The sequence below is a fragment of the Priestia sp. SB1 genome (assembly GCF_038898415.1).
In genome coordinates, this window is record NZ_JBBJSS010000008.1 from 114,671 (window position 1) to 172,341 (window position 57,671).

The 57,671-nt window shown below is 34.9% G+C and carries 60 protein-coding genes (2 of these 60 running past the window's edge); 13 read left to right on the forward strand and 47 right to left on the reverse strand.

Translation table 11 applies throughout. The annotated features are described in order from the left end of the window. The 10 genes from WKH56_RS26755 to WKH56_RS26800 form a co-directional block, all read right to left on the reverse strand. On the reverse strand, nt 1-186 hold the 5' end (the start) of the coding sequence (locus tag WKH56_RS26755) for a YjdF family protein (RefSeq protein WP_033578565.1). It extends 228 nt beyond the left edge of the window; only the first 186 of its 414 coding nucleotides appear in the window; it begins with the start codon at nt 184-186; its stop codon lies off the left edge, out of view. Between the two features lie 324 nt (nt 187-510). After that, nucleotides 511-741, reverse strand: a complete 231-nt coding sequence (locus tag WKH56_RS26760; RefSeq protein ID WP_048018624.1) for a hypothetical protein — start codon at nt 739-741, stop codon at nt 511-513. 252 nt (nt 742-993) lie between these two features. Beyond that, nucleotides 994-1,683, reverse strand: coding sequence for an alpha/beta fold hydrolase (locus tag WKH56_RS26765; protein ID WP_168760572.1), 690 nt, complete (start codon nt 1,681-1,683; stop codon nt 994-996). Nucleotides 1,684-1,848: 165 nt separating this feature from the next. Beyond that, nucleotides 1,849-2,772 carry a LysR family transcriptional regulator gene (locus WKH56_RS26770; protein WP_176344782.1) on the reverse strand — a complete coding sequence of 308 codons (924 nt, stop codon included), beginning with the start codon at nt 2,770-2,772 and terminating at the stop codon, nt 1,849-1,851. Nucleotides 2,773-3,163: 391 nt separating this feature from the next. After that, nucleotides 3,164-3,739: a hypothetical protein gene (locus WKH56_RS26775; RefSeq protein WP_168760568.1), complete on the reverse strand. Its 576-nt coding sequence runs from the start codon at nt 3,737-3,739 to the stop codon at nt 3,164-3,166. Nucleotides 3,740-4,080: 341 nt separating this feature from the next. Further along, nucleotides 4,081-4,458, reverse strand: coding sequence for a hypothetical protein (locus WKH56_RS26780; RefSeq protein WP_014460728.1), 378 nt, complete (start codon nt 4,456-4,458; stop codon nt 4,081-4,083). Between the two features lie 17 nt (nt 4,459-4,475). Then, a complete protein-coding gene (locus tag WKH56_RS26785; protein ID WP_048018621.1) occupies nt 4,476-5,657 on the reverse strand; it encodes an Alp7A family actin-like protein in 1,182 nt (393 codons plus the stop codon). 447 nt (nt 5,658-6,104) lie between these two features. Further along, a complete protein-coding gene (locus WKH56_RS26790) occupies nt 6,105-6,458 on the reverse strand; it encodes a hypothetical protein (protein ID WP_048018620.1) in 354 nt (117 codons plus the stop codon). Between the two features lie 354 nt (nt 6,459-6,812). Beyond that, the gene (locus WKH56_RS26795) at nt 6,813-7,043 is read right to left on the reverse strand and encodes a DUF3923 family protein (protein WP_168760566.1); all 231 of its coding nucleotides are present in this window, start codon (nt 7,041-7,043) and stop codon (nt 6,813-6,815) included. A gap of 212 nt (nt 7,044-7,255) precedes the next feature. After that, a complete protein-coding gene (locus tag WKH56_RS26800; protein WP_168760564.1) occupies nt 7,256-7,561 on the reverse strand; it encodes a hypothetical protein in 306 nt (101 codons plus the stop codon). A gap of 264 nt (nt 7,562-7,825) precedes the next feature. On the opposite strand from WKH56_RS26800, the gene WKH56_RS26805 reads away from it, so the two are divergent. Further along, on the forward strand, nt 7,826-8,362 hold the full coding sequence (locus WKH56_RS26805) for a GNAT family N-acetyltransferase (protein WP_028413882.1): 537 nt from the start codon (nt 7,826-7,828) through the stop codon (nt 8,360-8,362). Nucleotides 8,363-8,457: 95 nt separating this feature from the next. On the opposite strand, the gene WKH56_RS26810 is transcribed toward WKH56_RS26805, so the two are convergent. Beyond that, nucleotides 8,458-8,961: a DinB family protein gene (locus tag WKH56_RS26810; protein ID WP_063246964.1), complete on the reverse strand. Its 504-nt coding sequence runs from the start codon at nt 8,959-8,961 to the stop codon at nt 8,458-8,460. A gap of 98 nt (nt 8,962-9,059) precedes the next feature. On the opposite strand from WKH56_RS26810, the gene WKH56_RS26815 reads away from it, so the two are divergent. Beyond that, nucleotides 9,060-9,473 (forward strand): diguanylate cyclase, encoded by a 414-nt coding sequence (locus WKH56_RS26815; protein WP_275211342.1) that lies wholly within the window; start codon nt 9,060-9,062, stop codon nt 9,471-9,473. A 290-nt stretch (nt 9,474-9,763) separates the two neighbouring features. Then, nucleotides 9,764-10,372 carry a DUF998 domain-containing protein gene (locus WKH56_RS26820; protein ID WP_196763245.1) on the forward strand — a complete coding sequence of 203 codons (609 nt, stop codon included), beginning with the start codon at nt 9,764-9,766 and terminating at the stop codon, nt 10,370-10,372. Between the two features lie 110 nt (nt 10,373-10,482). On the opposite strand, the gene WKH56_RS26825 is transcribed toward WKH56_RS26820, so the two are convergent. After that, the gene (locus tag WKH56_RS26825) at nt 10,483-11,079 is read right to left on the reverse strand and encodes a YdcF family protein (RefSeq protein ID WP_048018615.1); all 597 of its coding nucleotides are present in this window, start codon (nt 11,077-11,079) and stop codon (nt 10,483-10,485) included. An 849-nt stretch (nt 11,080-11,928) separates the two neighbouring features. Between WKH56_RS26825 and WKH56_RS26830 the strand changes: the two genes are divergently transcribed. Together WKH56_RS26830 and WKH56_RS26835 are read left to right on the forward strand one after the other, a co-directional pair. Next, nucleotides 11,929-13,098: an FtsW/RodA/SpoVE family cell cycle protein gene (locus WKH56_RS26830; protein WP_045291319.1), complete on the forward strand. Its 1,170-nt coding sequence runs from the start codon at nt 11,929-11,931 to the stop codon at nt 13,096-13,098. 141 nt (nt 13,099-13,239) lie between these two features. Continuing rightward, complete coding sequence (locus WKH56_RS26835) at nt 13,240-14,430, forward strand: FtsW/RodA/SpoVE family cell cycle protein (RefSeq protein ID WP_048018614.1); 1,191 nt, start codon at nt 13,240-13,242, stop codon at nt 14,428-14,430. A gap of 225 nt (nt 14,431-14,655) precedes the next feature. Here WKH56_RS26835 and WKH56_RS26840 read toward each other — a convergent pair whose 3' ends face one another. Then, nucleotides 14,656-15,567, reverse strand: coding sequence for a C40 family peptidase (locus WKH56_RS26840; RefSeq protein ID WP_310884326.1), 912 nt, complete (start codon nt 15,565-15,567; stop codon nt 14,656-14,658). Between the two features lie 311 nt (nt 15,568-15,878). Here WKH56_RS26840 and WKH56_RS26845 point away from each other — a divergent pair, with 311 nt between their 5' ends. After that, nucleotides 15,879-16,376: a DUF2062 domain-containing protein gene (locus WKH56_RS26845; RefSeq protein ID WP_048018612.1), complete on the forward strand. Its 498-nt coding sequence runs from the start codon at nt 15,879-15,881 to the stop codon at nt 16,374-16,376. A gap of 346 nt (nt 16,377-16,722) precedes the next feature. On the opposite strand, the gene WKH56_RS26850 is transcribed toward WKH56_RS26845, so the two are convergent. From WKH56_RS26850 to WKH56_RS26945, 20 genes are all read right to left on the reverse strand, one after another. Then, nucleotides 16,723-17,106 carry a YkvA family protein gene (locus tag WKH56_RS26850; protein WP_063246961.1) on the reverse strand — a complete coding sequence of 128 codons (384 nt, stop codon included), beginning with the start codon at nt 17,104-17,106 and terminating at the stop codon, nt 16,723-16,725. A gap of 94 nt (nt 17,107-17,200) precedes the next feature. Beyond that, a complete protein-coding gene (locus tag WKH56_RS26855) occupies nt 17,201-17,638 on the reverse strand; it encodes an NUDIX hydrolase (protein ID WP_063246960.1) in 438 nt (145 codons plus the stop codon). A gap of 284 nt (nt 17,639-17,922) precedes the next feature. Further along, the gene (gene rpiB, locus WKH56_RS26860) at nt 17,923-18,387 is read right to left on the reverse strand and encodes a ribose 5-phosphate isomerase B (protein ID WP_275211344.1); all 465 of its coding nucleotides are present in this window, start codon (nt 18,385-18,387) and stop codon (nt 17,923-17,925) included. A gap of 73 nt (nt 18,388-18,460) precedes the next feature. Further along, nucleotides 18,461-18,595: a GapA-binding peptide SR1P gene (locus WKH56_RS26865; RefSeq protein WP_155726303.1), complete on the reverse strand. Its 135-nt coding sequence runs from the start codon at nt 18,593-18,595 to the stop codon at nt 18,461-18,463. Between the two features lie 114 nt (nt 18,596-18,709). Further along, on the reverse strand, nt 18,710-19,666 hold the full coding sequence (gene pfkA, locus WKH56_RS26870) for a 6-phosphofructokinase (RefSeq protein ID WP_310884325.1): 957 nt from the start codon (nt 19,664-19,666) through the stop codon (nt 18,710-18,712). A 105-nt stretch (nt 19,667-19,771) separates the two neighbouring features. Further along, a complete protein-coding gene (locus tag WKH56_RS26875; protein ID WP_063246957.1) occupies nt 19,772-21,103 on the reverse strand; it encodes an MFS transporter in 1,332 nt (443 codons plus the stop codon). 685 nt (nt 21,104-21,788) lie between these two features. Continuing rightward, entirely contained in the window at nt 21,789-22,499 is a 711-nt protein-coding gene (locus tag WKH56_RS26880) for a FadR/GntR family transcriptional regulator (RefSeq protein ID WP_034265132.1), read from the reverse strand. A 208-nt stretch (nt 22,500-22,707) separates the two neighbouring features. Next, nucleotides 22,708-23,466: an SDR family NAD(P)-dependent oxidoreductase gene (locus WKH56_RS26885; protein ID WP_034265135.1), complete on the reverse strand. Its 759-nt coding sequence runs from the start codon at nt 23,464-23,466 to the stop codon at nt 22,708-22,710. A gap of 49 nt (nt 23,467-23,515) precedes the next feature. After that, on the reverse strand, nt 23,516-24,463 hold the full coding sequence (locus tag WKH56_RS26890) for a transketolase family protein (protein ID WP_048018606.1): 948 nt from the start codon (nt 24,461-24,463) through the stop codon (nt 23,516-23,518). Then, entirely contained in the window at nt 24,463-25,314 is an 852-nt protein-coding gene (locus tag WKH56_RS26895; protein WP_048018605.1) for a transketolase, read from the reverse strand. Before WKH56_RS26895 ends, WKH56_RS26890 begins: the two co-directional genes overlap by 1 nt. Nucleotides 25,315-25,611: 297 nt before the next feature. Next, nucleotides 25,612-26,958, reverse strand: coding sequence for an MFS transporter (locus WKH56_RS26900; protein ID WP_048018604.1), 1,347 nt, complete (start codon nt 26,956-26,958; stop codon nt 25,612-25,614). A gap of 16 nt (nt 26,959-26,974) precedes the next feature. Beyond that, the gene (locus WKH56_RS26905) at nt 26,975-27,550 is read right to left on the reverse strand and encodes a TetR/AcrR family transcriptional regulator (protein ID WP_310884324.1); all 576 of its coding nucleotides are present in this window, start codon (nt 27,548-27,550) and stop codon (nt 26,975-26,977) included. A gap of 101 nt (nt 27,551-27,651) precedes the next feature. After that, nucleotides 27,652-30,165 (reverse strand): PEP/pyruvate-binding domain-containing protein, encoded by a 2,514-nt coding sequence (locus WKH56_RS26910; RefSeq protein ID WP_310884323.1) that lies wholly within the window; start codon nt 30,163-30,165, stop codon nt 27,652-27,654. 634 nt (nt 30,166-30,799) lie between these two features. Continuing rightward, complete coding sequence (locus tag WKH56_RS26915) at nt 30,800-31,471, reverse strand: HAD family hydrolase (RefSeq protein ID WP_063246953.1); 672 nt, start codon at nt 31,469-31,471, stop codon at nt 30,800-30,802. Between the two features lie 117 nt (nt 31,472-31,588). Then, nucleotides 31,589-31,825 (reverse strand): hypothetical protein, encoded by a 237-nt coding sequence (locus WKH56_RS26920; protein ID WP_310884322.1) that lies wholly within the window; start codon nt 31,823-31,825, stop codon nt 31,589-31,591. Between the two features lie 38 nt (nt 31,826-31,863). Next, nucleotides 31,864-32,079 (reverse strand): DUF6366 family protein, encoded by a 216-nt coding sequence (locus WKH56_RS26925; protein ID WP_310884321.1) that lies wholly within the window; start codon nt 32,077-32,079, stop codon nt 31,864-31,866. 1,106 nt (nt 32,080-33,185) lie between these two features. Next, nucleotides 33,186-33,710, reverse strand: coding sequence for a hypothetical protein (locus WKH56_RS26930; protein ID WP_310884320.1), 525 nt, complete (start codon nt 33,708-33,710; stop codon nt 33,186-33,188). Nucleotides 33,711-34,355: 645 nt separating this feature from the next. Continuing rightward, the gene (locus tag WKH56_RS26935; RefSeq protein ID WP_033578543.1) at nt 34,356-34,550 is read right to left on the reverse strand and encodes a DUF6980 family protein; all 195 of its coding nucleotides are present in this window, start codon (nt 34,548-34,550) and stop codon (nt 34,356-34,358) included. 25 nt (nt 34,551-34,575) lie between these two features. Next, nucleotides 34,576-34,938 carry a hypothetical protein gene (locus tag WKH56_RS26940; RefSeq protein ID WP_063246950.1) on the reverse strand — a complete coding sequence of 121 codons (363 nt, stop codon included), beginning with the start codon at nt 34,936-34,938 and terminating at the stop codon, nt 34,576-34,578. A gap of 45 nt (nt 34,939-34,983) precedes the next feature. After that, nucleotides 34,984-35,448: a hypothetical protein gene (locus WKH56_RS26945; RefSeq protein WP_063246949.1), complete on the reverse strand. Its 465-nt coding sequence runs from the start codon at nt 35,446-35,448 to the stop codon at nt 34,984-34,986. 235 nt (nt 35,449-35,683) lie between these two features. Between WKH56_RS26945 and WKH56_RS26950 the strand changes: the two genes are divergently transcribed. Beyond that, the gene (locus WKH56_RS26950; RefSeq protein ID WP_013056341.1) at nt 35,684-35,878 is read left to right on the forward strand and encodes a hypothetical protein; all 195 of its coding nucleotides are present in this window, start codon (nt 35,684-35,686) and stop codon (nt 35,876-35,878) included. Between the two features lie 121 nt (nt 35,879-35,999). On the opposite strand, the gene WKH56_RS26955 is transcribed toward WKH56_RS26950, so the two are convergent. After that, nucleotides 36,000-36,668: a type 1 glutamine amidotransferase domain-containing protein gene (locus WKH56_RS26955; RefSeq protein ID WP_028413906.1), complete on the reverse strand. Its 669-nt coding sequence runs from the start codon at nt 36,666-36,668 to the stop codon at nt 36,000-36,002. 317 nt (nt 36,669-36,985) lie between these two features. On the opposite strand from WKH56_RS26955, the gene WKH56_RS26960 reads away from it, so the two are divergent. Beyond that, complete coding sequence (locus tag WKH56_RS26960) at nt 36,986-37,567, forward strand: DUF2087 domain-containing protein (protein ID WP_063246948.1); 582 nt, start codon at nt 36,986-36,988, stop codon at nt 37,565-37,567. A gap of 295 nt (nt 37,568-37,862) precedes the next feature. Here WKH56_RS26960 and paiA read toward each other — a convergent pair whose 3' ends face one another. Further along, nucleotides 37,863-38,390 (reverse strand): spermidine/spermine N(1)-acetyltransferase, encoded by a 528-nt coding sequence (gene paiA, locus WKH56_RS26965; RefSeq protein WP_063246947.1) that lies wholly within the window; start codon nt 38,388-38,390, stop codon nt 37,863-37,865. A 19-nt stretch (nt 38,391-38,409) separates the two neighbouring features. Then, nucleotides 38,410-38,862 carry a MarR family winged helix-turn-helix transcriptional regulator gene (locus WKH56_RS26970; RefSeq protein ID WP_013056339.1) on the reverse strand — a complete coding sequence of 151 codons (453 nt, stop codon included), beginning with the start codon at nt 38,860-38,862 and terminating at the stop codon, nt 38,410-38,412. Nucleotides 38,863-38,975: 113 nt separating this feature from the next. On the opposite strand from WKH56_RS26970, the gene WKH56_RS26975 reads away from it, so the two are divergent. Continuing rightward, on the forward strand, nt 38,976-39,623 hold the full coding sequence (locus tag WKH56_RS26975) for a YczE/YyaS/YitT family protein (protein WP_048018592.1): 648 nt from the start codon (nt 38,976-38,978) through the stop codon (nt 39,621-39,623). Between the two features lie 95 nt (nt 39,624-39,718). Here the strand turns inward: WKH56_RS26975 and WKH56_RS26980 are convergent, their stop codons facing one another. The 3 genes from WKH56_RS26980 to WKH56_RS26990 form a co-directional block, all read right to left on the reverse strand. Further along, on the reverse strand, nt 39,719-40,480 hold the full coding sequence (locus WKH56_RS26980) for a class I SAM-dependent methyltransferase (RefSeq protein ID WP_063246946.1): 762 nt from the start codon (nt 40,478-40,480) through the stop codon (nt 39,719-39,721). Nucleotides 40,481-40,623: 143 nt separating this feature from the next. Beyond that, on the reverse strand, nt 40,624-41,073 hold the full coding sequence (locus tag WKH56_RS26985) for a GNAT family N-acetyltransferase (RefSeq protein ID WP_063246945.1): 450 nt from the start codon (nt 41,071-41,073) through the stop codon (nt 40,624-40,626). 51 nt (nt 41,074-41,124) lie between these two features. Beyond that, the gene (locus tag WKH56_RS26990; RefSeq protein ID WP_310884319.1) at nt 41,125-41,697 is read right to left on the reverse strand and encodes a GNAT family N-acetyltransferase; all 573 of its coding nucleotides are present in this window, start codon (nt 41,695-41,697) and stop codon (nt 41,125-41,127) included. Nucleotides 41,698-41,982: 285 nt separating this feature from the next. Here WKH56_RS26990 and WKH56_RS26995 point away from each other — a divergent pair, with 285 nt between their 5' ends. Beyond that, nucleotides 41,983-42,729: a phosphorylase family protein gene (locus tag WKH56_RS26995; RefSeq protein ID WP_310884318.1), complete on the forward strand. Its 747-nt coding sequence runs from the start codon at nt 41,983-41,985 to the stop codon at nt 42,727-42,729. A 244-nt stretch (nt 42,730-42,973) separates the two neighbouring features. Here WKH56_RS26995 and WKH56_RS27000 read toward each other — a convergent pair whose 3' ends face one another. Further along, complete coding sequence (locus WKH56_RS27000; protein WP_168760539.1) at nt 42,974-44,242, reverse strand: MFS transporter; 1,269 nt, start codon at nt 44,240-44,242, stop codon at nt 42,974-42,976. A gap of 422 nt (nt 44,243-44,664) precedes the next feature. Between WKH56_RS27000 and WKH56_RS27005 the strand changes: the two genes are divergently transcribed. Continuing rightward, entirely contained in the window at nt 44,665-45,741 is a 1,077-nt protein-coding gene (locus WKH56_RS27005; protein ID WP_168760537.1) for a cyanophycinase, read from the forward strand. A gap of 74 nt (nt 45,742-45,815) precedes the next feature. Here the strand turns inward: WKH56_RS27005 and WKH56_RS27010 are convergent, their stop codons facing one another. The 4 genes from WKH56_RS27010 to WKH56_RS27025 all read right to left on the reverse strand — a co-directional run bounded on the left by WKH56_RS27010 (nt 45,816) and on the right by WKH56_RS27025 (nt 53,371). After that, the gene (locus WKH56_RS27010) at nt 45,816-47,861 is read right to left on the reverse strand and encodes a sigma 54-interacting transcriptional regulator (RefSeq protein WP_063246942.1); all 2,046 of its coding nucleotides are present in this window, start codon (nt 47,859-47,861) and stop codon (nt 45,816-45,818) included. A 219-nt stretch (nt 47,862-48,080) separates the two neighbouring features. Then, on the reverse strand, nt 48,081-50,633 hold the full coding sequence (locus WKH56_RS27015; protein ID WP_310884317.1) for a cyanophycinase: 2,553 nt from the start codon (nt 50,631-50,633) through the stop codon (nt 48,081-48,083). 93 nt (nt 50,634-50,726) lie between these two features. Then, nucleotides 50,727-51,899 (reverse strand): beta-aspartyl-peptidase, encoded by a 1,173-nt coding sequence (gene iadA / locus WKH56_RS27020; RefSeq protein WP_275211354.1) that lies wholly within the window; start codon nt 51,897-51,899, stop codon nt 50,727-50,729. A 50-nt stretch (nt 51,900-51,949) separates the two neighbouring features. Beyond that, complete coding sequence (locus WKH56_RS27025; protein WP_048018582.1) at nt 51,950-53,371, reverse strand: YfcC family protein; 1,422 nt, start codon at nt 53,369-53,371, stop codon at nt 51,950-51,952. 433 nt (nt 53,372-53,804) lie between these two features. Here WKH56_RS27025 and WKH56_RS27030 point away from each other — a divergent pair, with 433 nt between their 5' ends. Beyond that, nucleotides 53,805-54,875 carry an isocitrate/isopropylmalate dehydrogenase family protein gene (locus WKH56_RS27030; RefSeq protein WP_063246939.1) on the forward strand — a complete coding sequence of 357 codons (1,071 nt, stop codon included), beginning with the start codon at nt 53,805-53,807 and terminating at the stop codon, nt 54,873-54,875. Nucleotides 54,876-54,914: 39 nt separating this feature from the next. Further along, entirely contained in the window at nt 54,915-55,853 is a 939-nt protein-coding gene (locus WKH56_RS27035; RefSeq protein WP_275211355.1) for a nucleoside hydrolase, read from the forward strand. Between the two features lie 80 nt (nt 55,854-55,933). Here the strand turns inward: WKH56_RS27035 and WKH56_RS27040 are convergent, their stop codons facing one another. The 3 genes from WKH56_RS27040 to WKH56_RS27050 form a co-directional block, all read right to left on the reverse strand. Further along, nucleotides 55,934-56,098: a hypothetical protein gene (locus WKH56_RS27040; RefSeq protein WP_168760527.1), complete on the reverse strand. Its 165-nt coding sequence runs from the start codon at nt 56,096-56,098 to the stop codon at nt 55,934-55,936. A gap of 3 nt (nt 56,099-56,101) precedes the next feature. After that, nucleotides 56,102-56,533 (reverse strand): MarR family winged helix-turn-helix transcriptional regulator, encoded by a 432-nt coding sequence (locus WKH56_RS27045; protein WP_063246937.1) that lies wholly within the window; start codon nt 56,531-56,533, stop codon nt 56,102-56,104. 196 nt (nt 56,534-56,729) lie between these two features. Then, on the reverse strand, nt 56,730-57,671 hold the 3' portion of the coding sequence (locus WKH56_RS27050) for an agmatinase family protein (protein ID WP_310884316.1). 42 nt of this gene lie beyond the right edge of the window; 942 of the gene's 984 nt are visible here — the last part of the coding sequence; its start codon lies beyond the right edge, outside the window; its stop codon occupies nt 56,730-56,732.

Below are 57,671 nucleotides of genomic sequence, written 5' to 3' on the forward strand. Positions count from 1 at the left end.
CACATCAAGACCTGAATGAATCGATTGGTTAATCAGATTTAACAATTTGTGATGAATAAAGTCTAATATCTCTGTATCTTTTGGTTCTGCTCCAAATACATAACGAAATGCTTTTAATTTACCGCCTTCTACAACTTCAATAATTCCTATCCAAAACTGACCATCATGGTAAATCGTTAATGACATAACGATTCCCTCCTCTAAACATACTATGAAATGATGGACATCCCGAGGAGGGGAAGGTTACTGACATTGATACATATCAATGCATCCGGACTACCAACCGAATTGTGTTTTTACATTCCACATACAAATTTTAACATACAAATATTCAATATAAGTGCTTTTTCTTTTATTTTTCACCGAAATTAATCGTGAAAAATAAAGGTCCCTCCATAATAAATACTGGAATTACTACAAAAGAAATCAAACTAAAATATTTTGCGTTCCTTTTTAATTATTATCCTTTAACATAAGGTAATTAATCAGTAGAAAAAAAGTTTAGGTGAATCACTCCAAGCTCTTTTTCCTATAAAGAAAGAACCCTATTATCGCCCCCAGTACAGCTATCACAATACTAAAGCGAATTAGATGAATAATAAAATCAATAAGGTTTAAATAGGTTGTTTCTGTTACACCATCACCGACTGATTCAACTTCTTTATATGGAATCACAAAGAAACCTAATGATCCTCCTAAAATAAGGCCGTAGAAAAAACCTTTTTCTATAAATTTCAACAAGAAACTCTCCTCCTTTCAAAAATGCTCATCTAATGAGTTATAGCACTCTCTATAACTCATTAGATGAGCATTTATTTATCTTCCACAAAAATTATTTAATTATGAATTTTATTACATATAATCTATATATTAACATATATACAGGTTAAAAGGGAGACTAACGTATAGTCTCCCTTTCTATAAAAGTTTAATAACTTTTAAAAACTCTATTTACTTAACCAAACTTTCAAATTAAATAAAAGCTCCAGAAAGTCACGAAGCAAGGAAGCTTTTCACAGCAGTTAAAAAAGCGGATAAGTTTCCTGCGTGCACCTCATGTCCAGCCCCTTTTATCGTTACTAATTTACAATTTGGAATGCGCTTAGAAACTTCCTGCAATTTATCTTGAGGGATATGGCTGGATCCTCCTCCTATGATGAGAGTAGGTGCAATTATCTCTGTAAGACTTCCCCACCATTTAGGATTGGGGTTGTTTAACTGTTGAAGGATTGAAGGTACAACCTCCCAGTCAAAAGGTAAAGAACCAGGCGGTTTGGCAGGAATTTCGAACTTTTCTCCTGTAAAAGGTGGAGGAGTGTCTTCAACAATCAATTGATCTACCCTTTCTGGAAATGTTTCAGAAAAAAGATAGGACACCGTACCGCCCATAGAATGCCCAATCAACGTAAAGCGCTCCAAATTCATGGCATTTACGAACTGAAGTAAGTCATCACACATAAGTTCAAACGTATAGGTGCCGGTTCTTTCACTTCCACCGTGTCCTCGCTGATCTAAAGCTAAAAATCGATATTCCTCTCCTAATACAGCCGCTACTTCATCCCACGACTCTGCACTCATTCCCAAAGCGTGAAGTGCAATAATAGCGGGTGCCGAAGCTTCGCCCGACTCTCGATATTGAAATGTTAAACCATTTAGTTCAATTTGATTTACTCCCATTTTCAAATTAACTCAACTCCTAACTCAGATTTCACCAATTAAAATCTAGTTTATTAAGGTTCATCTATATATTAGTGAAGAAATGAAGATTTCCTTCACCTCTTATCTTATTAGGAAAGATATTAGATTATTTTATGTATCCTGTGTAATTCTTTAGTCAGCATAATGTACCTAGAGATTCTTACTTTCAATCCCCTTATACTTTAACCCAAAAGTACTACAAGCCAATTGAATAAAAGATTGTAAAGGAAGAGACATAAATTTATCTTTATGCCAAAACATTTGTGTATAAAGAGGCGTATCAACTTTAGTACAAGCCAATTCTTTTAATATGCCGTTCTCTAGCTCTCCTCTTACTACTACTTCGGGCAATATGGCAATACCTAAATCTAGCATAACGCATTGCTTAATAGCTTCTACGCTTACAAATTCAAATTTAGTTGATGTACAAATACCCGCCTCACGAAACAAGTTTTCCAATACTACACGATATGAACATCCTGATTCGGTATACAAAAGAGTCTCATTCTCAAGATCTTCTAAGTAGATTTCCGCTTTATCAGCTAAAGGATGCTGAGGAGAAGCAATAATTTTTAAGTTTTCTGCAACAAGACATTGCGTATGTAGATTTGCATCATGATGCTGAATAGGCTCCATTGTGAAGGCGATATCAAGAGTTCCGTCTAGCAGCTGCGCTCTTGTTTGTGCTTGAGAGTAAATAGGCTTAAAAATCATTTTAACCTTTGGAAATTGATCCTTAAACTCTTTTAATATTGGAGGCAATCTATATGTACACTGACTTTCAGAAGACCCAATAATAAGTGTACCGGCAGGTTCCTCCACTCCACTTACAGCATTTTTTGCTTCCTTAGTCAGTTGAATCATTTTATCGGCGTACCTTTTAAATTCTCTGCCTGCCTCTGTTAAAACCAAGCGCTTTCCGAGACGTTCAAATAAAGGCGTTTCAAGTTCATTTTCAAGAGCTTTTATTTGAGCGGTAACGCTTGATTGAGCAAAGTTTAAAATTTTAGCCGTATAGGTAAAATTTAAATTTTCTGCAGCTGTTTTAAATGTAATCAGTTGTTTTATTTCGATTTTCCTCACCTCTATATAATCGGATATTCCGATTGATTCAATCGGAATGTTCATCTGTAACGATCATTAATTTCATTATAAAATATGGTAAATCAAACCACAACATACTAAATATAAAGAGATAAGGGGAAATCATAATGACTATAAAAAAAGAAAATACAAAAGAATCAATTAGCCTCACGCAAAAAGAAACAAGTGAAAAAAGCTTCAAATACTACTGGAATGAAATTATTCGAGCGCTTATCGTAACCAAATAAGTAAGGCTAATCAATTTTATTTTTGGAAAAAGTAAATCCACATACAAGCGTATAAATATAAAAACAATAGCTCGCTAACGCTGACGATATACAGAGTTAGCGAGCTATTAACCTATTTAAACTTAAAATCATGGTTATTGGCTTGAATCTAACCTAAACTCCGCAATATCCTTGTCGTCTTGAGAGATAATGAGTGTGCCTTTTAATGCATTAGCCTGTAGCTTTTTTAGTTTTTCTTCAGTTGGTAAAAGAGGTAATTCATTGTTTTTTTCCTTTGCTCCTAACGTATAATTAAGAGTGAATTTACTTGTTCCTTTAGATGGAATTTCTCCTATACTCATGCCAACCCCTAACTTATTGTTATCCATCTTATAAATATTTGAACCAATTGCTTCTTTTACAGCTGATACTAACTCCTTATCTGGTTCTATGCGAATGTTTGTTTTAACAGGATCAGAGAGAGCCATAATATTATTAGACTTATTTTCCATCGTGAATGTATAGTGTAACTCCGTTGGAACGATACGTTTACTTTTATTCTTTTTATCAGGTACTATCATTTCCCCAACGATTTTTTTATCATCTGTTAACATTACCTCCGATTTTTGTAATTTTAAGTAATCAACATTGTTTACATATTCCGTTTTTGAACAAGCGGAAATGATAAACACCAAACAAATAACGGAAAAACCAAGATAGAACTTTTTCATATTTATCCCCCTACCTATTCACATATCATGTTTGTTTACTAGTACATGATTGTGCTGATTCCTTCTATATAACACTTCATGGTGTGATTGAGCTTCGACATGGTATTTAGAATACCTAAACTTAATTATTAATGTTCTTGAGACAAAGCAAATTTAAAATAAATAAAAGTACTCGTGCTAATTATTATTATCCATAAATAAACTGTTTCCTCCCATTTTTTTAGTTTTAACACGTTTTTTGTACATATGATAATGTATCAAAAACGAATAGGCATATTGAAAGCAAAAAAAGCCACTAGTATGTGGGACAGTCTCGTCCCACATACCAATAGCTTTTTAAATTAAAAATCGTTATATTCCTCTAAATCATCATCATCTAATGACCCGGATAATTGCTCTAGATCTGCAACCTTACCTTCTTTGAAGGTTTGGTGGCTTTCTGAAGGCTTCTCTTCTGTCTCCTCTTGTTTACTCACAAACCCGTTGGACTGAGCTAATTTCTTTAATTCCCGTAGTTCGGAATTGATATGTTCAAGAAGTTCTTCTGTTCTGTGTCCTGCTTCTACTTGATTGGAAGATGAACTATGAAGGTCACGAACAATTAGAGATGAAATATAGTCCCCTAATTTTCGAGACTTTGCATATTTTGCAAGTATATCATAGACTTCATCACTCAACTGGTTAGTTTTAATCGTAAAGGCGTTTTGACGCTCTGACATGGTTATCACCTGCGCTGTTAGGATTTAACGGCTTTCTTCTCGGCTTGTTTCTTTTGAAGGTACCCCATGCTTCGGATTTCTAAGCCGAATAAATTTAAGTGACGGCTATCCTCAGGCACTTTATGATATTTCTCTGTGCGTTCTTCGCCAATTTTTTCACGCATGCTATTCATAATCGCTACTTCTAATGTAGGAGCGACACCGCCACTATATACATATTTTCGGATTTTATTTGCTGGTGGTGGGGCGACGTCATTTAACTTAGCTAGTAAGATCTCTACATAATCTCTTAGAGAAGATTTGATTTGAGCTGTTAAATCAATGGATTCACCTGTGTTTTCATTTTTTAGTTCAAACTTTTGTTTGCTGTAGTTATCTAAAATAAATTGATCAAAAGCGCGTAAATCGGTAAACAACTCTGGGAATTTCTCTTTTCGTAACTTATCGATATGTGCTAAGTAGGGAATACCCTCGATACTTTGGAACGATTCACGACTGTTCGCAGCCTTCAACCCTTCAGGTAAGATTACAACATCAATGGATCCTCCACCGATATCGATCATTACGGTTTCACATTCCACATATTCATTAGCATCTTCACGGTCTTGAAGCGTTAGGTCTTTCTTTAACGCAAAACGTGCGATTTCACCTTCTTTTAAACAAACACTTTCTTCCACAGATACTTTTAATTCTTTTTCAAATCCTGGGGTATGGATATAAAAAGTGTGCTCACCTACAAAGCGATTTGCCATAGCCTTTTGCGCTTCACCAAACGTACTTTCTTTTTTTAGTAACCAAATTGGTAACATTGTAGAGAAATAGTCAATCTGGATGTTGTTGTCCTTTTGATCTTTTGTATGTAACGCGTGGTAGTATGCGACGGCAGCTAAAAATGTTACGTATGGAATATGACTTGTAATTTTATTATGTAAACGATTAATATGATTGTTTGCTAATTGTTGGCTGGCGGCAATGTCACCCACTAAGAAATAACGTTCTTTTTCTTCCTCTCCAATGGTTGTAGATAATAAGATGCGCTTTTTAAATTCCTCTGGTGCTGTAACAGCATCTGTGAAGAATGAATCAGCAGCTTCTTTTTGGAGTTCTACTACGTTGGTTTGGAAATCAAATAGATATCCATCTATGATATTCATATCGACTGAGTTCCCACAGTCTTTATTAAAACGTGAAATTTTCATCTCTATACACCTCTTTTTTTAGTTGAACTTCTGTTGAACTTATTATACAAAAGAAAAGGTAGATTTTCAATCCTTCAGTTCAACTGATTTATCATCAAAAACTTACACATATCAACAATTTTTTTATCTAGTTGAACTTATTTCGGGGTCAGAAAAACAGTGTCAGGAAAGTTCTTTTTCGGGAATAAGAAAGTCGGAAGTAGAGATTCTGGTGAAAAAAGAGGTTGAGACAAAAGTATTTTAGATGAAGTAAAAAACGAGCTATTGATCAAGCGATTAGTAGTTTGTTTTTTTATTAAGCTAAACGCAGACTTCATTTGTTTAGGTCTTTCTAGCAGTTGATTGAAGGGTAAGACAAATACTCCTGGTGGAAAAGCGGAATGTATCAAGATAATATTTATATTCGTTAAGAGACTTAAAATCTTGTTTGACAATATTCGATAACACTCACCTTTTTTGGACTACCTTTTTCATTAACTGACTTTTATGATCTTTATCTTTAACTATAATATAATCCTCTGTTCCTTTTACTGAATAGATTTCTGAACCAACTGTAAAATAGTTTGATTGATTATTACCTGCAGGCATTTTAGTTGCTTTGGTTTTCTTTTCTATTGTTCCTATTTGGTCTCCTATTTCCTGCTTTTGATCTAGTTTATCTTCTGTTCCGTTATATTCCTTGTTTTCAACTACAACAATGATAGCAGAAGAACTTTCTGTATTCGTTCCTGTACTTTCTTGATTACATGCAGTTAGAACGGTTAAATAAACTACTAACAGAAAACTAAGTGTTCTCTTCATAATAGCCTCCGGAAATCATTTTCTACCCTTTAATTAAAATTGACATTAGGCGATATACCAAGTTCAGTGACGTATCATAATGTATTCGAAAACGAACAATCCTAAAAGTTCTATTAAACAAACTTTCTAGGCTCCTCCACATAAAAATCCACATAACCGCAGCTTGAACAAACATAAAATATTAATTCACTGTAATGGTGATCGTTATTTAATACCCTGCTCGGTGTTTTATTTATACCTACCGTACCAGGTGATGATTGAATACGGGCTTTGGTTAGAGATGAATCACATTTAGAGCACTTTTTACTTTGCATACATATCACCCTTTCTATTTCATAACATCATTCCTATTTTCTATAGTACATGCTTACTAGTTTTTAAATTAATAATTAGCCACATAACTTGAATAATCAAAGGGAAAATAAATGCGATTAGCAACACTATAAATGCGAACAATTTCAGCTCTAGTGTTTGGGTAACACCCGCTCCATCCACTTCTCTTGTCCAGACAACAGCTGTTCCTACGACGAAAAGTATGATCCAAATTATATTAGCTATCCACCAGGAAATCCATCGTCTTTTCACATCATCACTCCTTTCAATTTAAGCTGCATCTTTCTTTTTTAATTCCCAGATAAGAGCAATTGTAGAAATAGCTCCACCTACCGCAAAGAGATAAGAAGAAAACGGTATTGTTTCATGCATGAATAAACCTCTTATTCCATAAAAACACAGGATAATAGTGCCGATTAAACCAATCATAAGCCGAATATTTTTATTGATTGTTTTCTCCCCCTTTAGGTTTCTCTTTGCACCTGATCCTTTATCATAAATCCAAATATAGCGAAGAAGTTTAATACAACCAGCAATCCATAATAAAAGCCAAGCCTTTCAAAAAATAAAGAAAGAATGGGAAATATTATAGTTTCAAAGCCAAACAACATAATAATAAGTCCAATTCCTTTAGCGAGCTGCTTTTCATCCTTAGGTGTAAATATCTTTCCATATCCAGCAATAAAATTAGTACTACCTTTTTTCCATACACGTTTCCCAATATAAATGATTAAACAGCTTACTAGACTTATAAATAATAATTTCAACACCAGACATTACACCTTCTTTACATACTTCAATTTAACATATATAGTGTATTTTACCATAATCAATAAACAAATATTATGTATTAAAGGTGGACTCACAAAATACAACACTGTAAAATATATACATACTAATTTTGGAGGTTTTTGTTTGTTAAACTTATGCTTAGAGCTGGGTGAGTAAGCTTCCTTAATGAATGTGTGCATAAAGGAAGCCCCATTTATGGAGTATAAAAAGCGGTAATTTAGCAAGTTGATAGGAGACTCTAAATGGATATCTTAATTAAACAAGAACTCACTGAAGAATATAATGAAACTGAAAAAGTTGTGAAAAGCGCTTTTTTAAATGAAGAATACAGCGATAAGAAAGAACATTTACTTGTGAAACGAATTAGGAAGTCAGATGAATTTATTCCTGAACTTTCACTAGTCGCATTAAATCCGAATGCAGCAGATATTATAGGCCATATTCTTCTATCTAAAATAACAATTATAGATGGTGATAACGCTACCGTTTCTTTAGCACTTGCTCCAGTTTCAGTTGCACCTCAGTATCAAAAACAAGGAGCTGGGAGCCAACTAATACACGCTGCGTTAAAACGCGCAAAAGAGCTTGGTTATCATTCAGTAATTGTTTTAGGGCACAAAGATTACTATCCTAAGTTTGGATTTAAACCAGCTAGCTCATGGAATATATATGCTCCATTTGACGTGCCTGAAGAATTTTTTATGGCCATAGAGTTAACAGAAGGATCTCTAAAAAATGTGCAAGGTGTTGTACATTACTCAAAATCTTTTTCAGAGTAAGCACTAAATGATTAATTAGGTTTTACGTAAAGGCTGCCTGGAAAATAATTTTATAGTATTTTCCAGGCAGCCTCTTTTTTATTTACCTGATATTATTAAAGCGGTGGATTTTCCACACCTAAATGAACCCAATCTTCTTTTGGAGGCCCATAAACTCCAGCAGGTTTTAGGCCTGCTTGACGCATAAGAATGGTAATTTGACCTCGGTGATGAACAATATGTTTGATTAGTCCCATTAAGATTGTGGCATTTGATTGGGTTCTTCCAAACGCTTCTTGTGTATGTTCTAAAGATTCATCTGTCCATTGCTGTTCAATAATTTTAGCAGCATGAGAACTTACATTTTTAAAAGTTATAGCGATTTCCTGTGCTGAAGATGGAACGCTTGCTGTACTTTCAATTCTGTCTATGCTTAATCCGAATTCAGTTAGGTAATCTGGAATGTTTGTTGTAAAATGCCAAGCAATTCTCCCTAACGTACGCCCTTCAGGGTACACTTGTTGTTTCAACGACTCATCTGTCAAGCTATCCAAAACTTTTTGAGTTAGCATGGCTTCGTTGTTCCATTCTTTGATAAAATCTGAAATGGTATTATACATATAAAAGACCTCCCAATATAAATCTAATCTAAATCAATAACTAAATAATATCATAGAAGAAAAATAAGTTGGCTTATTTACTAAAGGAAGGAGACTTTATGTTATTTAAAGCTACCGCTCAAAAAACTGTTGTTTATCCTTTATTACTTTTAAATACTTTATTACTCATTCAAGCAGTTCAACATAAAGGACTTGCCTTTTTACACCTTTTGGCTATCCTTTGTTTGTTTCTTTCCCTTTTTCTCCGATATGAATTTCAGATAGACAGAGATACTTTAACCTATAGAATATATATATTATGGTTTAAAGTATATGCAAAAACCGTTAAACCAAGGGACATTAAACGAATTGTATTTAAACAGTTAAGTTGGAAATCAAAATTAGCAGTAGTAAAAGTAGAAAACGGGTGGAATATGCGAATAGCATTATTTAATCCACCAAATGTTTTTAAGGAATTAGAAACATTTGCACATGAATATGATGTAGATATTCAAAAAACAGCAGATTATTAAATTCTAGAGAAAACATCTTGAATGCCACCGCGTTTTGGATACATTAAACTCCATGTAAGTCAGGCCGTATAATCAGCGTTATACATTTCTAATCAAGCTGCTTTTGGACCTCTCTAGCGCTACAAAGCATTAGTAAAGAGGTGCTTTCCTAAACACCTCCAAGTTAAACACTTTGTCCTCCTTCCTCACATCAACCCCAAGTCCTACATAAAAATAGGCTTCAAGGGCATTCTTTTTAACATTATTTGGATATAAAATTCGTATATAACGCTTTTTAAGAGGTGATAATTCTGTATATATCAAAAAAGGTTGGCATTTTAAGCTGGTTTGCTACTTGCTTGTATTTTTTAGTTGAACCTTTCTTTATTTTGACTTCAACTGCTCCCTACAGTTTTTTACATCACGCAATGAGTGATCTTGGTGTAACTTCTTGTGGAAACTACACCTATTCAATTGCACCTCATGAAATTTGCTCTCCTCACCATTTCTGGATGAACGTATTGTTTATTATAAACGGATTGACACTTTCAATTGGTGTTTTGTACATTTCACAAAACCTAAAGAAAACGAGAAAAAGCCAACTAGCAACAGCTTTTATTCTTATATTAGCTTTAGGTAATATTGTTTCAGGCTTTATCCCGGCTGATATACATTTATTTTGGCATTCAATACTTGCTCAGCTTGGCATGGTTACTGTTTTAGCTGGTCTTTGGATGTATGCATCATCTTTAAGCAGCGGCAAGTATTGGACTTATGGCTGCTTAATTTCCCTACTAATCATTCTCCTACTCATTATGCTTGTATTTTTTGTTCCTATGCCTACCGGTCTGCTGCAAAGGTTATTCTATTTAGTAATCTTTATATGGGGCACCGTGCTTTCCTTTATGTTAAACAAATAATCCACTATCATTCCGTTTCATATGAGCTTACAAGACTATGTTAAACTAGCCGGAATTTCAAATAGCAAAAAGTCCATAGAGGCATTCCCTATGGACTTTTTGCTATTTTGTTAAATAAATTCTCTTAATAATTCTTTAGATTTCTTTCCGCTAAAACCAAAATAATTGCCAATAAGTTTGACGTATTCTGTGTAAGTAACTTTTCTATTTAAAGCAGTTTCCCACCATCTCTGTGGATTATAATAACGACTTCCACTAGAGCAATAGGTTAATTGTATTTTGGTATCCTTAAATTCTTTATTAAAGTTTTTTTCTACCCTTTTCATATGGTAGTTTGAAGAAACAACGATAGCGGATTGAAAGTGATAGTTCATCATTAGCTTTTTTGTAAATTTAGCATTTTCCATAGTACTTGTAGCGTGATTTTCTAATATAATTGAATCCTCTGGTATTCCAGAGTCTTTGGCTTGATGATAAAAATTATTCTCTTGACCATTCGAAAGGATCAAATGAGACGCATATCCTTTTTTATATAATTCAATTCCTTTCTCCAGTCGATCATTATCACCACTTAACACAATAATCACGTCAGATTTTACAGGCTTTTCGTTCACTACAAGCTCTTTCCCGGCAAACAGGAAAAAAATCATCCCTAATCCCAGCATGAATATACTGATCTTTACTCTTTTACCTTTAATTTTTTGCATATAGACCCTCATTTAAAAAGTTCACTTCATATCGTATCATAAAGCTCAATATTCATAAAAATAAAAAGGTAATCTTCAAAAAAATTTTGCGCGCTGCAAGTAATCACAGCTTTTATATAAAAGTTAAAAGGTAAAACTTTAACAAACATTCTTTCTAAATATTTTTATATATCACCTTAAATTTCTATAAACTTAATATTTTTACTTATTTGTATTAATATTTATATTTTCACTTATTTTTCATTTTCCTATGATAAAATCACGATGACACAAGAAGCAAGCAAAATAATTTATTTATTAACCTAAAAAGCTGACCATCATGGTCAGCTTTTTGAGTTAAAAGAGAATTAACTACATCATAGCTTTCTATATTCATTGAGCCAGTGCACTTTAATCTTTAGTAAGATTCTAAGTTTTTTATTAGACAAATATTTTTCCTTGATGTTAAACTGTTTCCTGAAGGAAAAATAAATCAGGATTCAACTAAACTATATGATTTGCTAGCGTATATAGGCATTTCAGTCTCTTCTAAGTTAAAATTTTATTTTAAAGGGTTTCTTACGCCCAAAAAGTTTCCTTTAGGCAAATTTATAGTATTCAACAAAAAAAATAAGTTGAAGTCAAAAAATAGCTTTTTCATTAAATTAGGACTATTAAACGCTTTTAATTATACAGGCTATCCCTTGGTAGACCTTTTATATAAAAAATACAGGTAAAACAGATTGGAGGTTTGGGATAAATCATGAGAAGAAATCTATTTTATTGATGTTTTTTTAATTCTACATATATTAGAGAAACTTATGTTCAGTGATTGGAATAGAAATTTAATAAAGAAAAGGTGTTTTAAAGATGGAACGCAAGAAGTCGGAAAGCTTTAATTATGGTCTCGCTTTTACACTGCTGCTGTTTTTTATCATTAGCTGTATAGCTATTTATAACGCGCAAAAAACAGGACAGTATTCTACAAACTTTGTAATTAAACAAGTCGAATGGTACGCAGTAGGTATTGGAATTATCTTCCTCACCATGAGGCCCGATGAGGAACAATGGGACCAATTCACATGGTTCTTTTATGGGCTAAATATTTTTATCCTTATTTTACTCATCGTTTCTCCTCAAAGTATTGCTCCTGTCAAAAATGGTGCAAAAAGCTGGTTCGTCCTTCCTGGTATTGGATCGATACAACCTTCGGAATTCACAAAAATCTCTTTAATCTTAGCATTTAGTAAAGTGATACGAAATCACAACGAAAAATTTCGCGTAAGAGATATAAGAAGCGATGTTTTACTCGTTGGAAAGCTAGGAGCTACGTTAGCTGTCCCTATTCTTCTTATTATGCAGCAGCCCGATTTAGGAACGGCACTTGTGATGATCTTTTTATTCTTTGTCATGATATTCGTTTCAGGGGTAAGTTTTAAGCTCATTCTTCCTACCTTTACTTCTATTATAGGAATCGCTTCAGGTATTTTATATATGGTTTTGAACCACCCAAAAATGTTGGAAAAATATTTGCACGTTCAATCCTATCAGTTTGATCGTATCTATGCGTGGTTTGATCCGGAATCTTATGCAAACAGCTTGTCTTACAACTATATGCAAGTGTTAAAAGCAATAGGTGCAGGATCCATTTCAGGAAGAGATACATCAAAGTTTTCAGTATATGTTCCTGAAAAACATTCAGACTTTATTTTTAGTGCAATTGGAGAAAGTTACGGCTTCGTAGGAACTAGCCTTATCCTTTTCTTATTTATGGTGCTTATTTACCAAATTATTACCGTCGCATTTCAGACGAAAGATCAATTCTCTACATACATTTGTACCGGCGTTATTTCAATTGTTTTCTTTCATGTCTTAGAAAATGTGGGCATGTGTATAGGCCTTCTTCCGATAACGGGAATACCACTGCCGTTTATAAGCTACGGAGGAAGTGCGTTAATGAGTACGATGTTTTTGATGGGACTAGTATTAAATATAAGCTTTCGATCAAAGGCTTATATGTTTGATCAGGATGTGAGGTAATACAATGACTAGTAAAAAAATAGCTAAAGAGATAAATTCAGACCTAAAGATTCGTATGAAAGTATTGAAATATATGTGTATTTTTTTATTTTCTCTCTTGTATATAGCCGTTATTAGGTGGTTTTTTTAGGAGGAGTTTTTATGTTCAAAAAAATTCTAAAGTGTTACGATTACAAATTTATTGCTGCGTTAGTTGTTTTAAGCCTAATCGGTTTAATTATGGTTTACAGTGCCAGCATGGTAACAGCGATTAGTCGTTATGGTGTATCTGGGGATTATTTTTATAAAAAACAAAAGCTTGCTCTTATAGCAGGCTTTATCATATTCACATTAGCGGCTATCGTTCCGTATAAAATTTATCAGGAAAAAGCAGTATTGAAAATTTTATTAGGTGTCGCTGTTGCACTCCTTATTTTAGTTTTAGCTTTTGGACATACAGCAGGTAATGCACAAAGTTGGTTTAAAATTGGGCCTATTGCTATTCAGCCGTTAGAAATAACAAAATTAACGCTCATTATCTATTTAGCTGCTGTTTTTGCAAACAAACAAGAGTATATCAATGATTTAAAAAGGTCGATTCTTCCACCTATGCTGGTTGTGCTTTTTATTTGTTTTTTAATTATTTTGCAGCCTGATTATGGCGGAGCCTTGCTTATTTTAGGAACAGTTGCAGCTATTGTGTTATGTTCAGGCATTTCAAAAAAATCCATTTTAAAAATTAGTTTATTAGGCGTAATTGGAACACTTGTTATGTTAGCCGTTTTATTAGTAACCGGAAACATGGACCTTTTGTTTTCTCCGGGGCGTTTAGCTCGTTTTACTGGATTCTTACATCCTTTTGAAAATCAACAAGGCGATGGATATCAACTTGTTAATTCCTATGTAGCTATAGGAAATGGAGGAATATTGGGTATGGGGCTGGGCCAAGGCATTCAAAAAACGGGCTACTTGCCTGAATCACATACGGATTTTATTATGGCCATTATCGCAGAAGAGCTGGGATTTTGGGGTGTACTTCTTGTATTAGGGCTACTGTTTTTTATTATTTTTAAAGGATTAAAAACAGCTATTAAGTGTCGTGATCCTTTTGGAGCACTGTTAGCTATTGGTATTTCCGTTATGATGGCTGTTCAAGTATTTGTAAACCTTGGAGCTGTCACGGGTCTTCTTCCTATTACCGGGGTCACCCTCCCTTTTATAAGCTTTGGAGGTTCTTCGCTTACATTGTTAATGCTTGCTGCAGGAATACTTACCAATGTTTCGATGTTTAACACATACACTCAAACATATAAAAGCCAGTCAGTGGAACAAGCTTATATAAGGAATGTTTAACGTTTGAATCGCTAAGTGGTGTATGTTAGCTATTGTGGTTGTTATTAACAAGCTTTTACAGAAGACACATATCTCTAATTCTTTCAAGCAAGCTCAACCTTCATATTAACACCACTGCTCGCTGCTATAATAAAAAGTCCTGACTATATATCAGGACTTTTTACTTTATTTACATAAATAATCAAGCAGCTGCTTAGAATTGCTGTGTTTTTTACTAGTAATCTATTAGAGGATAGATTTACTTCCTAAATAACGAGGTGCCCAGTAAGAATTGCTTAACGATGCAATAGTTACACCAGTTGAACTTCCAGCATGAATAAACTGCCCGTTTCCAATATAAATTCCAGCGTGTGAAGGACCTCCAGTAGTATCGAAGAATACAATATCTCCAATATTCGGAGTAGATGTACTTTTTCCTGACTGATACAAGGTGGCTACTGTTCGCGGTACAGTTACTCCACCTCCATTTTTAAATACATAATAAATGAAACCACTGCAATCGAAACCATTTGGAGAAGTTCCGCCCCAAACATATGGCACCCCTATGAATTTTTTAGAATAAGCCACAATATCACTAGCTGTCGCTTGCGTTGAACTATTAACAGTTGAAGAACCAGTGGCGCTAGTAGATGCGTTATTTAAGGCATTTAAAGTAGCTGGACCTACTATTCCATCCACAGCTAAGCCATGATCCCGTTGGAAATCCATAACGGCAGTTTGAGTAATTGTGCCAAAATAGCCTGTTGGTGTGGCGTTAAAGTAACCTTTTTCCTTTAACAGCTGCTGTACTTTTTCAACTTCATTACTAGTCATTCCATATTTCAGAAGTGTACTGCTTGTAACCGCACTTGTTGAATTAGCTATTAACGCTTGATATGTATTAGGTCCCACCATTCCATCAGCGGTTAAACTATGAGAACGCTGAAAGCTTAGAACTGAATCTTTTGTAATTGAACCAAAATAGCCAGTCGAAGTAGCTGAAAATATACCCTTCTGTCTTAAAACATCCTGTAATTCTTTTATGTCTGGATCTGTCATACCTTCTTTTAATAGCTTGTCCCCTAAAGCTGCATGGCTTATTGTTGGTAAAACAATCAATGATGAGCATAAAGCTAATGAAGAAATTATCTTTTTCACTAAGTATATCCCCCGATGTTATATTTTTCTTGTTCTTGACTATAAAATTTTAGCAGGGAGAAATAGAAAAGAAACAACCTATTTGTGAATTTTTTGTGACAATTCTAAAAATCACTTGATTTATTAGGAGGTAATTATTTGTTTTGTCATATAAAGTATAAATATACTTATAATGGTTAAAGTTACTATTCTTTGACCTTACTGCTTTACGTATATACCGCTAAATCTTTCATACAATAAAGCACCTTTTTATAATTGTGAACATAAAAAAGAAAAATAGAGGCTGCATGGTAAAGGATAGGGGGAATAATGTGAGCAAAATAGCGGGTTTGAAGCGCCGATTTAAATACTTACTTATTAAACTATTACGATTAAAAGATCATTCACATAAAGTTGCGCTAGGTTTTAGTCTAGGTTCTGTTGTGAACTTTGTTCCTACCTTTGGATTTGGCCTTATACTATCCGTAGGTTTAGCTAAATTATGTAAAGGAAACAGCATAGCAGGACTCATTGGTGGAATGTTTTTTATGTGGGCCTTTCCGTTGATGTTTTACTTGAATACAGTAGTTGGAGGATATATATTCCCAATCGATCTTGATCAAACTTTACTTCAGAATACAGATGAAGATTTAGATAATCGACTAGAACTAGGAGCAAAAATAGGAAAGAATTTTTTATTAGGTATGATTCTTAATAGCTTCTTATTTGGAAGTATACTCTATATTGCTAGCTACTATATTATAAATCAGTACAGAGGCTTTCTCTTACACTACATCTCTAAAAAGTGGATAGTAAAAAAACCGTACTAAACAAATGGATTATTAGCTTGATTTCAACCTTTATTTCTAATTGTAAATCAATCTAATTTATATAAAAAAACCATTAACGAACATTTCTTCAAAAGGCATAGAGATAAATTAGCCCATAATTGATACCTATGGTTATCAATTATGGGCTAAGGTACAATCTTTGTTTCTGTTTTAAGATAAATATGGAGGAAATACATTAAAAGAGAGCTCTGTCTATTTTTTTCTTGAATATCAATTTGCTGCATGTGTTCTAATGTACTCCTTTCAATTGTATATATCATTTACCATTTTTTATCATAACGATCGATAGTAAACCTAATATATTTTTTTCTTTGTAAGAGTACATTCAGTTTAAAAACTTAAAAACAGTAAAACAGCTCCACGTAAAAATAAGTAGCCATACTATGATAATAATTGAACCCACAACCCAATTTTTAGGTTTTTCATTTTGAATGAGCTCTTCTGCTTTTATTGTGCAGTCCTCTATTACATTTTTAGGTATCATCTTTAAAGCAAGCATAATTCCTAAAGGAACAATGATTATATCGTCAATATAGCCTAAAACCGGTATAAAATCAGGAATGAAATCGATTGGACTGAAGGCATATGCAACCACACAAGCAGTAAATACTTTGGTATACCAAGATACTCGGTTATCTTTATAAGCTAAGTATAAGATAAATAGCTGCTTTTTTAACTTTTTAGCCCACAACTTTAATTGGTTAAGCATGTTTCCTATTCTCCTTATGGACGGTTTAATATAATATGAAAATCGGTTTTATTTTTTGTTTAAATGCATGTTTCTTTTATGAGTAAATTCAAAACTATACGAATAACTGATTAATGCAGTCATCTTGATTTGCAGCTAGTTTAGGAACAGCTCCAACAGGAACCCAATAATAGAAAAAGATTAATCCTGCATCTTCCCCTTCAGAATTCACCTTATATTCCCACCGTTCTGCCGTTTCTTCTTGAACTTCTAAATGAAAAACATGTCGTTCATGATACTGACTTTTACTTTCATGATGATAGACGTATGTTTTTATTTTGTTCACCGATAAAAACTCCACTAATCCAGATTCTTCTTTGACCTCCCTATATAAAGCTTCTTCAATTGTTTCTCCCTCTTCTACAGTACCTGCTGGAACTTGAACTCCTGCTTCTGGATAATCTCTATGTTCGCAAACTAGTAACTCTGTATAGGGATCATTGAATCTAGTTATGTAAGCCATAACTTTTGTTATCATCGTTTTACCCTGCATGCTTGCTTCCTCCTATATATAGATACTAACCGTGCAAATTTCTTCATCAGCAAACAAACTTCTTTAGCTCTCAAGAATAAATCAGGCATATTTTATTACATTCATTTTAATTGCAAAAGAACTAGTCTCAGTGTTGTCATAATAAGCTGCTTTTACGGAAGGTTAACTGGTATGGGAATTGGAATAGTTAGTTTTGCTATTCTGATAAGAGCTGTAACCATCATATCAGTAAGTGAAGTAATAGGAAAAGGCAAGAATCAGATTGATTCTTGCCTTTTCTGTCTTTATTTTCTTTCAAGAGAAGGTTCTGATACATTTTCGTATTCTGTAATTTTACAGATGCGATTTTCATGACGCCCCCCAACAAATTGAGTTGATAACCACGTCTTCGCGATTTCGCGGGCTAAACCTGGCCCAATTACTCGTTCCCCCATGGCTAAAATGTTCGTATCGTTGTGTTCACGTGTCATCTTAGCTGAAAAAACGTCATGAACGAGTGCGCAACGAATTCCTTTTACTTTGTTAGCGGCAATACTCATCCCAATCCCTGTACCGCAGATTAAAATTCCAAAATCGGCTTCTCCATTCGCTATTCTTTTGGCAACTGGAATCGCATAGTCCGGATAATCGACTGAACTGCTGCATTCGCAGCCTAAATCTTCATATATTATGGACATTTCATCTAGCAGATTGATAATCTCTTTACAAGTGTTTATTCCGCCATGATCTGAAGCAATTATAACTTTCATAAGATTACTCTCCTCATTCATCTATAGTCTTAATTAAAATTCTAATGATTTTTGAGTCTCTTTTCCTGATACGTTATTTCCTAGAACAATCCTCAGAACACTTCCCGTACCATGTTTTAACCCCTTCAGAGTTGTCTACATTCTCAATAACTTTCCCACATACTTGACAAACGATAGTTCCCTGTTCTACATTAACCTGCTTATTCATAGCTATTTCCTCCTTTTTATTAGCAAAATTCGTTTGTATTCAAATACATTTCTTTAAAGACAAATTCGTTTTATCTTTAGTTTGATAAACCATTGTATGATAGAAAAGATGTGCTTAAGCTAGAATGGTATCCAGTAAGCTGTATTTATCATCATTACTAGATAACTTCGAATGAACTTTTTCAATATCTACATTGATTAAGTCATTTTCTTTAATTCCTACAGCCCTACCAGAATACCCTTTAAGTAATAGTTCTACTGCTGTAATCCCCATTTTACTTGCTAAGATACGATCAAATGCGGATGGCTGCCCTCCTCTTTGGATGAAACCTAATATACTCGTCCTTACGCTGATATCTAATTGATCCTCAACATATTTTTTCAGGTCTTGAATATCGTATATGTTTTCAGTAATTAGAATTAGGTTATCTTTTTTGCCACTTTTAATTTTCTTGTTCAGCTTGGAACATATCTCTTCAAAACTTAATTTTCTTTCCGGTGTCGAGATAATTTCTCCAGCTCCCGCTAAAGCAGAGTACAGGGCTAAATCTCCGCAATATCTCCCCATAACTTCTACAATCGTAGTCTTTTCATGAGATAAATCTGTATCCTTAATTTTACCGAGACATTCTAATATCGTATTTAATGTAGTATCAAATCCAAGTGAATAATCTGTGTAAGATAAATCATTATCAATCGTTGCCGGTATACCAATGACATTTACACCTAACTGATGTAATTTTTGTGTTCCTTTAAAAGAGCCTTCACCGCCGATTACTACTAAATGATTAATTCCATAATCTTTTAATATACTTAAAGCTTTTATTCTCCCCGACTCTTTCGTAAATTCTGGGCACCGGGAGGTTTTTAAAAATGTCCCTCCTTTATCCGCAATATAGTCTACGTCCGTAGAGGTTAATCTATAAAGTTTACCTTCTGTTAAACCTTGGTAACCACCCTCGATTCCCATTACATCCATGTTGTGATAATCAGCTGTTTTTACTACTGCTCGAATAGCAGCATTCATTCCTGGAGCGTCTCCGCCACTTGTTAAAACTCCTAGCTTCATCATTGCCATACACCCCTGTTATTCTTATCCATGTAAGAAAGTTGACCGACAGTCTTAGAAACTAATTGCCGGCCACTTCTAGTACTACACATTTCTTTCAAATAAGAATCAACTAGTTTTTTCTAATCGATCGACTGTGTTTTTTTTAATAGCTCTTCCTGACTGTTTTAGTAAAAAGGCTACGATAAAGGACGCTACAAACATGCTAATACCTAAAAATGTCATACTAGCATTAAAAGATCCTGTTAGATCTTTAATGTATCCCACAATATACGGTCCGAAGAAACCGCCTAGATTACCAATACTATTGATAAGAGCAATAGCACCTGCAGCAGCAGCTTCTGTTAAGAAAGATGGTGGAATTGCCCAAAACGGAGAATATGCTCCGAACGCTCCGCAAAGACTGATCGTCAAGAATACAAACGATAAAACAATGTTCGTATTTGCAACGTAGCTACTGATAATTAATGCCACGCCACTTGTTACTAAGCAAGCAACTACGTGAAAACGTCTTTCATTTTTTTTGTCAGAGTGGTTACTAACCAACATCATGGTTACCATTGCACAAACATACATTAACCCTAAAATCCAGCCCATCGCATGTGTACTAAGAGAAGTCGTTTTAGATAAACCTTCTGAAATAGTCGGTAAAAACATGACGATGCCATAGTAGCCAACCATCCAGAAAAAGTATCCTAGGGATAAGGTTAATACGTCACGATCTTTTAAGGCCTGAGCAAATGTATAGTGTTTGGCTTCCTGTTTTTCTAACTTCTCTTTTGTTGTAACGTCGATTAACCATTTCTTCTCCTCGTTCGTCAGCCATTTGACATCCTCAAGCTTATCGTCAAGATAGAAGAAACATATCACACCTAAAATCAAAGCTGGAATCGCTTCCAAAACGAAAAGCCATTGCCATCCAGCCATGTTTAACCAGTCAATGCCTAATAAGTAAGTAGAAAGAGGAGATCCTATTGCATTAGCACCAGGGATCGCAATCATAAATCCGGCAATTGCTTTTGCATGATGTTTTGTTTGATAAAAACCACTTAGATAAAAGACCATGCAAGGATAAAAGCTAGCTTCAGCAACTCCTAAAAGAAATCTTGCTGTATAAAACTGCCATGGTGTTTGGATAAAAGCCATTAAAATAGCAATAACTGCCCATGTAATCATGATTCTACTAATCCATCTTCTAGCCCCGACCTTCGTCATCATAGCACTGCCAGGTACCTCTAAAAGGAAATAGCCAAGAAAGAAAATTCCTGCTCCTAATCCAAAAACAGCATTAGAAAAACCTAAATCTTCATTCATTTGTAATGCAGCAAACCCAATATTTACTCGGTCAAGTATAGATATGGTAAAACATAAAAATAGAAATGGAATGAGCCTCAACGTTACTTTTTTGGTAGTTGAACGTTCTAAGTTAATTGAATCCAAAATAATTCCTCCCCTGGGTTATCATCTTTCTCCTCTTCGTGTTCTTTGGTCTTTGACCCGAGTATTTACCCTAGGCTAATTGACAGAAAGAATTAGTGGTTGATATAAAAGATGATTAATCTATTTCTAAGTCTAAGTAAATCTAGCTCCTACTTCTGTAATCCCTTTCATATGGAGATGTAAAAAATGAAAAAGCGAAGTATCCCCTGTATTATTTATCATTTAAAAAAGTAAGAACTATTAGAAAATATCGTACAACAAAACCTTACTAGCGATATAAAAGCATTATAAATCTACTTTCTATACTAATAATCCAAAATATTTGTAATGCACAGTAACGATAAAAAACGCTTACATTTTTGAGCCCCTCTGCTAATCTCTTCAAAAAATATCAAGCTTAAAAATAATGAATTTTAAGATTCACATTACCTCCGTTTTATTAATTTAGCTACTTGTATACTAAGTTACCTTATATAAACAGTGTACTTACATACCTAACAATTGTCAATATAATTATTAAATTAAACATTTTCTGAATTTTATTAGAAGAGAAGAAGAATGCGTATTTTGACATTATAGAAAAGTGCTTGCTTTATGCGGTTTTTTTAACACAAAAAAGGCAGCTGCACTTTAGCTGCCTTTTAACTTCATATTTAATATGCTTTTGATAGAAAGTCAGTTGGAATTAGGCTTTCCAATAACGATCATATAAATTTCGCATGTGAAAATTCATAATTCTCACAGCTTCTTCTTCATTATGCTGTTCAATTGCATTAATAAGTAATTTATGCTCATTAAAATTAACTTCTCTATAGTCAGGTTTCGTTACTGTTCGATCTCTTATAAACTTCCACATTTCCTGCTGCTTCATTGCATTGCTGATAGCTGCCATAATGCTAATAAATAAATCATTATGCGAGGCCTTGGCTATGCCGTTATGTAGGGCTTCATCCGTTTCTGGTACATACACGCCTGCGTTCGTTTCTTCCTCCATCTTATTAATTGTTGCACGCAGTTCCTTAATGTCTTCTTCTGTAGCTCTCAAAGCTGCAAAGCGTACAATAAGAGGTTCTATGTTCATTCTTGCTTCAACAATGTCTTCAGGGGAGGCAGATTCCATCAAAAATGTGGATTGAGAATTTTCAGCTTCTGTTTGAAATTCTTTAACGTATACACCTTCTCCTTGACGAGAATAAATAAAACCATTCAATTCTAGTGCGCTAAGGGCTTGTCTAACAGGCACTCGACTTACACCGAATTGTTCACACAGCTCCCTTTCAGCAGGGAGTTTATCTCCCACTTGGAACGCGCCAGATTGAATTTCAGAAAGAATTTGATTATAAATTTGAATATATAATTTATTATTGGAAACTGGATTAAAACTAATGGAAATCACTTCTCTCTATAATTATTAACTCATTTTATTCATAATTAAGTAGACATAATTATTATATACTGTTCTATTTTTAGGGGCAACAAGCCTAGCATCTTCTAACAAAAAAATCCTTATTTATGTAGTGAGTTTTTCATTTTGCTAATGATTTTATCAATAAACAGCTATACAGGCATACCATAATGGCATGCCTGTATAACGAACTTGAATATTAATCCATATGTGAGCCACCGTTTATATCAATTTCTTCTCCTGTAATATACGAAGCTTCTTCTGAAGCTAAAAAGGCAATTGTAGCCGCGATTTCTTTCACTTCACCTGGTCTACCCATAGGAATACTATCAATCACAGACTTTGCATCTTCTTCAGGGAGAGACTTCCAAATTTCTGTATTAACGAGTCCGGGAGCTACACAGTTAACCGTAATGCCATCTAAAGCTACCTCGCGCGCTAAGTTTTTTGAAAAACCTAATACTGCTGCCTTAGATGCCGAATAGTGAGGTCCCCCAAACACTCCTCCACCTCTTTTAGCCGAAACAGAAGACAGGCTTATAATTCGACCATACTTTTGATCTTTCATTGTTTCTAATACTGCTTGCGTACATAGAAACAACCCAAACATATTGACGTTAAACACTTTTGTAATGTCTTCAAGCGTCATATCTTGAACGGTAACCTTTTGAGAAATCCCTGCATTATTAATTAAAATATCAATTCTGCCGAATTCTTCAAGTGTTTGTTTAACCATCGCATCGCAAGAATCCTTACTTGTTACATTTAGCTCTATTCCCAAGGCTTTGCCACCGGCTTCTTTTATTTCGTTGACTGTATCTTGTACACCATCAAAATTGATATCTGCTATAACAACAGCCGCTCCTTGCTCTGCAAGTGTTAGGGCGATTGTACGTCCAATTCCTTTTTTAGAACCGCTACCAGTAATAATGGCTACTCTCTCTTTTAAATCAAACATATTATATTTCCCCCATCTTGTTAGCTTCTTCTATTTAATTTAGTTAGTCTTAAATCAGTTCTTTAGCTGTTTTGATAATATTTTCTACAGTAATTCCATTTAACTCTAATAGTTTTTCATAAGGCGCAGATTGCCCAAATTGATCCTGTACACCAATTCTTCGAACTGTACCTTTTCCTTCTTCCGCAACTACTTCACATACGGCACTGCCAAGGCCATTTAAAATATTGTGATCTTCAACCGTAATGATTTTTCCAATATTTAAGCAGTCAACCACTGCTTCTCGATCTAAAGGCTTAATCGTATGCATGTCTAGTAATTTCACAGATATGCCTTGTTTCTCTAATTCTTTCGTTGCCTCTAAAGCGAGTCGTACTGTATCGCCGTTGGCAATAATAGCGATATCGCTTCCCTCTTTAATTTTCTTGGCTTTTCCAATTGTAAACTCTTCATTTTCATCGTAAATCATGGGAACCGTATCGCGAGTAAAACGAAGATATACAGGTCCGTATATTTTCGCAGCTTGTTCTACTAGCTTTCTAGTAGAATAATAGTCAGCTCCCATAATGACAGTCATATTTGGAACCGATCTTAATACACCCATATCTTCTATAGCCTGATGACTTCCGCCATCGTTAGCTGGCGTTAGACCACCGTGTGAACAAGCAATCTTTACATTTAAGTTAGGGTAGCAGACTTCTTGTCTAATTTGTTCAAGCATTCTTAACGAACCAAAAACAGCGTAAGTGCTTACAAAAGGAATTTTACCAGTCGTAGCAAGTCCAGCTGCTAACCCAGCTGCATTTTGCTCTGCAATACCGACATTAATATGCTGGTCGGGTAATTGTTTGATAAAGTTTACTGTTTTACACGACTTTGCAATATCGACATCAATGACATAAATATTTTTATTTTCTTTCCCTAATTTTACGATTTCATCTCCAAAGGCTTCTCTCGTAGCTTTTTTTACTGTAAGATCTTTTTCTAGTATGCTCATTATCTTAAACCTCCTGCTACTTCTTCCATTGCTTGATGATATTGTTCTTCATTAGGAGCAACTCCGTGCCAATCAGCTACATCCTCCATGAACGAAACTCCTTTACCTTTTACCGTGTCACAGATGATACATTTTGGTCTTCCATTCTTCGCTACTCTTACTTCATCCAATGTTTCTACAATCTCTTCCATGGAGTGTCCATTAATTCGCTTTGTTTCAAAACCAAACGCATCAAATTTTTTCTCTAAATCTTGTAATGGCATAATTTCATCACAAAATCCATCAATTTGAAGTCTGTTGTTATCTACAAATACAATTAAATTATCTAATTGGTACTTAACTGCTGTTTGAGCAGCTTCCCAAATTTGTCCTTCTTGACATTCTCCGTCTCCTACTAAAGAAAAAACTCGGTAGTCTTTAAAATCTCGTTTCCCTGCAATTGCCATGCCTACGCCACACGAAAGTCCTTGTCCTAGTGAGCCTGTTGAAATATCAATACCTTTACACTTTTTCATATCTGGATGCCCTTGAAACGGAGAACCGTATTCTCTTAGCGTGTATATCGTTTCATAGGGAACGAATCCTCGTAAAGCTAAAGCGGAATATTGAATGGGACAAACGTGACCTTTAGAAAGAACAAATCTATCACGATCTTCCCAGTTAGGATTGTGCGGATCAACATTCATTTCTTTGAAATAAAGCGCTACCATAATATCAGCTGCAGAAAGTGAACCTCCTGGATGGCCAGATTGTGCTCCATAAATCATTGTAAGAGCTGTTTTTCTTAATTGAATGGCTTTTCCTTTTAATTCTTCAATACTAATTTCTTTCATTTTAGTCACCTCATTAATTTATGACTTGCTGTTTTCTAAACGATATATCCATTAACATATAATTTAGTACACTTAGGTAACTTGTATACTAAGTAGCTTTGTGACTTAAGTGTACATCTGAAATGCGAGTTCGTCAATAACAAGATTGAATTATTAGAATTTTTTTATTTGAAACAAGTCGGTTTGTAAATTCGTGTGTTGTTTTTTCTAAGGTTTTTAAGCAAAAAAAGTACTGCTCCTATTTTAGAAGCAGTACTTTTTTTATTGATTAATTAGTAAATCGCATATATAACCAAAAGCTTTATCAAAAAACAACTATGCTTTTGCACTGGAATTATTGCTGCTTATCATGTCTTGGCTACCAGATTTAATGTTTTTAGCTACTAGTATACCTACTACCCCCGATAACCCTAAAATAATGAAGATGGAGTTGTAGCTTGTAACAAGAGCAATAAGCGTGGACGAAATAATACTTCCGAAATAACGAAACGTTGAATAAATGCCAGAGGCTGTACCAGATTGCTCTTTGCTTACCGAGTCTAGCGAGGCAACCTGCATGCTTGTTAAACCTATTCCGGTCGAAAAACCTCCAATAATTAAAGCCACTATAAGAAAAAGAATAGATCCAACGTTCTCTAAAGATAGAAAAAGAATAGTAGAGACAATGATCATAGCAAAAGAAAAGCCAATCACTTTTTTAGAACTAAACTTATTGTTTAACAATCCTCCTATCCAGCCGCTTAAAGACATTGAAATCGAAAAAACCGATAAAACAATACCCGTTTGTGCTGTAGATAAGTGAAATTGAGCCTTCATTAACAGCGGCATAATTAATAAAATCACATACATAACAAAATTGCTAAGCATAATAGACAAATTAGCGCTTGTAAAGGTGGCATTTTTAAACAAAGAAAAATTGATAATCGGGTTTTCTGCCGTATTTTCTCTTTTGATAAACAAGAATGAAGATAAAACAAATACTAATCCCATTATTAAAGCCTTAGTAATTTCCATACCGTGTGTTAATAAAATCAATAAGGAAATACTAATGGCTAAATAGATGGAACCTTGAATATCTAAAGTACTTGCTTGTTTTTTTACATTAGATTTAGGAATCATAACTATACCACTGATTAAAGCTAAGAAAAGAAAAGGCACATTCACCCAGAATATAGCTTCCAAGTTGAAGTTTTCAAGCAATACAGACCCTAGCAATGGTCCAATTGCAGCACCCAATCCCATTCCCATTCCAAATACACCTAAAATTTTAGGAAGCCGCTCTTTTGGCACTACATATCTAATGATGGCTATCGTGTTAGGGGTGAGTAAAGCTCCTCCTACTGCCTGCAGTGATCGAAAAATAATAAGGGAAATGAGATTAGTTGAAAATATACATCCTAAAGATGCTATAAGAAAGAACACTACGCCCCATAAATAGATATTTCTGTTTCCGTACAAATCTCCTAGCTTTCCAGCGATAGGCTGAGTAACAGCCATTACAATCAAATAAATAGTTACTACCCACGAAATATTTGCAAGTGGTTCATTAAAATGAGCTGATATAGTTGATAGAGCAACGGCAATCATGGTTGAATTAATTGGTACAAGAAATGTCCCAATTAGCAATGAAATAATCAAGATAAGCTCTTTATGTTTACCCAAACATTAATGCCTCCTTTTAGTGGAGAGAAATTCCTTTTATAAACGTGTTTATACTGTTTTTTATCATATCTTGATAATCCGCATGTAAGGCTTTGTCTCCAAAATTTAGTTTATACATAAAATATCCCCAATACGTACTTAGGAAAATCTCTGCTTGTGTGCAGCAATCTAATTCTTTGATATATCCTTTCCTTTGCATTTCTTCAAAGTATTCTTTTAATATTTTTTTCGTATCATTAATTTTTTTTATAATTTCCTGATGCGCCTGTGAGAAAATTAAAGGGTCTTTTAAAGCAATTGAAATCATGTCTCGGTTATTATCAAAGTCTTTTAGTAACAGATAACCGAAATTCGTCAAATCTTTTTCAAGCTCCCATTCAATTGATTTATCAAAAATCTCAAGTGAAAAGCTTGTTGTTTTGACAATAGCTTGAATAATGCCTTCTTTATTGCCAAAGTGGCGAAAAACAGTCAATTCATTAACGCCAGCTTGCTCTGCAATTTCTCTAGTGGTAGTACCTTTATAGCCTTTTTCTTTAAGCAGTTCTATTGTAGCTTTTGTTATCTTCTTTTTTGTTTCATCTTTTTTCATGTTAATCATCCTTTATGCTTCCTGAATGTAAGTATTTACTTTCCATTAGGCAGTATATAAAGGAAAAAGAGCTGTTGTCAAATAGAAGCGAAGAGAATCACTTAGTCATTTAAAAGCGTGACAATTCCATTCGTACCATCGACCATAACCATATCGCCATCTTTTAGCTTATCCGTACTTATTTTCGTACCAACTACTGCAGGAATTTCATATTCACGTGCAATTATTGCCGAGTGAGAAAGAATACCTCCAGCGTCGGTGATAACAGCTCCCGCAGTCTGAAATAAAGTAGTCCAAAGTGGAGTAGTGGTCTTACATACTAAAACATCACCTTTTTCCAGCTTAGAAAAGTCTTTCGTATTTGAAATGACTGTTACTTTTCCGGTATAGATTCCTGAAGAAGAGGCTAACCCTTTAATACAATGTTCGCTGTTCGCGTCATCTTCCTCAATAGCTCCCATATATTTCTCAGCTTCTTTCAGCTGAGCTGCTTCAGGGACGCCGAAGTATCTAGGTAAATTAGACGTTTGCTCATGTTCTGCGTGTTCTTTTTTACGTTTCTCGATTAATTTTGTCATGTCTGCTGGATTTTCTAAAAGAGACTCTAGCTCATCAAGATATAAGAAGAAAACATCTTCTTCCACTAGAAAAACATGATGATGTACTAGTAAATTACCTAGCTTAAGTAGGAACAAACGTGCTTTTGCATCCAGCATTGCATCGATATAAAAATGATGGTCATCTCTTATAACGGATGCATCTAATGCCCACTGATAGTATTTTTTAAACTCTTCTTTGTGTTTGCTATCCGCTATCTGTTCCAGGAATTCATTATAGTTCTGTTCACGTTTCTTGACCGTCTGTTTGAAATTCTCATCAAAGTTGTAATTGTCTTTAACATATCCTTGAATAATCGATAATGCGTGAAGAGGATTCTCTAGCCAAGTTTCTCCTACAAAATCATGACTTACAACATTTCGATATCCATACTGTTTTAGAAAAGTATCTACTTCAGCCATAAAGCTTTTTGCTGCTTTATTTCCCTCTAATTTCTTTAATAAAGTTTCTGTGCATTCTTCTTGAAAAATTTCAGTAAGTTCACTATCTCTTTTCACTGTTAAAGCAAGTCTAGAAAGCTGTTGATCCGTTTCCAACGATTTGTTCATTTTTCCGGTCAATAGCTCATAAACATCATGTCCGGATTTTTTATTTGTAAGGTTTTTATAGTATTCTTCAACTATAGTATTTAGAGACATTTGGGGCATAACAATATCAAAATGCAGATCATATGCCGTTTTATAAAAATCAGCTAAACTTTGAAGAATCTCTTTTCCTCTCTGAAGGGTTAGATTTTCATAGGTAAAACTATTTAATTTGTTATAGTAAGGCAAGAATTGTTCCGTAATTATTTGATTCATTCGTTTTGTTAGGATTGGATAAATACTTTCCATCAATTCTTTATTTTCTTGGAATCTTTTATTAGAATCTCCTTTAAAAGGCTCCATTTTTGTATAGATATGACCTTTATAAAGTTTTAAATTAAGTCTATTAAACATAAACTTTAATTTTTTAAAACTAGCAGCTGTTCCTTCAGAAAATGCCGGAATAATAAATGAAGCGTACAAAGGACTAACAGCATGAGAAAAACTTGTGTCATTTAAAATCCAAAACTCTTCCATATCGTCGAAACTTAAAGATATATCTTTTTGGAAAGGAGTTAATTCTTTGGCCTCTGTTAATGTGGTAATAGCTCTTGCCTGTAATAGATATACTTGATTGTCTTGAACCCCAAACTCTATGTCTACGGGATGTTGGTAAAGAGCTTCTACTTCTTTTGTTATTTCGGCCAATTCAATGATTTTCTCGTCTGTTAAACAAAACCTTTGCTGCTCATCTTCCGTTGTTTCGATTTCTTCAACGCCTTCAGCAAGTGGAATTATCTTTACTTCCTTTAGCCCTTTTTCTTTCTCTATTTTAAAAGTTTGTTTATTAACTAGGTAAACATCAGGTGTTACTAAGCCCGATACAATGGCTTCTCCTAATCCATAGCTGGCATTAATCATCATTTCTTTTGTATTATGATTGACAGGATTTTGACTGAATATCACTCCCGATACTTCGGACTGAATTAACCCTTGAACAACAACTGCCATTGAAATTTCATCAAAATTAGCATACATATTTTGAGTATATTGTTCGACTCTTTCAGTAAAAAATGAGGCCCAGCACGCTTTCACTTTACTCAAAAAATCCTCGGTGCTTTTCACATTAAGATAGGTTTCATACTGGCCAGCAAAAGATGCACCTTCTAAATCTTCAGCACTAGATGATGAACGAACAGCTACCGATGTATAAGAGCACTTTAGGTTTCGAAATGCCTCTATGAGATCTGATTCAATTTCAATAGGAATTTCCCCGTGTAAAATTCTCTCGTGTATATTATCCGTTTGACGATCAATCCCGTTCCATTCGATATATCGCTTTAAAGCTTCTGTTTGAATAACAAACCCATCTGGAATCGGTAAATTTTTTCTTTTCATTTTTATAAGGTTTAAAGCTTTTGCTCCAACTCGTTCATTCGCCCCGTCCACCTTTTGAAAACTTAAGCTATACATTAAAAATATTCATCCTCCCACAAACTAATTTTAGAAATGTAAGTAATTACTTACTTTATATTTAATTTAATTCTTTTAAATTTTTATGGTCAATAAAAAATGGTAAAACATTTAAAAAATGCATATTTAGTTGTGCTTTATTTTAATTTCACTTAAATAATATTCCTCTTTTTTATTACATTTTTTAACTTTTATTAGTCTTTTTTATTATAAAGTCTAAATAGTTAATCAATTAAAAGGTTACTAAAAGAAATGCAAAAAACCCCATCTAAATTAAGATGGAGGTTTTCCTCTTTTACAGTTGGGTTAACCATTATCTCTGAGTGCTTACAAGCTTCCACTGGCTGAGTGTCAACTTAATTTTGTATCCTCTAACATATAAGTGAGCGCTATTAGATTTACGAATCATATGTGAAGTCATAATCCAAACTCTCCCTTCTTATAAAACTATTTTGGAAATCTTAACCTAAGCATAGCTCAGTATTGTAAACCATTTATTAATGACAAGAAAAGATTATGTAAACATTTTAAATTACAGGGGAACCGCTTATTACTTATGTTTCAACTTCAGTAGATTTAGGTCTATAATTGAGACATTAACCATCTATAATGGTTATGTACGAGGATTGGTCTATTAGACTGACAAGCTACTATTTATGTTAGATACAATCCTTTTTAACTCCATTAAATCATCTATTACCACATCAGCCTGCGCAAGCTCAGCTGCTTGAGCAAAATCAAAATTGCACCCCACTGCCATTAAACCATTATCCTTTGCAGCATTAATATCCGATAGACGGTCTCCCACTACTGCTGCGTGCTTTACATCGTATTTCTTTATAATCGTTTTGACTAAATCTCCTTTATCGAGCGTTTGGATTTGTTGAATACTAAATGTTTCTGTTACCCACTTATCCAAATCGTAATGGTCTACAATCGCTTCTAAATATTCCTTCAAACCGTTACTTGCTATGTAAATGGAGCAATTATTTTCTTTTAAATAGCTAAAAACCTCTTTTACATTGGGGTATAAAGCGCCTTTGCCTTTTTTTATATTCTCAACTAAGCTTTTCAAAAAATGGCCATCCGTATACTTTCTTATTTCATCTGAATGAGTAGGTAATAAAGCTTCCCATACTTTGGGTAACGGTACACCCATGATTTCACGATACTTATCAATAGGAGTACTAGTATCCCACTGGTTAAGTGTACGCAAATGGTTAAAGGTATCATCAAGTGATAATTCTAAAATTTTATCTGTTTGAAACAGCGTTCCATCCATATCAAAGATTAGTGATTGCAACATTAAGTATCTCCCTCTTTCAACAGTATTTAATACGTATCTATATACAATACCATAAAAAGGAAGATGTAATTTATTAAAAATAGTAATCATTGTTCTCAGCACAAAAAGAGCACCTACTTATTTATAGGTACTCTTCTTAACTTTACATACTTTGTTTGAAATAATAAATAAAAAAGTGGCCGCTGTAATCGAACTTAAAAATGGATAATTAACAGAAAAAACACTGACCGTTGAGCTACTCAAGTGCTGTGAAGTCTCAGGTACATATGTAAGTGTAAGAAACAGACCAGAAACAATTTGAAAAGCAAATAGCAACAATATAAAACTACCAATAAACACTGTGTAGTTTTTCAAAAAAGCGCCTCCAGTACTCTTAATTTATAAACCTGATATTATTTTAAAAATAGTGACACAACGATAAAACCTATAATCATTACAGTAATAAGTACACCAAGACCCTTCCATCCTAAGCTACCTGCTAAACCAGATAAGTTTCCAGCTTCATTTCTATTAAATGAATCGTTCATATTCCCAGCTGGATTTCTTTTTACCTCTTCGTGTTTTAATCTCTCTCTTCTTCTTTCAGGTGTTTCTTTATCTTCGCTCATTGTCACACCACCATTTTTAAAATATTATAACATATTATGGTTAAAATATAAATTAATGGTTTTTTATTAAAAGAAAGAAAAGAATCCTATAGTGACAGATCTCTTTTCTTCAACTAACTGTACACATTTCTGTTTTTAATAAGTATGAAACAACGCTTTTTAATGAAAAAGTACACAGCTCTAGTTAATATAATTACTATTACAAACACCTACATTAAAGAGATCCTGTTTATTTAAGGGGATCTCTTTAATAGCCTTATATTAGATACACATTCTTGAAGTTTTTTTGTGTAAGCTTATTTATTTAAAACATCTTCTTTTATAATTACTTTTTCATAGATCAATGGTTTGGTTCCTGCTTCTGGTAAAAGATAAATAAAAACAGTAAACATAAGTTGGAGGATTGAAAAGACAATCAAAAATAGAAAAAGACGTTCCTTATTCTTAAACCATATTACTAAACATAAAACTACAGATATTAACGACAAAAACAAAAAAAGAAAAAAGCTATATAAATAAGAAACACCGTAACGATACGAAATATTTAAAAAGAAGAATACTATGTAGAGAAGTATAAAAGTTGACGGTAGTACTTTAATAAAGTTGCTCAATAGAAAAATCCTTTCCCTTTATTTATTGTAGATTGGTAGCCCTAACACTCAATTTACATAAAAGAGCAACTATTGAAAGTTGCAGCAAACATGATTATATTTATTTACTTCAATTTTTATCTCTCATTTTCTTTCTTTGAAAAATGAAACTAGCTATAAACAAAAAGCCCAATAACATCGTTAAATAAAAGGTTACAGAATCACCTGAACGATTAAATTCATCTACAATGATGCCTTCTTGAAACAATAAGGCTGCTGCAATTATTAAAAAGAAAAAAGAATTGACGATTAATTACATAACTACTTGCTTTGACTTTATTTCTCAAGAAAATTATATACACCAAATTGCATGCTGAAAAAACTGCGATCAGGTAATAAATAGGCCTTAATAATGTAAATGTTTCCCCAAGCATCAGTATATTCTCCTCTATTACTATTATTTGAAATTTACTAGTCAATATAGTTCATTTTGCAAATAAATGATTATTACTCATCTTAATTATTTATTTTTTGAACCAAAATGCCGCCAACTTTATCCTTATCATCTAAAGAAAACTCAATATTGAGTTTATGAGTTTTATCAAAATACCCTATTATTGTTGCTCCGGTATCTTCTCTTTCGTAATAATTTTCTCCATATGCCATAATGACATCTTTTTTGCTGTCACCAGTATGTATGCCCTTTTCCGTACCATACTTGCTGATAATAAAGTCATACCTACTGACTTTATTATCTACAATTTTAAATTCAACATCATACTTTTCTGTACTTTCTCCGTAAATGTAGGTAGTATACGGCGGTTTCTCCGTAACCTCTATAAATTTTGGTTTCTTCTTCAAAAAACTTGCTACGTCATATTTAGAACTGCCTATTGATACTGATTTAACATTTTCTAATTCAAGGTTTGTGCTTTTGGTGCTTGAATAGTATTTTTCTTTAGGCGTAAAAGATGGATCACAGCTAGCTACTAATAGTAAAATGAGTGGAAAGACGAACAAAAAATAATTCTTAATGCGCACTGTTAGACTCCTTTATATCGTTTGTTTTTACTCTGACTCTCGGCATTTTTAATCTATTAACTATTTTTCTTTTGCATATATAAGTCAATCGAATAGAAAACACTAACTGCAAAGTAATACATGGCAAGTATAGCTAACGTCTCATAAACAGATTCCGCAGCGCTATTTTTCACAAAAGAAAAAACAGTACGCACTACAAAGAAAACGATAGGATAGATGATAAATAGAGAATTAAATTTACGATTGACCACAACAATTAGTTCCTTTTTTTGGATATTTATGATTATTATAACATATATTTTTCTTTTTTATTTCTCTCCTACATATTCAATAAGTTTTTCGTTTACATAACACCGTTTATCAACAGGACTAAATCAAAAGAAAATCTTATCAGTAGGTCTTCTTTTGATTATCCGTTGTTTTCGATTTCTTATCTACGATGAATTTTAAATGGCTAATAAAAATCAACAAGCCACAGATAACCATTAACCAGCGCGTAATCCCTTGATATAAAGGGTCAAAAAGGTTTAATAAAGCTATTCCCAATCCTGATAACATAGCTAGATAACGTAAGATCAAGTATAATCCCCCATTCCAAGAGTGAAGAGGATCTCTTAAGCAAAAGATACCTCTTCATTTCTTAGTTCATAGCTCCGCACCACACCATGGACAAAATGAAATCCCAATAGTGGATGAGCCACCATCATGGATAATTAAACCGTATTCCTTGTTCGTTTTATCAAATAAGATAAGATTATCTGGACACTCAAATGGATCACTATGAATATCACACGTAAAGTTCACATGATAATTCATATAATCGCAGCAATGCTTTTTCATTCGTTTTCTCCTTACTATATCGTCATTATTGCTTTTCTCGGTAAGCTGAGCAGTGGTCATCTGAAATACGATAATTTTCCTTACCGGTTGGGGCTGCTACCTCAACTAATTTATGTCCCAACCAGTCCCACACAGCTACTGTATGCAAAGATACCCATTTCAGATCTCCTCTAGCAAGACGAAAAGAATCATACCAGTTTTCAGTCGTTACTAATAGATTTTTATAAGTAAGTTCCTTTTTCCTTAAGTGTTTGATTTCCAACATGAAATCTAACATATTTTCTTCCTTAGGTACTTGAATAATTCGCGCTATAAATGTTCCGTTAGGATTTTTTTTCGTTTTATAAACTTTTCCCCTTTCTATTTCTAACTCTGGACGCCCCCTCATCTTCCTTCACCCTGTCTGCTAACATATAATCTCTATGCTAAAAGGTTATAGCTGTTTCAGTAATTCTTCTAACTTTTCTTCAATATCTGTTTCTAAATGATTTTTTGACAAATCATACAAAGCACCTGCCCCTTTGAAATACCCACCAAAGTAATACCATAATTGAAGGTAATGAACGTATGCATCTTCTTCATCTGTAAATCCATCAAAGTTTATCGCAACTTGGGAACGATATTCTTTTTCTAGACACTGCTCCGAACTTAGATTTGGTAGTTGGTCGCCATCAATATCTCGACACACCCATATTTTTAAGTTCTGCTTACCATCATGTTCAAATTTATTTCTATATTTGTGCTGAAGACTTTCGCTGTATGCCTCTCCTACTTCTTCCAACTTCACTATCTCTCTTTTTAAATTCTCATTTATTTCACTCTCAGGGACTAGAATGTATTTGTCATCTGCTTCCTGACCCTGTTTATCCATAAATAGCTTTTTCAATTTATCAAACAAGCTTTTCCCACCTATCTAAAAAAGAATATAAGCATGTTAAATTCGACTAAAGAAAGCTCATTTCCTTCTCTGAACTGCGTTTAGTCGTCATAACTAATATGATATCAGCTACTTCCTTACGTGTGGAATCTTTTACGAGAGTGCTGATTTTCTGACATACTTGTAATTCGCTATTTTTTACAGTGAATACATATGTTAAAGTGTAAAGTAGTGGAACGAAAGGAGTAACGACAACATGGCTCAACGAATCGTCAATATGTTTTTATCTGTTTTAGCTGCTTATGGAACGTTAATTCTAACGAAACACATGAGTATTGCAGATAATATTTTTGTGACACAGATTGTTCGTCTGATCATTTGTATTGTGGCTGTTATCATTGTGACAGGAATTACTACATACATTTTCAGAAATAAATCTTCTAATAAATAAAAGGGCAGCTATTTAGATAGCCGCCCTTTTTGTTTTCCTTGATTCTCATTTTATTTCACCCTAAAGAAATGGGGATGTCTCAAACACTCATGAGACATCCCCATTAAGGCTATACATACTTTTACGCGTTTAAAGCACGCACAAATTCTTTTGCTAGGCTAATTGTAGACTGCGGATTTTGTCCTGTTAAAAGCTTTCCGTCTACTTCAATATGATCGCTCCAATTATCTTTTGCAATAAACTCGGCGCCTAGCTCACGAAGCTTTGTTTCAAGAAGAAACGGCATGTATTTATCTAACGTTGTATCTTTCTCTTCTGAATCAGTAAACGCTGTAATACGTTTTCCTTTTACAATCGGCTCACCATTTTTAAGCTTTCCGCCTACAAGAGCTGCCGGTCCGTGGCATACCGCTGCAATTAGCTTGTCGTCTTCAGCAAATTCTGTTAGCAAACGATGTAAGTGCGTATCGTCTGGAAAGTCAAACATTGTTCCGTGCCCTCCGGGTACAAACATACCTGCAAATTCTTGTGAACTTACTTCAGCTAATGATTTTGTATTCTCTAAAAGTTTTCCTGCTTCTTTGTCTTCGTCCGTTACATCATCTGTTAAGCTGTTAGGATCCACAGGCGATTTTCCGCCTTTTGGACTTGCTACGACTACTTCGTATCCTTCTTTTTTAAATTCTAAATATGCTTCAGAGAATTCTGTAAGCCAAATTCCAGCAAGCTCTCCATTTTCCATCGTATGTCCATTTGTAACAACCATTAAAACTTTTGAATTTCCTGCCATGATTTACTCATTCCTTTTTCATTTATTATTTACATACATGTATCATTAATAATTCATTTATCTTTTTGAATATGTTCCCCGGTATTATTTGATGAAAACATGGTAACTTTTTCTTACTAATAAAAAGAACAGGTGAAAATAATAGTTGAATTATATAGAGAAGCAGGATCTTTTTTACACTTTAAAGATTAGACGGAGCCGATTTTTTATATGCAGTGTGACAAGTCTTCACTTTAAATATTTTTTTGACATGTACATCCAATTCGATTAATATCAAATTAGATGTATATCGAATTAAAGAGAGAAGGTATTAAGCTATGCAATTAGATAAGTTGGTTAATTATCATAAAGCCGTTGGTGATCCTACCAGGATTAGAATTATTTCACTATTAAAAAAAGGGCCTCTTCACGGGCAAGCAATTGCTTACAAACTGGGGTTACAGCCTTCAACTATCACTCATCATATTTCAAAGCTAAGAGATGTGGGAATTGTTTATCAAAGAAGACAAGGAAACATTATTTATTTTTATCTAGACCTTGAAAGACTTGAATATAATTCGAAGGCTATTTTAAGTATTGGAGAGGATTCGATGGAAAATCAAGACAACCATTTACAGGATAAAGACAAATTATCTATTGTTAAAAACTTTATAAATAGTGACGGTACTTTAAAAATTATTCCAAGTCAAAGAAAGAAAAAGAACGTAATATTAGCCTATTTAATACGTGATTTACAGCACGGAAAAACGTATCCAGAAAAAGAATTAAATGAACATATTAAAAAATATCATGAAGATTATGCAACGATTCGCAGAGAGTTAATTATGCAGCATTTTATGTATAGGCAAAATGGAGAATACGAGTTAAATCCGAAAGAGATGTGGCCCATTATTTATTAAAGTGGACGTAAAAACGTTCATTTTTTAAGCCTTCTAATTCGATATACGTCTAATTAGTTTGTGTTGTTTCAAATAGAATTAAAGTAAAAATGTAATTTCCAAAATGAAAGAAGCCAACATTTTGGTAAGCATGTGACATTAATTTCATTCTCCTATGTGTTCGCACAGCAACCATATTAGTTTGCTTACTACTTCCCCTAAAAGCATCTGCTTTGAAAAAAAGCATAAAATCTCTGTATGCAATAAGGATTATCCTCTACCAGTTAAATTAGTGAATAATCCTTATTTTTTAAAACTATAAAAAAAGTGTTTTAACCATGATGAGATCTATTTGTTCTTCGTCTCCCATATAAAATGAGTGAGATCCAATTTGAACAAATCCCTGTTTCTTGTAAAAAGCAATCGCATTTTTATTTTTTTCCCATACGCCTAACCAAATTTTCTTTTTATTAAATGTCGTTGCTATCTCTACTGCTTTATTAAATAAATGTTTACCAAGTCCTTGTTTTTGAAAGCTGTTACCTATATAAATTCTTTCAATTTCAAGCGCTTCTTCCCCCATCTCTTCAGACTGAGCGTCATTCATATTAACCTTTAAATAACCTGCAATTTCATGATTAACATACATAAAAAAGAATTGCGAGAACGTATTGGATAGTTCTTTTTCTAGCTGTTCGATTGTAAATGCTTTTTCTAAATAAGCTGTCATATTTCCTTGTGAATTCTGATCTTTAAATGTCTCATAAAACGTTTTATAGCTAACGTCTTGAAGATCATATACATCTTCAAGAATACACTTTTTTATATGCATCATCACTGACATGCGCCTCTCCTTTATATCATCAATAATTTCTCTTGTTTCCTTTTTTGACAAACTCCCAGTCTGTTTCGATATTTTTTCTTACTCTTTGAACTAGCTTAAGAATGGTATCTGCTTCTTCCTGGGTAAAACCTTCTAATGCCACTTTATCCGAATAATCATTTTCTCTTTTTATAAACGGGTATACGTTCTTCCCTTTTTCAGTAGGAAAAAGGTTTTTATTTTTTTTATTATGGAGATCATCTTTCTTTTCAATAAAACCATTCATTTCAAGCTTTTTTATAGCCCGAGCCGCTGTTGTGCGATCTACTTTTATCATTTCAGCTAACTTTTCCTGAATGATTCCTGGATTTTCACATATTCGCACCAAATACAAATACTGCCCTTTTGTCAGGTCATATTCTTTAAATTCTATATTACTAATTGAATCCAGTGCTCTTGCTATCATGCCAATTTCACGCAGAATTTCACTCATAAAATATCTCCTTTATACATATTTTTGTTGCAAATACAATAAAAATAATCTACATTTAATGTATCTCAAAATAGTTGCATTTGCAACGAAAAATAACAAAAAGGATGATGACAGTGAAGTATGTGGTTTATACAGGAGGAATTTTACTATTAACTCTTGGAATTGCTTTGACGATACAATCTAACATAGGAGCTTCACCTTTTGATGCACTGTTGGTTGGACTGTCACTAAACGTAGGTTTTAGCGTTGGAAGCTGGGAGATTATACTTGCCTGTATTTTAATTTGTGGTAATTCTCTTTTAAGCAAACAAAAGCCAGAAATACTGGGACTGTTAACGGCATTCATAACAGGTCTTGGTATCGATATATGGCTTTTTTTCTTAAAGAATTGGATTACGTTCGAAAGTTGGTACAGCAAAGTATGTTGTTTCGGAATCGGTTTAATCATTATAGGAGTAGGAACCTCAGCCTATTTACATACAAATTTTGCACCTATTCCAATTGATCGCTTAACATTAATCATACAAAAACTAGCTAAAACCAATTTATTTCTTTCAAGAACATTTATTTACCTCACATTCTTACTAGCCGCAATATTTTTAAACGGACCAATTGGTGTTGGAACGTTATTAACCGTGTGTTTAGGCGGCGTGCTGCTTAATTTCTTTATGCCCATTACTCAAAAAGCAGTAGACTGCATTTTAACAAACTCTCGTATATCACAAAATCATACTAAAGATCATAAACGCTCCATTACATAACTGAAATAGAACGTTTATGTAAAATCATCATTCACATACAAAAATCGGATCTCCAGTTAGAGATCCGATTTTTATATGTGATTAGTTTACACTATTTATTTTGCCTCAGCTTTAATAATAAAACGATGTTGTTTTGCATCAAAGAAACCTTTAGACTGTATAATTCCATGTATGTTATACAACCCTTTGATATATGTTTCTACATCAAAATTAGGAACTTGCCAAGGAATTGCTTTTAGATAAAAAACTAGCGCCCCGATATCATAAAATCTCTGCACAGGAAATTCTTCTTTGCAAAAGATGATGTTAAAAGAATTTTGTTTAAGCTCTTCTATTGCTTTCTTTAAATTCCAATTAGAAAACTCTTTATTTAGTGGAACCCCTATACACTCATTGATTCGCGAACAGTCTAACCCTCCCACTTGCTGAGTGAAAAACGTGCCTTCCTTGGACAAAATCCTTCTTACTTCCGAAGCACAAAAAGATTCATGTTGGTTCAAAATTAAATCAAATGTATCATCTTTAAACGGTAAATTTGCGTCTTCATTTCGTTCAACAACTGTGACACCAAGTGGCTCTAATCGTTTTTTAGCAATTGGAACGTTAGGTTTGTATCCTTCGGTAGCATACATAACGCGAGGAAAAGGTTGTAACAAAGATAAAAATTCTCCTCCTCCTGTTCCCATATCTAAAGCAGCATTAGAGTTTTGAATAAGGTGGCAAGCTTCACTTCCATATGACCACGAAAGCATGCCGCTATCCATACGACCAGTACGAGTAATAATAGAAAAATCCCATTCAGTAAAATCAACATGTGTATTGTTTACAGCGTTTAAAAAATGTTTGTCCGTTATCATATTAAACTCCTCCTTTTATAGCTAGCATTAATCATCTATCCTAAACTAGTAAAAGGCGGACCACGAACATACAGGCAGCGTTGTTATGTTTCATGTGCTAACGTATTCACACTAACCGCTCCTTTATTAAAATTACGTATGATTCATTTGTTTGTCCATTCATATGTAATATCAGGTAATTTTTCTTCGTTTTCACATCCTCTTTTTATAATACTGAAGCCGTGTTTCTCGTAAAACCTTTGGGCGTTTTTATTTCGTTCAAATGTACGTAATATTAATTTTCCATTTGATTCTGCTTTGGCTCTTTCAAGCAATCGCTGTCCGATTCCTCTCCCTTGATAATCTATATGAATGTACAGCTGGCTAATTTCGTCAGCCTTATAAGCAATCATTCCTACTATTTGTTTATCTATTAACGCTAATTCAACTTTATAGTGTGCTGACAATATATGATCTAAAAAATAAACATGACGGTCAAAACTGTGCATTTCCTTTTGTCCAATCGCTTTTTCTTTACTATCTCTCCACATTTTTACCGTTGCCTCAGCAAATTGTGGATGATAGTGAACAATATCAACATTAAAATGGGCCATACATTTTCCCCTTATCTGTCATTGTGCTATTCGTATTTTTAATAACTATGTCTAGATATTCTCTTCATGTGGTTGAAGCCTGTCAAAATCTTGTTTTAATAAAGAGTACATGTACAAATCATCAAATTTTCCACACGCAAATTCATAGCTTCTTAATAGGCCTTCTTTTATAAAACCGTGCTTTTTTATTAATTTTTGTGAAGCAGCATTAGCAGGCTCTATCAAAGCTTCGATTCTCCGCAAATTAAAATGTGTAAACCCATATTTTATGACCGCGCCGAATGCCTCATTAGCAATTCCATTTCCCCAATAGTCTCTGGCTAATTCATAACCAATTTCCGTACGGTAATGGTCATGAACTCGATTAAGAAACCCGCAGCTGCCAATAATGTCGTCTTGTTCTTTAAGAGTAATGCCCCATCTTATTCCAGATCTTTGGTTTAAGATTGATTTATACCATGAAATCTCATTTAAAGCATCTTCAACCGCTGTAAAAGGCTCTAAACCGTAGTGCTTCATTACTTCTTTATCGGATAGGTATTTTAAAATATTGCTTGCGTCTTCTGCTACAATTTCCCTTAGTACAAGTCTTTTTGTTTTAATGACAGGAAAATGATGTGACACCTGTAATTCCCTCCTCTTATCCATTCATTAACTGGACGGATCTTTTCTCACAGCTTTATCTAATTTAAATAATGGTTAGTAAAAAAGTTCTTTTATTATTAGTGAATTCCTTTTTTAGTCATAAATATTTGTCGAAAAACAAGCAAAAAAGCACGCAATTCTTCATTTCTAAATCAGAACCGTCATTTATTTTGTATTTGTCCGTTGTAAAAATTAAAGGAATAAAAGATAGAAATGAAGAATTCTTCTCCAACTAGTCTAAATGTAAAAAGTAAGGAGAACGATATGAAACTGTACGGAGATTTTGAAAAAGAAGATTGGCTAAACGTATTAAAGCTATCAGAAAAAGAGCTGCCTAATGCATTTATTATTCATGGTGAGTGGGAATTCCAAGATAATCTAAGCTTATGGAAAGAGATTTTATCCACCAATGTTCATATGCCTAAATGGAACACGGTAATAGGTAAGTTCAAAAACAGAAATATAGGGTTTGCGAATGTATACGGCAGTCCAATGGCATCAAACATCGTACATCAATTTGCCGCCAGCGGAACCGACTTATTTATTCAAACGGGATATTTTGGAGGCTTATCTTCCACTATACAATATGGAGATATTTTAATTGTATCTGCAGCACAAATGCAAGACGGCGTATCGCACTGGTATTTACCAGACCAAACGCTTGTAGAAGCTGACAAAGAGCTAGTGGAAGCCGCCTGCAGATATTGTGAACAAAAAGGCTACAGCTATATTAAAGGACATGTGGTCAGTATGGGTGCCATGCTTATGGAGACGCATAATATGGTAAAAGAATGGTCACTTGCAGATTTTCTCGGCGTGGATATGGAGACAGCTACCACTTTAGCGATTGCTCATAAATTCAACAAGCGCGCTGTGGGCTTGTTGAATTTATCAGACCACCTTCTTCACGGCGATACTCTATATTCGTATACAAAGGACAGAGAGTTAATAGAAAGTGAAACTGATAAAGCCATTCGCGATGTGGCTCTTTATTTAAGTAGTAAATTCTAATAGCGTGCTGTCTTATAAAAATTTTTGTATTATTGATATGAGTAAAATCTATTTGGAGTAGAATGCTCATTTATACTATTGTTTTTAGAAGTATAGCTTTATATGACTCTGAAGAAATGGGGTAGACTAAAAAAGATAACCACTTATAAAAGCGATTATCTTCTGGCTGCTTGAAAGTATAAAAATGAACCTTATAATAAATATACGAATTTTTCTGTACTGTAAATGCGACAGTCATTGTGAATTAAGAAGCATGCAGCACCTTCTGCTCCTTTTTTCCTTTTTCTTTAATTAGTAAGACACCTAACAACCCCATCATTGAAAACAAAATGGGAATCATAAAAGCATAATGATAGCCCACGTGCAGCGAGCGTTCAGGGAATAAATCAAGGACATTTCCGAAAATACTAGGTAATAATACGGCGCTTAAAAAGCCTCCCATATTAGCAAAACCTGATACAACTCCTACTTCTTTTACTGAAAAAGATTGACGTACTACGGCAAATGTCAAAGCGCTTGCTCCGTTTCCAAATCCGATGATAAAAAGTAAAATAACGACTAGCATGAATGAAGGTTTCACTCCCGTTAATAATAATCCTGTCCAGCTAAGCACCACAATAAGATGGACGAGTGAATAGATTTTTTTAATGGAGTTTAACCTGCTTGATATCCAGCTAATTAAAGGTCCGCCAATCATAGCGCCAAACAAACCATACATAATAAGCTGACTTGCATCAGCGCGAGATAAATGAAACACATTCATGCCATAAGGAACTCCCCAAGAGCCAATAAAACCTATATATGTACCTACTACACCAAAATGACAAAGAAATGTTGCCCATGCTTGACGAGTCGTCATTACCCTTTTTAGGATCGCCCATACGCTTTCTTGAGTCTTAACAGAGGCTTTATTTGCTTTAGCATCATCTACAAATAATCGTTTAGGTTTTATAACTAAAACGACATAAAGCAAATAAGATACCGCGATTAAAACTAGACCTATACTAAGAAAAGGAACCCTCCAGCCTGAAAAGGAGATCCACATAGATAAAGGCACGGTAGCTGATAATGACCCCACACTTCCTACCAGCCCAATTAAACCTAAAAGCTTTACAAACTCATTTCCCTTAAACCACTGACTTAAAATTAACACTAAATTGACAAAAATCATGGAGTCTCCCGTACCGACTAGTAAACGAGAGAAAATTAACACATACTCGTTGGGAGATGTGCTGTAGATAAGACTTCCTATCCCCGTTAAAAGCGACCCTATAATCAAAAATCGATTGGGACCGTATCGGTCAGAAAGTAAACCAATAGGAATCTGAAGACCTGCATATGCTAAAAATTGTATACTAGTCATTAATCCTATAACAGACGCTGAAACGTGAAAATCTTTCATTAACTGTTCTGTAATAAGTCCAGGGGCTGTTCGTTGACTGACAATCAAATAATACGCTAATAAAGCGGTTCCAAAAACAACCCATCTGTAGCTACTTTCCTGTTTGTTCATTTTGACAGATCCTCTCATGTATAATTTTTCTGCGTAGAAATGCTGGTGGAAAACGGTTAAGAGATGAAGACATTGATAGAATGAAGGTCTGTTTAATAAATAAGTCGCTATTGCGAACAGCTCTTCTTTTTATCCTTGTTTTTCCTTTCTATTATAATTTTAAGTTTTTAAAGGTTATTTTTCAATGAGGATGGACTTTTAAAATATATCCTTTACTATTTCCCTTTCACTATTAGGCATCAAAGTTAGAGTTCTTCTTGTCATTTTTGGTTATAAAGCAATTCAATAAGAACCCATCAAGAACCTATATCACCCGTGTTTTTTTCAAAAGACCTCTTTTTTCACAGCTTTTCAGCTGTTTAATAAGTTGGTATAAAACTTGCATGTTCATCTATGAACACTTACTAAAGGAGGAGAACTTTATGAAAAAAGTTAAACGTAAGAAAAGTATTAAAAAACAGGTCATTACTGGTGCTGTTCTCGCAGCATCTCTTTTACTGCCCATTTCAGCTTCTGCTGCATCTGCACCTTACACACTTTATCAAGTCGGAAGTACTGCAGACAAAGCGACTAGTACAAGCTTCGGACAAGTCTATATGGGCGGAAGCACCGATGTAGATGAAGCATTCAAATGGATGATTCAAAAGGCAAACGGCGGAGATTTCTTGGTTATAAGAGCGACGGGTACTGACGCCTATAATTCATATATCTATGACCTTGCCAAAAGCATAGGTAAGCCCCTTAACTCTGTTAGCACAATTGTTGTTGATGATTTAATAAGAGCAGGTTCAGACTCTTCTTTAATTGACAAAATTAACAAAGCAGAAGGCATCTTTTTTGCTGGAGGCAATCAAGCTGATTACGTAGATTTCTTAAAAGGATCGCCAGCTCTTACAGCCTTAAATAATCGTATTAATCAAGGCATTCCTTTTGGAGGAACGAGTGCCGGCACCATGATTCAAGGTGATCACGTTTATGACTCTATCTCAGCAGGCTCTACAACTTTAGATTCGAAAACAGCGCTAAACAATCCCTATAGTTCTCTTATTTCTTTTACAGATTATTTGATTCAAACCCCGCATAATAATAACATTCAAACAGACACTCATTTTGAACAACGAGATAGAATGGGACGCTTTTTAACATTTCTTGCACGTAATATTCAAGACGGAGAAGAAACTGGAACAAGCGCCAAAGGAATTGCTGTTAATGAACAGTCAGCGCTTCTAGTAGAAAAAGATGGTTCAGCTAAAGTAGTAACACAGCCAGGCTCTACAAACGCAGCTGTTTATCTAGCTAAAACGAATAAGGCGCCTACTACTTGTATAAGCGGTCAGCCGCTGACGTTTAATAATATTTCTATCTATAAACTATTTAATGGCAGCACTTTTAATCTTTCCACTTGGACAGGTTCTGGAGGATTAGCTTATACTTTAAACGTAAACAGCGGTGTTATTACTTCTTCTACAGGAAAAGTTTACGGCGGAAATCAGCCGTAAACGCCAAGTCTATGACGACACTATTTTATAGAAAAGGGAAACTTGATTAGTGAAGTTTCCCTTTCTTCCGTATATTAAGGATTGACTAAGTGCTGTTTTGTTTTTAAATGATATAGATAATGCAGTCCTTTTTCTGTTATTTTCGTTCCTGCTCTGCCTCTGCGTTTTATAATATACTCTTTTTCTTCTAGTACATCCAAACGATTTCTCACCTGCTGTTCTGTAAGAGTAAAGCCTTTTAAATGCTGTGTAATCCACTTTCTGCTTGCTGCTTTTCCTGTATCATTACACTGCTTTATCGTTTCTAACAGAGCGTGATTTTCTTGAAGTTCGATCAAGTCAACCGATTCATTTTCAATTTCATGTAAAGTATGCTCCTCCTTTTGACTACTAAGCCTATACTCTACGTCTTTTGCTTTCACTTCGTTTTCATCACAGACAGTAAGCAAATACTCGATGACTCCTTTTAATTCTCTTATGTTTCCTAGCCATTCATATTCGATAAGCAGCTTCATCGCTTCTGGATGGATATGCGTCCACGTTTTTGATTTAGAAATAAAATGATGAATCAGTAAAGGAATATCGGTTCTTCTATATCTTAAAGGAGGAATCGTTAAAGATAATACATGTAAACGATAGTACAGATCTTCTCGAAACAGACCTTCTTTCATTTTATGTAGTAAATTGTTGTGAGTGGCTGCTATGATTCTTACATTAATCGGAATGACTCTTGTACCTCCTACCCGCCTAATTTCTTTTTCTTGAAGCACCCTTAAAAGCTGAGTTTGTAAACGCGGGCTGATATCACCAATTTCATCTAGAAAGATTGTACCTTTATCAGCGCTCTCAAACAGCCCTTTTTTGCCGCCTTTCTGCGCTCCTGTAAAGCTGGCTTCTTCGTACCCAAACAGCTCACTTTCTAGTAATGTATCGGTCATGGCACTGCAATTCACGGCAAGAAACGGTCCGTTTTTACGTGTAGAATGATTATGGATAGCCTGAGCAAACAGCTCTTTTCCTGTACCGGTTTCTCCTTGAATTAAAATAGGGTACTCAGTAACCGCCATTTTCCGGGAAATTTCAATCGTTTTAAGCAAAGCTGGGTGTTCTCCGATAATATCTTGATAATTATACTTAGCAGAAAAGCCGTTTTTTCTAAGTTCTGACTGCGCTTTTCCTTCTATTTCAACAGCTTGATTCACACTTTTAAACGTTGCTACCGTAGTATTGCTTTCCTGAATCATAGACTTATAGATAACCATTTCGTATCCGTTTACGTTAAAGTACTGACTTTTCTCGTCGGACGATGTAATAAACTCCACAAGGCCTTCGTTAGAAATGACATGTTGAATTTCACAATCTACAACATCAGAAGAAGATAGCTGAAACAATGATTCTAACCTTTTATTAAATAACGTAATTCTTTTATTGAAATCCACGGCTAGGATCCCATCTTCTACTACATTTACAACACTCTTTACATGGAGGTGAAGTTCTTTCATTTGCCCTTCTGCTTCTATTAGCTTTTTTTGCAGCTCAATAATATTTCGTAAATAGCGATCCCAAATAATTGAATGATTAGACTGATTAAAACCAAATGATTTTATAAGTTCAAAAATGGTCGCCATATCAAAAAGCCTAACGCCTATATCAATTACATGTTTTACATATGGCGGACATAAGTGAATCTCACCTGGAGAAACAGCAACTTCCACACCTTCGTAATAGGTCTTTTGCTTTTTAAAAGGAATAAACTGAACATGATTAATACCTACTTGATAGAGAGATTCTATTAATTTAAGAGTTTCTTTATCGTCATCATTTACAATTAATACTTTTGTATGGGCAGGGATTTGCAGCAATTCATTTATATATTTATGGTGAATTGTTCTATTTCCTACAATTTCATGTGCATGCTGAACGTCTAATCTGTCCTTCATTTCGTGCTTTATACTCTCTGATGAGTAGAGTACAACATCGCCATCAATTTCACCCGGTAATTCTTCGTCAATCGCAAAGCATTCAATAAAAATGCAATCGTCTAGCAGCTCTTTTAATTGATCGTGCAAAATGATTCTAGTTTGCTTGCTTCCTGTTATTAAAACTAATTTCTTTTTCATCGTATGAACACCTTTCTACAGGCCTTTAAATTTGCTTGCCTTCAGAGATTAGTCTTGGGATACTGTACCTATCATTTTATACGTTGCCCTCCATTTCATCTAGCGGACGTTTGTCCCTATTGTAAATAAAAATAAGTAGAAAAAAGTGCCTCCGCTTTAATAGGTGGAGGCACAATATGCTAAAGTGCTAGATGCATTGAATTACTGTCTGTTCTCTTTTTATTTAATAGCTACTTTTATTGGTTTGATATCTAAGGCTACCTTTACAATGGAATAATCGTCTTTTTGACCGTCTGTATAAGCCCAATACCCATTGCTTTCGGGGCTTTTTCGGAAGGTAAGCTCAAATCCTTTGTTTTGGTTAAACGCATAGCTCTTTATTTCTTTGCTCTGAGCGTTATCAATAAGATCGTAAGCTAAAAACTTTCTTAATACACCGTGTGGAGAGAAAAGACCTGTATTTGGTCCAACCTTTTCACTGTAGTATTCATTTTTTCTAGTAGACGTTTTAGCTGGGTTTATGACGATTTCTTTTGTTGTCATATTTACTTTATCGCCTGGAGTAATACAAGAGATAAGAATATTTTTGTAATTACTCGGAAATTTGTCATTTGCCTGTACTTTGGCTAAATCAACTAACGTAATACCGCCTCTTCCAACAACTTCTATTTGTTTTCCTGAATTGTTGACCACCATAGCTGTATCTTCATCGATTCCGTACGCAAGCTGATTTTTATTTCCTTTTTCGTACGCTGTTGCAATAAGGCGTCCTAGTCTTGCTTTGTTGTCAAAATGCTGATCTACCAGACCGTATTGAAAAAAACCAAGGCCTTTTTCCAAATAAGCAGGACCGCCTTCTTGCTGAGCCATATCATCGTACGTGTCTGTAAATCCGTATGAAAGCGCTCCGTAGCTATCTCCGCCAGCCAGCATAGTATTACTCATAATTGCCGCTCCCGCACTCGTACCGCCAAGTACTGCCCCGTTTTTATACGTATGCCATATAGCTTGTAAGACTTTTGAGTCTGAACCATTTTCATTACGCAAAGAGCCCGTAATCATCGTCTGATCTCCTCCTACAAACCAAATGCCTGTTAGCCCTTTAACTTTTTGCGCTAGTTTTTCATTGTTCATATTTAGTTTCCAACTCGACTCGTTTTCAGAAGTTCCTTTAAAGTCATGGTTTGAAATAGGTAAAATTTCTATATTTTCTGCCTTCACTCCGTATTTAACTAAATCGCCTTTAAACTGATTAGAGGAATCGAACTTAGTACTCGCTGCAGGCACAATTCCTATTTTGGCTTGTTTTCCTCCTGCAAGATCAATAAACTTGTTATACACGCTTGAATTGCTGCTGCCAAGCGCTCCGCCTGCAATTAAAAGATTACCTTTGATCGAATCGTATGCAGGACTTTCAGATGAAGAAAAAGTAGATTTTTTATACGTTAAACTAGTTTTTTTATCCGGCTGGAATTTGACGGTTTTGGGCGTAATATCCATTCTTACATTTACAATGGAATAGTCATCTTTTTGTCCGTCAGTATATCTCCAGTAGCCGTTTGTGTCATTATCCTTTTGGAAAGCAATTTCGTAACCAGACCCTCTACTGTCATAAACATAGCTGCTAGCAGATTTCATCGATTTATTGTCAACAAAAGAATAGGATAAATAAGCCTTTAATCTTCCATAGGGTGTAAAAACACCCGTAGCAGGCAGCGCGTTAAAGGAATTATATTCAAACCCCTTTGTTTCTACTTTATCTTTTGGAAATTCAAATGACTTTAAATGAAAGTTAATTTTATCTCCAGGAGATAAGTAACTGACTTTTATGTTCTCTAAGCCTGAACGCACTTTTTGCTTAGATATAAGCTTAGCTTTGCTCATATCTAATACAGCTACTCCGCTTCTTCCAACGACTTCAACCTTTTGATCTTTATTGTTAACGACCATAGCAGTATCTTCGTCTACACCGTATGCAAAGTTTTTTTCTTTGTCACGTTCAGCATTATACGCAGCTACTGCCAGTCGCCCAAGTCGTGCTCGTTCATCCATATGCTGATCAATTATGCCGTGTTGGAAAAATCCCAGCCCTTTTTGAACTGATAGAGGCTCGTATTCTTTCTTATTGTGTTGGTTTTCGTTTACATGTTTATTTTCCTTGTTTCCTATACTTTCTTTTAAAGCTCCTAGACTGTCTCCTCCTGTAATCATGACGTCACTCATAATTGCAGCTCCTGCACTTGTACCTCCGATAACTGCTCCCTTACGATATATATCCCAGATAGCTTTTAACGCTTCAGAATCGTTTCCATTATTTTCACGAAGGGAATCCACAATTTTTGTTTGGTCTCCTCCAACAAACCAAACTGCCGTTAGTCCTTTAATCGTACGGGATAACTTCTTGTCGTTCACTTGATTCTTCCAAGTCGATTCATCTTTTTGTGTGTCAGAAAAATCGTGATTGGAAACGGGAAGAATTTGAATAGAATCTGAGTTTACTCCGTATTTCACGAGGTCTTCCTTAAACTTTTCAGAAGACTGCAGCGTTGTGCTAGCAGCTGGAATAATCCCTACTTTGGCTTTTTCTTTTCCCCCAGCAAGCAAGAGAAATTTTTCATATATATCGTGATTGGATGTTCCTACACCTCCGCCCGCAATAACAAGGCTGCCTTTAATGCCCTCAGTATTTTCTTGTGCTTTTGCAAGCAGGGGTGTACTCAACGAAGAAAGTAATGTAAAGCTGATGAGACATGAAACCAGTTTCTTTTTCATTTGAAAGATCCTTTCCACGCAAATTTTAATACCCTTCTCTAATTAGCTCGTATCCTTTCCGCGATACTTTCGATAAATGATATCTAAAACCTGTTATTCAAACGTTCCTTTCACAACAGGGACACCGTCTTTTACCATTACTTTACCTTGAGCAAAAACCGTTTTAATTGTTAGCGTCTCTTTGTCTAAAAGGACTAAATCTGCATCTTTTCCGGGTTGAATATGCCCTTTATTGGACAGTTTTAATACTTTGGCAGGATTAGAAGTAATGACTTGAAGAGCTGTTTCTAACGGTATTGATTCCTCTAATACTGCATCTCGTACTTCTTGAAATAAAGAAGACACTTTTCCAACTTGAAGACCTTTATAATCTCCGTTATCATCAAAAAACGGCAGGCTCGCGTTTCCATCTGATGAAAACGTAATGCTGTCAATCGCCACTTTCTCTTCCAGCATGATGCGTAACCCTTTGCTGCACTTAACTTCGCCTTCTTCTAAAAAGTGAGGGATCGTGCTAGTCGTAAAATCTACATATCCGCCTCGCTTTGCAAATTGAATTCCTTCTTTAAACAGCTCTTCATTTCTATTAATATGTGTAGGGTGAAACTGACGAATTGGCAGGTCTGTTTTATCTGCGATTTGATTCAATAAAGATAATTTTCGTTCTCCGTCTCCTACGTGAATCTCTAATATTCCGGCTTTCCCTGATAAAATCCCTCCATTGCGGGCAGCGGAAGCCACCTTCACCAGTTCTTCAAATGTCGGTTCAGAAGAACGGTGGTCGGAAATGGCAATTTCACCTACTCCGATAATTTTATCAATTAAAATAAGATCTTCTTCAATGCTATTAGTTAACGTTTTTACCGGTATTTGATAGGAACCTGTGTGAATGAAGCAGCTAATCCCTTCTTCTTCTAACCCTCTTGCTTTGGCCAGAAGGTTTTCCATTCTTCTTGTTGTACCGTCTGTTCCAAGTACACCTACAATAGTTGTAACACCGGCAGTCGTTGCATCGGTTAACATTAGTTCAGGAGTGCGTGTTTTATATCCACCTTCTCCTCCTCCGCCAATAATATGAACATGTGAGTCAATGAAGCCTGGAGCTATAATGTGATTAGCGGCATCTACAACATCAATAGGAATGGACGTATTTACATGATCAATACAATCTTTTATAAGGATGATTTTGCTGTCTGCAAGCAATATATCTTTTTTTCCTAAGTGCTGTGGTGCATATACTTCTGCGTTTTTGATTAAGGTTAACAACTTCTATTCCTCCTAGTAAGCTCAACTTACAAATTACATTTTTCTATCTCTTAAAATGGCCCGTAATTGATAAAATAAGCAATCACAACGGCTATTAGACCAATCACATATTGAATAAGGACTAACGGCAACACCCATTTTGCCCACTTTGTCCATGAAATTCCCGCAATTGCTAAGCCAGCCATTAATGTTCCAGCCGTCGGGAAAATAATGTTTCCGATGCCGTCTGCAAAAGAAAAAGATAATACTGCCGTTTGTCGCGTAATATCAAGCAAATCTGCAAGCGGCGTCATGATTGGCATCGTCAGCATCGCATGACCCGTTCCAGATGCTAAAATAAGATGAATCAGCGCTTGGAAGTTGTAGATTCCGATGACGCTTAAATATCCCGGAATATGTTGAATCGCTCCAGATACTTGATGAAGCATAGGGTCTACAATATGACCTTCATTTAAAACAACAAGAACTGCGCGAGAAACTCCGATAACAAGCGCTCCTCCAACCAGTGCTGCTGCCCCGTTTGTAAACGACTTAACCGTATTTTCAACAGAGAGTCTTCCAATAATCCCAATCACAACTGTCAAAATCACAAACAGAGAAGCAATTTCAGTAATGTACCACTTATACTTAATAACCCCAAAAGCAAGAATTACATAGTTAACAAGAAATGCTGCCATAATCCATTTATGCTTTCTAGTTAGCTTGGCATCGGAGTTTAAAAGTTTATTTGCATTAGTTATGCTGTATTTTCCGTATGTTCCAATCGAAGGACTTTTTTTCACTTTCATTGCATATCGGTAGACAAACCATACTGAAACAGCGTAAACAACTACGAATAAGATGAGACGAAAGCCCATTCCAGAAAACATAGGAAGCTCTGCTACTCCTTGTGCAACACCTACTGTAAATGGATTCATAACGGCCGTAGTAAAACCAGCTGATGCTCCAATTAACACAATAGCAGTCCCTGTTAATGCGTCGAACCCAAGAGCAAGTGCCAGCGGAATTAAAAGAGGAATATAGGCTAGCGTTTCTTCCGCCATTCCCATTAAAGATCCTCCTACCGCAAAAAATAGCATCATAACAGGAATTAATAGCTTTTCTCGGGTAGCGAGCTTTTTAGCCATCGTTGTAATTAATACATCTACTGTACCCGTAGCACTTAGTACACCAAAGAAACCGCCAATAATTAATACAAAAAAGATAATGTCGGCTCCTTCTACCATTCCTGTATGTATCGCTTTGACCATATCAAAGAATCCAACTGGTGTAGAATCAATCCATTTAAACGATTGAGGATCTACCGTTGTTCTCCCGTCTACTTCTACACGCGCATATTCTCCAGCTGGCAAGATATACGTTAAAATGGTAGCAATCACAAGAAAGCCTAACAATAAAGCAAAAACGTTTATTTTCCTCTCTTTTTTCCGTACTTGATTTAATGAACTCATTTCCTTTTGCGGTTCACTCATTCTTCTTCTCCCCTTTATTGTGAAATAATAGCTTTAGACAAACCTCTCTTTCTTTAAAAGCAGCTTCCTTATCTGCGACTATATATTGCTCCTTTCTTTTGTATTCCTCATATATAGTACAAGCAATTTTCGTGCCAACGTAGAACCGTTTAATTTTCTGAATTATGATATAATTAAATCGTGTTTTAGGTGTTAATTGGGTGTTTTTAAAAAATTAACACCGCCAATTAAGATGTTGGTTGATAGAAAATTTGGAGCACGAAGCATTAGCTAGTTCTTTTTTAAAAAGCTGCAAAAAGAAAGATAAAAGAATTTAATCTATAAACATAAAAAAATACTATTTTATTATTGTCTTTTCTTTAAGTAGATTAATACTATAAACCTTCAATCTATTTATAAAAGCATTGCGCATAATGAAAGGGTGTTCAAAACAATGACTGTTTATCGTTTCGGGGTATTGGCCGGTGATGGCATCGGGCCGGAGATTGTCGATGCCGCAGTTAAGGTAGTTAAAACTGCTTCTTGCAAAGCAGGAGTAAAAATGGAATGGATTTATCTGCCTATGGGATGGGAAGGAATTAAACAATATAACGATCCTCTTCCAGAAGTAACGATAGATGCTTTAAAACATACGCATGGATGGATACTTGGCCCGCATGATTCTGTGGCTTACCCTCTTGAACACAAAGAAAAGCGTAATCCTAGCGGAGAGCTTCGTCACAGTTTAGATCTTTACGCGAATATTCGCCCTGCTAAAACAATGCCAGGTATTAAAAGCGTCGTGAAAGAAGCCGATTTAGTGATCGTCCGAGAAAATACAGAAGGATTTTATGCCGATCGTAATATGTATTCTGGACACGGGGAATGGCAGATTACAAAAGACGTTGTGGTGACATCGGGGGTATTTACGCGAAAAGCCGTAGAAAGAATTGCACATGAAGCTTTTGCATTGGCTATGCAGCGTCGTAAAAAAGTAACAATCGTACATAAAGCAAATGTTTTAAGATTAAGTACCGGACTATTTCTAAACGTTTGTCGAGAAATAGCTGAGCAATATCCTGAAGTAAAAGTGGACGACTACCATATCGATGCCATGGCTGCTCATCTCGTACGTCGTGCAGCCGATTTTGATGTCATTGTCACAGAAAACATGTACGGTGATATTCTTTCAGATTTAGCAGGCGAGCTTGTAGGAAGCTTAGGATTAGCCCCTTCTCTTAATGCAAATGAACATATCGCTATGGCACAAGCAGCTCATGGTTCTGCGCCAGATATCGCAGGTTTGAACATAGCAAACCCAACCGGTATTATTTCTTCAGCAGCCATGCTACTGAAATGGTTGGCTGAAAAACATGCTGATCACAAACTTACAGAAGTGGCTGCTACAGTAGAACACGCATTTTATCAAACGCTCCAAGCTGAAGTGAAAACGAAAGATTTAGGGGGACATGCCTCTACGTCGGAGTTTACAGAAGCTATTTTAGAAAAAATAAAATCCATGTAAAATTAACAGCAATTTATCCATTCTATAGAGGTGATCATAATGAAAAAAAGAAAGATTATTATGGACTGTGATCCAGGTCATGATGATGCTATTGCTATTATTTTGGCTGCCGCACGACCGGAATTAGATATTTTAGCGATTACAACTGTTTCAGGAAACGCAGAAATTGAAAAAACGACGATGAATGCTTTGAAAGTGTGTGATTTAGTATCGTTACATAACGTGATTGTTTCAAAAGGAGCAAGCGAACCAATGATGCGCAGACGTGAAAACGCGCCTAGTATACACGGGGATTCAGGATTAGACGGCCCTGAGTTCCCTCCTCTCTCTCGCAGCTGGAGCGAAGAACACGGAGTAGATACTATTATACGAATGGTCAAAGAGTCAGAAGATCCCGTTACGCTTTTGCCTACCGGTCCTTTAACGAACATTGCTTTAGCTTTAATAAAAGCTCCAGAAATTAAAGAAAACATTGAAGAGATTATCCTTATGGGCGGCGGAACCTTCGGGAACTGGACGCCAACGGCTGAGTTCAACATTTGGGCAGATCCAGAAGCGGCTAAAAAAGTGTTTGATAGCGGTATTTCACTCGTAGTAATGGGGTTAGATATTACGCATCAAGCCGTTGCAACAGATAATGTTATTAACCAAGTGATGAACATTGATAATAACGTAGCAAAAAAGGTGGGTGAATTATTAGCGTTTTTTAAATCTGCCTATAAAGAAACGTTTGGATTTAATGGCCCTCCTGTTCACGATGTATTGACCGTTGCTTACTGTGTAGCTCCAGAACTATTTACGCTCAAAGAAGTTAATATTGTAGTAGAAACACGCGGAGAATACACGGCTGGAACGACTTCAGTTGATTTGCTTGGAGTTACAGGAAGGACAGCAAATGCGAAGTTTGGTTTAATCCTTGATGCAGATGGTTTTTGGGATTTAATGATTGAGGCTCTTAACACATATTCGGCTTCGTAATGTTCATCTAGAAGATAGGTAAGATCAGCACCAGAACGTCGAGTTCGCAACTCGGTGGTGCTGACTTACTTTTATTCATACTATCTAGCTGTTTTTTTCGCTTTTTGATTGAGCATTACAGTAATGATTGAAGCAACAATAACACCTGTAATCAAACAGTTGGATATATCTTTATAAATTACTCCCATTACTGTCCCGCCTATAACGCCTACACTAATAAGTGAAATTCGTTCTCTTTGACTCATGATTTATCCCTCCATCTTTTTTAACAAAACATTTAATTTATGAAGAGCAAACTGCAGGTCTAATTGCTCTTCTTCATTTAACTTCGCAAGATTTGTATGAAAATTACTATAAATCCCTCTCCACTTTTCCTCTTGAATACTTTTTCCCTTAGATGTTAATGAGACTAAAACTGCACGCTTGTCTCGCGAATCGGGCATTTTGATTAAATATCCTTCATTTTCTAATTCACTGATAACATTCGTTAACTGTTGTTTGGCAATATTTAATCCATTACTAATTTCCTTAATATTCAAATCTCTTTTTTTCATATACATGAATTCAACTACGTGATTTTGTAAATGTGTTAATTTCACTTCATTCTTGTTTAAGTTCTTGAAGTTTTCAAATAAAACCGGTATTAAAGCGATATATTCCTTAGCCAGTTTTTCCTCCATAAGATACTCACCTTCTTTAGTAAAAATATTATTACTAATTTTAAATAAAAACAATATAAATAGTTTATTTTAGTAAAAATATATTTACTAAAATCCATACACACTTCTAAAGTTATGTTATCTTGCTCTAAAAAAAGTTTATTAATCCTATGTAAGCAGCTATTTAACGATAAAAAAAGCAAGGAATTATACTCCCTTACTTTCTGTTTACAACTCCCGTTAAAAAATTCAAAAATACATGTACGCCTGCTTTTACAGTTATTTCTTTTACATCACGCAGCGGATCTAGACAAACGATATCCATTGCTTGAACAAGCGGATGACTCCCAGCCGTGTATACCGCTTCAAACAATTCCTCCGTTCTCATTCCCCCTGTGGTTCCTGCTGGAACTCCAGGTGCGTAAGCAATATCTAACACGTCCATATCAACGGTTAAATAGATCATGTCTACTTCTTTGCTCAGCTGTTTTAGTACTTCTTTCACCGTATGAGTTACTCCCGCTTTTCTTGCTTGCAGTAGCGTTACATAATGAACGCCTTTGCTATCCGCATATTCCTTTAACGATTTTGAGTTGTAAAACCCGTGAAGCCCAATATTCCATACATGAGTTGCATCAATTGTGTTGCTTTCAATTAAATTTCGTATGGGTGTTCCGTTAGAAGGGCCATTGTCTTCTAAGCTTCGTAAGTCAAAGTGCGTATCAAACTGTAAAATTCCTATTTTCTGTTCGGGATGTGACTCTTTCCATCCTTTTACTAACATAGCTGTAATGGAGTGGTCTCCTCCGAGCATAACAGGCAGCGCATGCGGATGACATTTCCGCATAGACATCATCGCTTCTTTTATATACTGATGAGACTTCTCTATATCCGTTACGTGCTGTTTGACGTCACCTAAATCCAACACTGACAAGGAAGTCAAATCCGTATCATACTCAATATGATACGGGTTAAAGGATTTCCAAAGCTTCCTCATGGCCATTGGCGTCTCACTGGCTCCAGAAGCGCTAATGGAAGATCTTGAAAGAGGCACGCCCAAGACCGTAATATCTATCGATGTAAAGTCGACGTTGCACCCATCTTCAACTGTCTGAATCCAATCACTTACTTTTGGGTCAGAAGTACTTTGACGCTGCCA

Excerpts from the sequence above, each read along its gene's own strand:
- WKH56_RS26775 (WP_168760568.1), bottom strand. The coding sequence starts at position 3,739 with ATGAAAAAGTTCTATCTTGGTTTTTCCGTTATTTGTTTGGTGTTTATC.
- WKH56_RS26780 (WP_014460728.1), bottom strand. The coding sequence starts at position 4,458 with ATGTCAGAGCGTCAAAACGCCTTTACGATTAAAACTAACCAGTTGAGT.
- WKH56_RS26785 (WP_048018621.1), bottom strand. The coding sequence starts at position 5,657 with ATGAAAATTTCACGTTTTAATAAAGACTGTGGGAACTCAGTCGATATG.
- WKH56_RS26790 (WP_048018620.1), bottom strand. The coding sequence starts at position 6,458 with ATGAAGAGAACACTTAGTTTTCTGTTAGTAGTTTATTTAACCGTTCTA.
- WKH56_RS26805 (WP_028413882.1), top strand. The coding sequence starts at position 7,826 with ATGGATATCTTAATTAAACAAGAACTCACTGAAGAATATAATGAAACT.
- WKH56_RS26810 (WP_063246964.1), bottom strand. The coding sequence starts at position 8,961 with ATGTATAATACCATTTCAGATTTTATCAAAGAATGGAACAACGAAGCC.
- WKH56_RS26815 (WP_275211342.1), top strand. The coding sequence starts at position 9,060 with ATGTTATTTAAAGCTACCGCTCAAAAAACTGTTGTTTATCCTTTATTA.
- WKH56_RS26825 (WP_048018615.1), bottom strand. The coding sequence starts at position 11,079 with ATGCAAAAAATTAAAGGTAAAAGAGTAAAGATCAGTATATTCATGCTG.
- WKH56_RS26830 (WP_045291319.1), top strand. The coding sequence starts at position 11,929 with ATGGAACGCAAGAAGTCGGAAAGCTTTAATTATGGTCTCGCTTTTACA.
- WKH56_RS26835 (WP_048018614.1), top strand. The coding sequence starts at position 13,240 with ATGTTCAAAAAAATTCTAAAGTGTTACGATTACAAATTTATTGCTGCG.
- WKH56_RS26850 (WP_063246961.1), bottom strand. The coding sequence starts at position 17,106 with ATGCTTAACCAATTAAAGTTGTGGGCTAAAAAGTTAAAAAAGCAGCTA.
- WKH56_RS26855 (WP_063246960.1), bottom strand. The coding sequence starts at position 17,638 with ATGCAGGGTAAAACGATGATAACAAAAGTTATGGCTTACATAACTAGA.
- rpiB (WP_275211344.1), bottom strand. The coding sequence starts at position 18,387 with ATGAAAGTTATAATTGCTTCAGATCATGGCGGAATAAACACTTGTAAA.
- WKH56_RS26865 (WP_155726303.1), bottom strand. The coding sequence starts at position 18,595 with ATGAATAAGCAGGTTAATGTAGAACAGGGAACTATCGTTTGTCAAGTA.
- pfkA (WP_310884325.1), bottom strand. The coding sequence starts at position 19,666 with ATGATGAAGCTAGGAGTTTTAACAAGTGGCGGAGACGCTCCAGGAATG.
- WKH56_RS26885 (WP_034265135.1), bottom strand. The coding sequence starts at position 23,466 with ATGTTTGATTTAAAAGAGAGAGTAGCCATTATTACTGGTAGCGGTTCT.
- WKH56_RS26890 (WP_048018606.1), bottom strand. The coding sequence starts at position 24,463 with ATGAGCATACTAGAAAAAGATCTTACAGTAAAAAAAGCTACGAGAGAA.
- WKH56_RS26905 (WP_310884324.1), bottom strand. The coding sequence starts at position 27,550 with ATGAAAAAAGATGAAACAAAAAAGAAGATAACAAAAGCTACAATAGAA.
- WKH56_RS26910 (WP_310884323.1), bottom strand. The coding sequence starts at position 30,165 with ATGTATAGCTTAAGTTTTCAAAAGGTGGACGGGGCGAATGAACGAGTT.
- WKH56_RS26915 (WP_063246953.1), bottom strand. The coding sequence starts at position 31,471 with ATGTTGCAATCACTAATCTTTGATATGGATGGAACGCTGTTTCAAACA.
- WKH56_RS26925 (WP_310884321.1), bottom strand. The coding sequence starts at position 32,079 with ATGAGCGAAGATAAAGAAACACCTGAAAGAAGAAGAGAGAGATTAAAA.
- WKH56_RS26935 (WP_033578543.1), bottom strand. The coding sequence starts at position 34,550 with ATGAAAAAGCATTGCTGCGATTATATGAATTATCATGTGAACTTTACG.
- WKH56_RS26940 (WP_063246950.1), bottom strand. The coding sequence starts at position 34,938 with ATGAGGGGGCGTCCAGAGTTAGAAATAGAAAGGGGAAAAGTTTATAAA.
- WKH56_RS26950 (WP_013056341.1), top strand. The coding sequence starts at position 35,684 with ATGGCTCAACGAATCGTCAATATGTTTTTATCTGTTTTAGCTGCTTAT.
- WKH56_RS26955 (WP_028413906.1), bottom strand. The coding sequence starts at position 36,668 with ATGGCAGGAAATTCAAAAGTTTTAATGGTTGTTACAAATGGACATACG.
- WKH56_RS26960 (WP_063246948.1), top strand. The coding sequence starts at position 36,986 with ATGCAATTAGATAAGTTGGTTAATTATCATAAAGCCGTTGGTGATCCT.
- paiA (WP_063246947.1), bottom strand. The coding sequence starts at position 38,390 with ATGTCAGTGATGATGCATATAAAAAAGTGTATTCTTGAAGATGTATAT.
- WKH56_RS26970 (WP_013056339.1), bottom strand. The coding sequence starts at position 38,862 with ATGAGTGAAATTCTGCGTGAAATTGGCATGATAGCAAGAGCACTGGAT.
- WKH56_RS26980 (WP_063246946.1), bottom strand. The coding sequence starts at position 40,480 with ATGATAACGGACAAACATTTTTTAAACGCTGTAAACAATACACATGTT.
- WKH56_RS26985 (WP_063246945.1), bottom strand. The coding sequence starts at position 41,073 with ATGGCCCATTTTAATGTTGATATTGTTCACTATCATCCACAATTTGCT.
- WKH56_RS26995 (WP_310884318.1), top strand. The coding sequence starts at position 41,983 with ATGAAACTGTACGGAGATTTTGAAAAAGAAGATTGGCTAAACGTATTA.
- WKH56_RS27000 (WP_168760539.1), bottom strand. The coding sequence starts at position 44,242 with ATGAACAAACAGGAAAGTAGCTACAGATGGGTTGTTTTTGGAACCGCT.
- WKH56_RS27005 (WP_168760537.1), top strand. The coding sequence starts at position 44,665 with ATGAAAAAAGTTAAACGTAAGAAAAGTATTAAAAAACAGGTCATTACT.
- WKH56_RS27010 (WP_063246942.1), bottom strand. The coding sequence starts at position 47,861 with ATGAAAAAGAAATTAGTTTTAATAACAGGAAGCAAGCAAACTAGAATC.
- WKH56_RS27015 (WP_310884317.1), bottom strand. The coding sequence starts at position 50,633 with ATGAAAAAGAAACTGGTTTCATGTCTCATCAGCTTTACATTACTTTCT.
- WKH56_RS27025 (WP_048018582.1), bottom strand. The coding sequence starts at position 53,371 with ATGAGTGAACCGCAAAAGGAAATGAGTTCATTAAATCAAGTACGGAAA.
- WKH56_RS27030 (WP_063246939.1), top strand. The coding sequence starts at position 53,805 with ATGACTGTTTATCGTTTCGGGGTATTGGCCGGTGATGGCATCGGGCCG.
- WKH56_RS27035 (WP_275211355.1), top strand. The coding sequence starts at position 54,915 with ATGAAAAAAAGAAAGATTATTATGGACTGTGATCCAGGTCATGATGAT.
- WKH56_RS27040 (WP_168760527.1), bottom strand. The coding sequence starts at position 56,098 with ATGAGTCAAAGAGAACGAATTTCACTTATTAGTGTAGGCGTTATAGGC.
- WKH56_RS27045 (WP_063246937.1), bottom strand. The coding sequence starts at position 56,533 with ATGGAGGAAAAACTGGCTAAGGAATATATCGCTTTAATACCGGTTTTA.